The organism is Lysinibacillus sp. LK3 (genome assembly GCF_001043675.1).
Taxonomy (GTDB): Bacteria; Bacillota; Bacilli; order Bacillales_A; family Planococcaceae; genus Lysinibacillus; species Lysinibacillus capsici.
Map to the genome: position 1 here is coordinate 288,358 of NZ_LDUJ01000001.1, position 57,671 is coordinate 346,028.

Annotated in this window: 54 protein-coding genes, 1 pseudogene and 1 riboswitch (2 of these 56 only partly in view); of the genes and pseudogenes, 37 read left to right on the forward strand and 18 right to left on the reverse strand. The window is 39.0% G+C overall.

The features are described from left to right. On the forward strand, positions 1-1,212 hold the 3' portion of the coding sequence (locus tag VK91_RS01340; RefSeq protein WP_048390044.1) for a D-serine ammonia-lyase. The gene continues 117 nt to the left of window position 1, outside the view; 1,212 of the gene's 1,329 nt are visible here — the last part of the coding sequence; its start codon lies beyond the left edge, outside the window; its stop codon occupies positions 1,210-1,212. 326 nt (positions 1,213-1,538) lie between these two features. Here VK91_RS01340 and VK91_RS01345 read toward each other — a convergent pair whose 3' ends face one another. Then, on the reverse strand, positions 1,539-2,708 hold the full coding sequence (locus tag VK91_RS01345) for an alanine--glyoxylate aminotransferase family protein (protein ID WP_053075666.1): 1,170 nt from the start codon (positions 2,706-2,708) through the stop codon (positions 1,539-1,541). 141 nt (positions 2,709-2,849) lie between these two features. Between VK91_RS01345 and VK91_RS01350 the strand changes: the two genes are divergently transcribed. Further along, positions 2,850-3,899 (forward strand): DUF1835 domain-containing protein, encoded by a 1,050-nt coding sequence (locus tag VK91_RS01350; protein ID WP_048390048.1) that lies wholly within the window; start codon positions 2,850-2,852, stop codon positions 3,897-3,899. A 28-nt stretch (positions 3,900-3,927) separates the two neighbouring features. Here the strand turns inward: VK91_RS01350 and VK91_RS01355 are convergent, their stop codons facing one another. After that, positions 3,928-4,425, reverse strand: a complete 498-nt coding sequence (locus VK91_RS01355; protein WP_004269361.1) for a hypothetical protein — start codon at positions 4,423-4,425, stop codon at positions 3,928-3,930. A gap of 350 nt (positions 4,426-4,775) precedes the next feature. Next, complete coding sequence (locus VK91_RS01360; RefSeq protein ID WP_016992492.1) at positions 4,776-5,402, reverse strand: nitroreductase family protein; 627 nt, start codon at positions 5,400-5,402, stop codon at positions 4,776-4,778. Between the two features lie 194 nt (positions 5,403-5,596). Here VK91_RS01360 and VK91_RS01365 point away from each other — a divergent pair, with 194 nt between their 5' ends. Further along, on the forward strand, positions 5,597-7,627 hold the full coding sequence (locus VK91_RS01365; protein WP_048390050.1) for a methyl-accepting chemotaxis protein: 2,031 nt from the start codon (positions 5,597-5,599) through the stop codon (positions 7,625-7,627). 36 nt (positions 7,628-7,663) lie between these two features. On the opposite strand, the gene VK91_RS01370 is transcribed toward VK91_RS01365, so the two are convergent. After that, the gene (locus tag VK91_RS01370; RefSeq protein ID WP_048390052.1) at positions 7,664-8,896 is read right to left on the reverse strand and encodes a ferric reductase-like transmembrane domain-containing protein; all 1,233 of its coding nucleotides are present in this window, start codon (positions 8,894-8,896) and stop codon (positions 7,664-7,666) included. A gap of 156 nt (positions 8,897-9,052) precedes the next feature. Here VK91_RS01370 and VK91_RS01375 point away from each other — a divergent pair, with 156 nt between their 5' ends. Further along, positions 9,053-9,541 carry a metal-dependent hydrolase gene (locus VK91_RS01375; protein WP_048390054.1) on the forward strand — a complete coding sequence of 163 codons (489 nt, stop codon included), beginning with the start codon at positions 9,053-9,055 and terminating at the stop codon, positions 9,539-9,541. A gap of 41 nt (positions 9,542-9,582) precedes the next feature. Here the strand turns inward: VK91_RS01375 and VK91_RS01380 are convergent, their stop codons facing one another. Then, the gene (locus tag VK91_RS01380) at positions 9,583-10,404 is read right to left on the reverse strand and encodes a squalene/phytoene synthase family protein (RefSeq protein WP_082148098.1); all 822 of its coding nucleotides are present in this window, start codon (positions 10,402-10,404) and stop codon (positions 9,583-9,585) included. Between the two features lie 214 nt (positions 10,405-10,618). Between VK91_RS01380 and VK91_RS01385 the strand changes: the two genes are divergently transcribed. The 5 genes from VK91_RS01385 to VK91_RS01400 all read left to right on the forward strand — a co-directional run bounded on the left by VK91_RS01385 (position 10,619) and on the right by VK91_RS01400 (position 13,709). Next, on the forward strand, positions 10,619-11,353 hold the full coding sequence (locus tag VK91_RS01385) for an SDR family NAD(P)-dependent oxidoreductase (protein ID WP_004269367.1): 735 nt from the start codon (positions 10,619-10,621) through the stop codon (positions 11,351-11,353). 636 nt (positions 11,354-11,989) lie between these two features. Next, positions 11,990-12,826, forward strand: a complete 837-nt coding sequence (gene coaW / locus VK91_RS01390) for a type II pantothenate kinase (RefSeq protein ID WP_036076313.1) — start codon at positions 11,990-11,992, stop codon at positions 12,824-12,826. Positions 12,827-12,953: 127 nt separating this feature from the next. Next, entirely contained in the window at positions 12,954-13,178 is a 225-nt protein-coding gene (locus tag VK91_RS01395) for a hypothetical protein (protein ID WP_004269369.1), read from the forward strand. Between the two features lie 14 nt (positions 13,179-13,192). After that, positions 13,193-13,324, forward strand: a complete 132-nt coding sequence (locus VK91_RS23150; RefSeq protein WP_004269370.1) for a hypothetical protein — start codon at positions 13,193-13,195, stop codon at positions 13,322-13,324. 55 nt (positions 13,325-13,379) lie between these two features. Beyond that, complete coding sequence (locus VK91_RS01400) at positions 13,380-13,709, forward strand: DUF3889 domain-containing protein (protein WP_048390060.1); 330 nt, start codon at positions 13,380-13,382, stop codon at positions 13,707-13,709. A gap of 35 nt (positions 13,710-13,744) precedes the next feature. Here VK91_RS01400 and VK91_RS01405 read toward each other — a convergent pair whose 3' ends face one another. Then, positions 13,745-14,299 carry a DJ-1/PfpI family protein gene (locus VK91_RS01405; RefSeq protein ID WP_048390062.1) on the reverse strand — a complete coding sequence of 185 codons (555 nt, stop codon included), beginning with the start codon at positions 14,297-14,299 and terminating at the stop codon, positions 13,745-13,747. A 167-nt stretch (positions 14,300-14,466) separates the two neighbouring features. Here VK91_RS01405 and VK91_RS01410 point away from each other — a divergent pair, with 167 nt between their 5' ends. The 5 genes and pseudogenes from VK91_RS01410 (at position 14,467) to VK91_RS01430 (ending at position 20,048) form a co-directional block, all read left to right on the forward strand. Next, positions 14,467-14,865, forward strand: a complete 399-nt coding sequence (locus VK91_RS01410) for a MarR family winged helix-turn-helix transcriptional regulator (RefSeq protein WP_048390064.1) — start codon at positions 14,467-14,469, stop codon at positions 14,863-14,865. Between the two features lie 5 nt (positions 14,866-14,870). Beyond that, the gene (locus VK91_RS01415; protein WP_369700586.1) at positions 14,871-16,061 is read left to right on the forward strand and encodes an MFS transporter; all 1,191 of its coding nucleotides are present in this window, start codon (positions 14,871-14,873) and stop codon (positions 16,059-16,061) included. A 495-nt stretch (positions 16,062-16,556) separates the two neighbouring features. Continuing rightward, positions 16,557-16,977: pseudogene (locus VK91_RS01420) on the forward strand (NUDIX hydrolase N-terminal domain-containing protein); the annotation flags it as partial. A 337-nt stretch (positions 16,978-17,314) separates the two neighbouring features. Further along, on the forward strand, positions 17,315-18,010 hold the full coding sequence (locus tag VK91_RS01425) for a response regulator transcription factor (protein WP_048390068.1): 696 nt from the start codon (positions 17,315-17,317) through the stop codon (positions 18,008-18,010). Beyond that, complete coding sequence (locus tag VK91_RS01430) at positions 17,988-20,048, forward strand: HAMP domain-containing sensor histidine kinase (RefSeq protein WP_048390070.1); 2,061 nt, start codon at positions 17,988-17,990, stop codon at positions 20,046-20,048. The genes VK91_RS01425 and VK91_RS01430 overlap by 23 nt, the downstream gene beginning before the upstream one ends. A 95-nt stretch (positions 20,049-20,143) precedes the next feature. Here the strand turns inward: VK91_RS01430 and VK91_RS01435 are convergent, their stop codons facing one another. The 4 genes from VK91_RS01435 to VK91_RS01450 all read right to left on the reverse strand — a co-directional run bounded on the left by VK91_RS01435 (position 20,144) and on the right by VK91_RS01450 (position 23,048). Continuing rightward, complete coding sequence (locus tag VK91_RS01435) at positions 20,144-20,890, reverse strand: amino acid ABC transporter ATP-binding protein (protein ID WP_048390072.1); 747 nt, start codon at positions 20,888-20,890, stop codon at positions 20,144-20,146. A gap of 11 nt (positions 20,891-20,901) precedes the next feature. Further along, positions 20,902-21,558, reverse strand: a complete 657-nt coding sequence (locus tag VK91_RS01440; protein ID WP_004269380.1) for an amino acid ABC transporter permease — start codon at positions 21,556-21,558, stop codon at positions 20,902-20,904. Between the two features lie 67 nt (positions 21,559-21,625). Further along, a complete protein-coding gene (locus tag VK91_RS01445; RefSeq protein ID WP_048390074.1) occupies positions 21,626-22,423 on the reverse strand; it encodes an amino acid ABC transporter substrate-binding protein in 798 nt (265 codons plus the stop codon). A gap of 232 nt (positions 22,424-22,655) precedes the next feature. Further along, positions 22,656-23,048: a ribonuclease HI family protein gene (locus tag VK91_RS01450; RefSeq protein ID WP_048390076.1), complete on the reverse strand. Its 393-nt coding sequence runs from the start codon at positions 23,046-23,048 to the stop codon at positions 22,656-22,658. A 187-nt stretch (positions 23,049-23,235) separates the two neighbouring features. Here VK91_RS01450 and VK91_RS01455 point away from each other — a divergent pair, with 187 nt between their 5' ends. Further along, positions 23,236-23,427: a zinc-finger domain-containing protein gene (locus VK91_RS01455; protein ID WP_048390078.1), complete on the forward strand. Its 192-nt coding sequence runs from the start codon at positions 23,236-23,238 to the stop codon at positions 23,425-23,427. Positions 23,428-23,492: 65 nt separating this feature from the next. Here VK91_RS01455 and VK91_RS01460 read toward each other — a convergent pair whose 3' ends face one another. Together VK91_RS01460 and pepF are read right to left on the reverse strand one after the other, a co-directional pair. Further along, positions 23,493-24,476 (reverse strand): SEC-C domain-containing protein, encoded by a 984-nt coding sequence (locus VK91_RS01460; protein ID WP_004269384.1) that lies wholly within the window; start codon positions 24,474-24,476, stop codon positions 23,493-23,495. A 227-nt stretch (positions 24,477-24,703) separates the two neighbouring features. Further along, a complete protein-coding gene (gene pepF, locus VK91_RS01465; protein WP_048390080.1) occupies positions 24,704-26,518 on the reverse strand; it encodes an oligoendopeptidase F in 1,815 nt (604 codons plus the stop codon). Positions 26,519-26,735: 217 nt separating this feature from the next. Between pepF and VK91_RS01470 the strand changes: the two genes are divergently transcribed. Both VK91_RS01470 and VK91_RS01475 read left to right on the forward strand, forming a co-directional pair. Next, entirely contained in the window at positions 26,736-27,176 is a 441-nt protein-coding gene (locus VK91_RS01470) for a Dps family protein (RefSeq protein ID WP_048390082.1), read from the forward strand. A 190-nt stretch (positions 27,177-27,366) separates the two neighbouring features. Continuing rightward, complete coding sequence (locus VK91_RS01475) at positions 27,367-27,804, forward strand: general stress protein (RefSeq protein ID WP_048390084.1); 438 nt, start codon at positions 27,367-27,369, stop codon at positions 27,802-27,804. A gap of 115 nt (positions 27,805-27,919) precedes the next feature. Here VK91_RS01475 and VK91_RS01480 read toward each other — a convergent pair whose 3' ends face one another. After that, on the reverse strand, positions 27,920-28,276 hold the full coding sequence (locus tag VK91_RS01480) for a hypothetical protein (RefSeq protein ID WP_048390086.1): 357 nt from the start codon (positions 28,274-28,276) through the stop codon (positions 27,920-27,922). Positions 28,277-28,412: 136 nt separating this feature from the next. Then, positions 28,413-29,312, reverse strand: a complete 900-nt coding sequence (locus tag VK91_RS01485) for a DMT family transporter (protein WP_004269389.1) — start codon at positions 29,310-29,312, stop codon at positions 28,413-28,415. Between the two features lie 133 nt (positions 29,313-29,445). On the opposite strand from VK91_RS01485, the gene VK91_RS01490 reads away from it, so the two are divergent. The 5 genes from VK91_RS01490 to VK91_RS01510 all read left to right on the forward strand — a co-directional run bounded on the left by VK91_RS01490 (position 29,446) and on the right by VK91_RS01510 (position 33,348). Then, a complete protein-coding gene (locus VK91_RS01490; protein WP_048390089.1) occupies positions 29,446-30,327 on the forward strand; it encodes a LysR family transcriptional regulator in 882 nt (293 codons plus the stop codon). 71 nt (positions 30,328-30,398) lie between these two features. Further along, positions 30,399-31,073, forward strand: a complete 675-nt coding sequence (locus tag VK91_RS01495) for a phosphopantothenoylcysteine decarboxylase (protein WP_048390090.1) — start codon at positions 30,399-30,401, stop codon at positions 31,071-31,073. A gap of 102 nt (positions 31,074-31,175) precedes the next feature. After that, positions 31,176-31,778 carry a TetR/AcrR family transcriptional regulator gene (locus VK91_RS01500; RefSeq protein WP_048390093.1) on the forward strand — a complete coding sequence of 201 codons (603 nt, stop codon included), beginning with the start codon at positions 31,176-31,178 and terminating at the stop codon, positions 31,776-31,778. After that, the gene (locus VK91_RS01505) at positions 31,762-32,856 is read left to right on the forward strand and encodes a DUF418 domain-containing protein (protein ID WP_048390095.1); all 1,095 of its coding nucleotides are present in this window, start codon (positions 31,762-31,764) and stop codon (positions 32,854-32,856) included. The genes VK91_RS01500 and VK91_RS01505 overlap by 17 nt, the downstream gene beginning before the upstream one ends. Positions 32,857-33,026: 170 nt before the next feature. Beyond that, positions 33,027-33,122: riboswitch (SAM riboswitch) on the forward strand. A 70-nt stretch (positions 33,123-33,192) separates the two neighbouring features. Further along, on the forward strand, positions 33,193-33,348 hold the full coding sequence (locus VK91_RS01510) for a YezD family protein (RefSeq protein WP_004269393.1): 156 nt from the start codon (positions 33,193-33,195) through the stop codon (positions 33,346-33,348). Positions 33,349-33,438: 90 nt separating this feature from the next. On the opposite strand, the gene VK91_RS01515 is transcribed toward VK91_RS01510, so the two are convergent. Further along, positions 33,439-33,924 (reverse strand): flavin reductase family protein, encoded by a 486-nt coding sequence (locus VK91_RS01515; protein WP_048390098.1) that lies wholly within the window; start codon positions 33,922-33,924, stop codon positions 33,439-33,441. Between the two features lie 149 nt (positions 33,925-34,073). Here VK91_RS01515 and VK91_RS01520 point away from each other — a divergent pair, with 149 nt between their 5' ends. Continuing rightward, entirely contained in the window at positions 34,074-34,859 is a 786-nt protein-coding gene (locus tag VK91_RS01520) for a VOC family protein (RefSeq protein WP_048390099.1), read from the forward strand. A gap of 372 nt (positions 34,860-35,231) precedes the next feature. On the opposite strand, the gene VK91_RS01525 is transcribed toward VK91_RS01520, so the two are convergent. Together VK91_RS01525 and VK91_RS01530 are read right to left on the reverse strand one after the other, a co-directional pair. Beyond that, positions 35,232-35,510 carry an amphi-Trp domain-containing protein gene (locus tag VK91_RS01525; RefSeq protein ID WP_048390101.1) on the reverse strand — a complete coding sequence of 93 codons (279 nt, stop codon included), beginning with the start codon at positions 35,508-35,510 and terminating at the stop codon, positions 35,232-35,234. A gap of 145 nt (positions 35,511-35,655) precedes the next feature. Continuing rightward, positions 35,656-35,856 carry a cold-shock protein gene (locus tag VK91_RS01530; protein ID WP_004269397.1) on the reverse strand — a complete coding sequence of 67 codons (201 nt, stop codon included), beginning with the start codon at positions 35,854-35,856 and terminating at the stop codon, positions 35,656-35,658. Positions 35,857-36,069: 213 nt separating this feature from the next. Between VK91_RS01530 and VK91_RS01535 the strand changes: the two genes are divergently transcribed. From VK91_RS01535 to VK91_RS01565, 7 genes are all read left to right on the forward strand, one after another. Beyond that, complete coding sequence (locus VK91_RS01535; RefSeq protein ID WP_048390103.1) at positions 36,070-37,749, forward strand: formate--tetrahydrofolate ligase; 1,680 nt, start codon at positions 36,070-36,072, stop codon at positions 37,747-37,749. A gap of 450 nt (positions 37,750-38,199) precedes the next feature. After that, positions 38,200-40,236, forward strand: a complete 2,037-nt coding sequence (locus VK91_RS01540) for a hydantoinase/oxoprolinase family protein (RefSeq protein ID WP_048390105.1) — start codon at positions 38,200-38,202, stop codon at positions 40,234-40,236. A gap of 3 nt (positions 40,237-40,239) precedes the next feature. After that, positions 40,240-41,919 (forward strand): hydantoinase B/oxoprolinase family protein, encoded by a 1,680-nt coding sequence (locus VK91_RS01545; protein ID WP_048390107.1) that lies wholly within the window; start codon positions 40,240-40,242, stop codon positions 41,917-41,919. Between the two features lie 12 nt (positions 41,920-41,931). Further along, a complete protein-coding gene (locus VK91_RS01550; RefSeq protein WP_048390109.1) occupies positions 41,932-42,684 on the forward strand; it encodes an IclR family transcriptional regulator in 753 nt (250 codons plus the stop codon). A 22-nt stretch (positions 42,685-42,706) separates the two neighbouring features. Continuing rightward, a complete protein-coding gene (locus VK91_RS01555) occupies positions 42,707-44,281 on the forward strand; it encodes an OPT/YSL family transporter (RefSeq protein ID WP_048390111.1) in 1,575 nt (524 codons plus the stop codon). 16 nt (positions 44,282-44,297) lie between these two features. After that, entirely contained in the window at positions 44,298-45,341 is a 1,044-nt protein-coding gene (locus tag VK91_RS01560) for a DUF917 family protein (protein WP_048390113.1), read from the forward strand. A 703-nt stretch (positions 45,342-46,044) separates the two neighbouring features. After that, positions 46,045-46,659 (forward strand): HD domain-containing protein, encoded by a 615-nt coding sequence (locus tag VK91_RS01565; RefSeq protein ID WP_048390115.1) that lies wholly within the window; start codon positions 46,045-46,047, stop codon positions 46,657-46,659. Positions 46,660-46,850: 191 nt separating this feature from the next. Here VK91_RS01565 and VK91_RS01570 read toward each other — a convergent pair whose 3' ends face one another. Further along, positions 46,851-48,113: a pyridoxal-dependent decarboxylase gene (locus VK91_RS01570; protein ID WP_231595543.1), complete on the reverse strand. Its 1,263-nt coding sequence runs from the start codon at positions 48,111-48,113 to the stop codon at positions 46,851-46,853. Between the two features lie 244 nt (positions 48,114-48,357). Between VK91_RS01570 and VK91_RS01575 the strand changes: the two genes are divergently transcribed. The 7 genes from VK91_RS01575 to VK91_RS01605 all read left to right on the forward strand — a co-directional run. Further along, the gene (locus VK91_RS01575) at positions 48,358-49,821 is read left to right on the forward strand and encodes a PLP-dependent aminotransferase family protein (protein ID WP_048390117.1); all 1,464 of its coding nucleotides are present in this window, start codon (positions 48,358-48,360) and stop codon (positions 49,819-49,821) included. Between the two features lie 124 nt (positions 49,822-49,945). Continuing rightward, a complete protein-coding gene (locus VK91_RS01580) occupies positions 49,946-51,832 on the forward strand; it encodes an ABC-F family ATP-binding cassette domain-containing protein (RefSeq protein WP_009374238.1) in 1,887 nt (628 codons plus the stop codon). Between the two features lie 12 nt (positions 51,833-51,844). After that, positions 51,845-52,972 carry a conserved virulence factor C family protein gene (locus VK91_RS01585; protein ID WP_048390119.1) on the forward strand — a complete coding sequence of 376 codons (1,128 nt, stop codon included), beginning with the start codon at positions 51,845-51,847 and terminating at the stop codon, positions 52,970-52,972. 460 nt (positions 52,973-53,432) lie between these two features. Next, the gene (locus VK91_RS01590) at positions 53,433-54,665 is read left to right on the forward strand and encodes a M20 family metallopeptidase (RefSeq protein ID WP_048390120.1); all 1,233 of its coding nucleotides are present in this window, start codon (positions 53,433-53,435) and stop codon (positions 54,663-54,665) included. Further along, positions 54,662-55,750, forward strand: coding sequence for a tartrate dehydrogenase (locus VK91_RS01595; RefSeq protein WP_004229600.1), 1,089 nt, complete (start codon positions 54,662-54,664; stop codon positions 55,748-55,750). The genes VK91_RS01590 and VK91_RS01595 overlap by 4 nt, the downstream gene beginning before the upstream one ends. 1 nt (position 55,751) lies before the next feature. Further along, positions 55,752-56,498 (forward strand): SDR family NAD(P)-dependent oxidoreductase, encoded by a 747-nt coding sequence (locus VK91_RS01600; RefSeq protein ID WP_048390123.1) that lies wholly within the window; start codon positions 55,752-55,754, stop codon positions 56,496-56,498. A gap of 10 nt (positions 56,499-56,508) precedes the next feature. After that, positions 56,509-57,671, forward strand: the 5' portion of a protein-coding gene (locus tag VK91_RS01605) for an aldehyde dehydrogenase family protein (RefSeq protein WP_048390125.1). Its footprint extends 292 nt past the window's final position; 1,163 of the gene's 1,455 nt are visible here — the first part of the coding sequence; it begins with the start codon at positions 56,509-56,511; its stop codon lies beyond the right edge, outside the window.

Sequence of the window (57,671 nt, forward strand, 5' to 3'; positions counted from 1 at the left end):
CTCTTTACTATGGCTGAAGTGGATGATGCGGAAGCAACATTACAACGTTTTTCTTCTTATTTAAAAGTAGCATTTCCAGAGCTTCTAGAAAGTGATGGTTTGATTGAATCAACGATCAAGGAAATTCCTGCAATGAAAAGTGCTATTGAACAAGCATATGGTGTGGCGATTCCCGGCCAATTGCTTTTAAAATGTGATCATGCATTACCGATCTCTGGCTCGATCAAAGCACGTGGAGGAATTTATGAGGTATTAAAACATGCAGAAAGGCTAGCTTTGGCAAGTGGAAGACTTAAAGAAGTGGATGATTATGCAATTTTAGCAACAGAAGAATTTCAGTCGTTCTTCCAACAATATACGATTGCAGTAGGCTCTACGGGGAATTTAGGATTAAGTATCGGCATTATGGGCAAGAAGCTCGGCTTTAATGTCGTTGTACATATGTCGAGTGATGCCAAGGAGTGGAAAAAAGCCTTACTGCGTGAAAAGGGTGCGACAGTGATTGAATATGAAGCTGATTACAGTGTAGCTGTTGAGCAGGGGCGACAGGAAGCTGAGCAAGATCCAAAATGTCATTTTATTGATGATGAAAATTCTAAGGATTTATTTGCTGGCTATGCCGTAGCTGCCAAGCGTTTAAAGGAACAGCTAGAAAGGACGAATATTTCAGTGGATGAAGCACATCCATTGTTCGTCTATTTACCATGTGGCGTAGGTGGAGGACCCGGTGGTGTTGCCTATGGATTAAAAGAAATTTATGGTGAGCATGTGCATATTTTCTTTGCAGAACCTGTCACTTCGCCTTGTATGACGATCGGGCTGATGACAGGCTTACATGACGCAATTAGTGTAGAAGATATTGGCCTTGACAATCGAACAGAAGCGGATGGGTTAGCTGTTGGTCGTGCCTCCAAATTTGTAGGAAAAGTGATGGAGACGTATATAAGTGGTTGCTATACTGTATCAGATGAAGAGCTGTTTACATCTCTGGGATTAGCGATGGAAAGTGAAGGTTTATTTTTAGAGCCATCTGCACACGCAGGAATGTATGGAGCCATTCGTTTATTACAACAAGGTCAATCCTATCTAGAAAAGAACGCGTTAGTAAACCATCTACCACAAGCCACACATCTTGTATGGGCAACTGGCGGTAGTATGGTCCCACCTACGATGCGAGCTGCTTATTTAGCAAAGGCCAAGGAATTTAATTAAAGACGATGTGAAGCTATGTTTGGATGGAAGCTCGACCTCTACTAGTGATATCCCGCTCGAGCATGCAGCAAAGCATTCGAATAGTGAGATGACCCGCTCCAATAGGAGTCCAAAGCGCTCGCAAAATGTGTGGACCTGCTCAAGCAGGAGTCTCAAGCGCTCACAATATGTATGGACCCGCTCAAACAAGTGACTAAAGCGCTCAAAAAGTGAAGCAACCCGCTTAGATTAGCGTCCACAAACGTGCAACGCAATTTCAAGTTTAGTTGAAACAAAATCAAATTAAAAAACAGGTGGAGTCATTTTTCTCCACCTGTTTTTGCTGTTTAACGTTGTAGTGCTTTACGTTGTGCGGCTAAGTATACTTCTTGTGCGGCAAGGACGCCTGCTCCTGGTTCGAAATCATAGGAGAAGTCTTGTAGGGCAGCCTCGAGTAGGGAAACGGCTTGTAAAATGTCACTTGGGAAACAATAGCCCATATGGCCGAATCTAAAAATTTTACCCTGTAGATGACCTAGACCGCCTGCGAAATCTAAATGATAGTGTTGCTTAAGGTGCGTCAAAAATTCACCAAGATCAATTCCTTGAGGTGTTTTAATTGCTGTAATAGTTGGAGAAGCGTATTGATCTTCAGTTAATAGCTCCATGTGTAATGCTTTCATTGCATTTCGCACCATGTTTTTCATGAGGTCATGGCGGGCAACTGTTTGCGTAAAGCCACCTTCCTGTTCGATTAACTTACACACCTCATGCAGTCCATAAATCAGTGTGATAGCAGGGGTATTAGGAGTCATGCCCTTTTCCGCCCAGCTACGATAGCTTTGAAGATTTAAGTAATAAGCAGGTGTTTGATTTTCTTCAATGACTTCCCAAGCTCTTTCGCTTACGCTGACAAGAGAGAGTCCAGGTGGGAGCATCATGGCTTTTTGAGAGCCTGTCACCAGAATATCAATGCCCCAAGCATCCATTTCAGCAGGAGCGCCACCAATACAGCTTACACCATCAACGATAACGAGGGCATCTGTTTCTTCACGGATCACCTGGGCTAGTTCAGCAACAGGGTTTAAAATACCTGTGGATGTTTCATTGTACGTCACAAAAACGGCTTTAATAGTTTGTAATGGCTGTAAAAATGCTCGAAGCTCTTCGGCTGTACAAGCTTGTCCCCATTCTTTTTCGAGCTTATGTACATGGAAGCCATATTGCTCACAGATTGAAACAAAATAGTCGCCAAAAGCTCCAACTGTGATGACGACAACCTCTTCACCAGCAGATACAGTATTAACAGCTGCAGCCTCAAGCGCGGCTGTCCCACCCGAAGGTAAAAGTAAGATGTCCTGTGTCGTACCGAAAACAGGCTTTACTAATTCAATTGTTTCTCGGTATAATTCTACAAATTCCTGACTACGATGACTAAAAATATCCCGATTCATCGCAAGCTGTACCTTTTTTGGAATCGGTGTTGGCCCCGGATGTCTTAAAATATTTTCATACATATTCATTTATCCCCTTTGCTAGAAATTCAAAATTTTCTAACTATAATAATAGCATATTTATGGTGCTAGCTAACTACTTTTTTGAAAAATGATGGAAGAGATTGTCATTGTGGTACAATTTTTAAAAAGGAGGCAGTGCGAATGGAAACATCCATGCATTATCCATTTATCTATTTCTTCTACGACACAAACCAGGTGCTAGTATATAGAATTCAAGCGTTAGAGTATATCACAATAGCAGAGGTGATGAGGGAGGGGGAATGGCAGGGGTATGAGCTTGAGCCATCTGAATCTTTTACAGCATTTCATCATGAACAAAGCACACCTCAGCAGGGATGGTCTTTCTTTATGGGGCAGGAAGAGCTCTATCAGTTGGTAGAAATTATTAATGATTATATTCAACAGGTCATAACTACTACTTCAGCACAGATGGTACATATTGTTTGCTCGGAATCTGCAGCAGGCTCCTTACGAGCGACACTTGCTCCACCGAAATATGTGATCGGGTTTCCAGAGGATTTGTCGATTGGACCATTGTGGAAACTCGATGAAAAAAGAGGACAGGCATTCCGTGATGAGTGGCTAAGAGAAAATATTAATGATGGAATGGATGATTTTGTAAATCGAAATAAATTAATGAACACAATCAGAGAGATACAGGATATTCCAAGCAACCTGCAGATTTACATTTGGTGTGGGTACAATGCAGAAGAACAGTGTGGTATTAGATTTCTACTCTATTTATTACGTGATAAAACCAATGAAGTTGTTCTTATCAACACAGGTGAACAGCGGGCTATCAACCACCAATGGAACATGGAAATGTATGATATAAAGCGAATGTCCGCAAAGGAGCGTCTAATTTTTCAGCAACAGTGGGAAAGTTTAGCACAGACAAAGGATGTTTGTCGACTATGGCTACATCGACAAATTCAAGCAGTACAAGAGAATTATTATGATAATTTGATTATGTCAACGATTGAACAACTTCATAAGGAGCAAGGGGGTACTGATTTTATACAAACAGGTGAATTCATCTCAGAGCTATTAACAAGAATGGATGCCCCCCCAAATATCTTCTTTTTAGAATATAGAATTCGCTATTTAGTATATAGCGGGGTTTTTGAATTAAAGGGAATTCCTAAATCCATGCACCATTACTCTGTGAAATTACGTAAAAAACCTCTTTAGCCTAAGGGCATAAAGAGGTTTTAAACAATTAAGCAACGAAAGGTCTGTTCATACGCATTAAGCCGTAGATGGCAAAGAACAATCCACCTGTTATTACCATTAAAATTGTGTATAATACTGCCTTACCTGTTTCGCCACACCAGCGGTAGAATAGGCGATACGTGAAATACAGTGTAAAGCCTGCCGCTCCTAAAGAAGCCAGAATACCGATAAATGGAATAAACGAAACAATGATCAAGCCTGCATAAATAAGGGTATTTTTTAAAGCTGTTGCACGTATTGTTTCTCGAGTATCCCCACCAGCTGTCAGCAGGAAGAGACTATATACATTAATAATGGGAATCCAAGCAATATAGGCTACATCTCCAAAACCATTTGTTTTAGATGTCATAAAATAAATAAGTGCACTAATAATGTAGGCAATTAAACCAATAGCAAGAGCGGCTAGTATAAAGATAAAAAATAAACCACCCATGGCTGCATCTAAATCTGAGTAATAATAAGAATCATTATAGTCATAATTCATCAGAAAAACCTCCCTTCATATGAAAATACCTCCTAATCATAACAATCCTCAAGTGTTTAAGCTACAACAATTTAGATGTAATATTTAGTAGAAATCGCACAAATGTACTAGAATGAAGTTGATTATTTAAGACTTTAATGATGATTTTTTGAGTGCCTTGTGATAAAAATGCAAAAAATATCCTTGGGAACATTATTATGCTAGTTTTTGAGAATCATTTTCCGTTTTATTAATTTCAAAAATTACGTACAAAAACATTACTATCCTATGATGGTAGATGCACAAGAAATGCCACAAAAAATAAAAATAGCCATCTTAACTACATTGTAAGATGACTATTTTCACGTGTATTAAATGAATTTGGCGATGTGCTCAAGTTCAATGCGGGAAGAATTGTAAGCAGGTGCGGCTGCCTTACCAATTGCAATTAAAATAACTGGGACGATATGGTCAGCTAATTCAAAGCGTTGAGCAAAGGCTTCTTTATTAAATCCACCCATTGGCACTGTATCATAGCCCATGTCTTTAGCTAGTAGCATAATCTGCATGGAAATTAGACCAGCATCAAATGTAACGATATTTTTTAACACTTCTTGGGGAAGTTGAGAATATAGATTGATTGAGTTGTTAATCATTAAATCTTTTGTTGCCTCATTGATATAGCCAAGATCGAAGTTCTTTGTATAGACAGCCTCGGCATTTTCGTACATCTTTGTATCACCTAAAACGGCAATAATTGCTGAGGAAGTTTCTACTTGTTCTTGGTTATTGGCAATAGCACGTAGCTCTTTTTTGACCGCTTCATCCTGAATTACTAAAAAGCGCCAAGGCTGTAGGTTACTAGACGATGGAGCAGACGTTGCTTCTACAAGTAATTCTTCTAATTGTTGCTGCGGGATTTTAAAGTTTTCATCGTATTTACGAACGGATTTACGCTCGTGCATAACTTTAGTTAAAGAACTTTTTGTCACTGTCATTATTTTGTCTCCTTCATGGTATGATGCGTTTTTTACTATACGATAAATGAATTCATTTTCCAAGTAAATTGCTCGAATTAAAGAGTCTTGAATCTAGGATTTAAAAGTTACAAAAAAAACATATTTTTGTAGGTATAATCCATTTATACTAGAGATGGAATAGAGCAATAATAATAGATATGGAGTGAAGGTGAATGAAAAAGCTATTAGGAAATTTAAATATTATGGCAAAAATCGCAATGCTTATTCCTGTCATCACTGTTTTTTTAGGTGGTATGACCTTCCTTAACTATTTGAACGTATCCAATGAACTTGAAAGCTCTATTGAAAATGAAATGTCTATACTAGCGGATGATGTTGCAGGTTCCGTTGAGAGCAAATTGCATGCACACATTCAGCTCATAAATAGTGCAAAGACAACAATAGAATCGGCTGACAGTATGATGGCCAGAGAGCAATTTATTCGCTACGTACAGCAGCTATTGCCTTTCAATAAGGAAACGTATGGTATGGGATTATGGCTAGAGGAGAATGTGGCAAAAGGGGAAATTTTCGGGCCTTATGCCTATAAGGAAGAAGAAAAAATTGTCTCTACGGATGCTTATGAAGATCCTGCCTATCATTTTCACGAGCAAGAATGGTATCGCAATAGTATCCAATCGAATAAGGTAGTTCATACTGCACCTTATTTTGATGAAGCTCTTGGGGAAATGTTTATCTCATTTGGTACACAAATTGTCAAAGATTCTAAGCCCATTGGCGTTATTACAGGGGATTATGTATTAGATTCAATTCAATCCATTGTTTCTGACGTGAAAATTCGAGAGAGTGGTTATGCATTTTTAATTGATGATAGTGGCAAAATTTTAACGCACCCTGATGTAAATAAAGTGAATAAAGAAACGATCCAGCAGTTGTTGAACATGCCTGTGGAGCAGATTTCTGAGCAAAAAAAGTTAATACATACAAGCAGTCAGGGTAGTGATTTTACCTTACAATTTATGCAAATACAAGATATGCCGTGGAAGTTAGTTTTACTGGTTCCGACAACTGAGCTTTACGGCGAAATACAGGCAATGCTTCAACAGCAAATCGTGATCAGTGTCGTTCTAATTTTACTTATCGCAATTAGTATTTATTTCCTTGCTCGTTATATCCGTGGGGAAGTGAAAACAATGAATACTCATTTAGGCTATCTTGCTACGGGTGATTTAACGCAACAAATGGCCGTTCATACGAAGGACGAATTTGGTGAAATGGCGCAGTATTATAATGACTCTGTGGAAGCATTAGGTTCGATGATGCAGCGCATTGTAGCTGAAACCGTGACAGTTGCTTCTACTGCAGAGGAATTAACGGCAAGTGTGCAAGAGGTCAATAAAACTGTCACAGAAGTTGCGATTTCTATGCAAGAGGTGGCAGAAAATACAAGTTCACAACAACAGGTGAGTGGGGAGTTAGAGGGTGTAACAACACAACTAGGTGGGGATATGAAGACTGCCATGGACGATTTACATGAAGCTGTCCAACAATCACAAAAAACCTCTGAACTCGCTACTGGCGGATCACAAAAAATACATGGTTTCGTGAATGATATTGTCCACCTACATGCACAGGTTGACAGTAGTGCCAATCTGGTGAATGGCTTGAAGGAGCATTCGATTCAAATAGAGCAGATGAGTCAGCTCATTTCGGCTATTACCGACCAAACTAATTTACTATCACTTAATGCTGCCATTGAGGCAGCACGAGCAGGGGAAGCAGGGAAAGGCTTTGCCGTTGTTGCAGGAGAGGTTAAAGCACTGGCTGAACAAACTAGCCGTGCTTCGTTAGATATTGCAAAGGTTGTGCAGACGATTCAAGAACAAATGAATGACGCAGTAGAGATGATGGAGCAAAGTCGAAAAATAGCTCATCGAGGCATTGGCTCTGTTCAACAAGCAGGCATGACCTTCGATACAATTGCCAGTGCAACTGAAGGTCTCCAAAACACCATGCAAAAGACAAGCAAAACGACATCTGATGCTTTTGAAAAGTTGCAGGCAGTAACCGAAAAAGTACAGGCAATTAGCAAACAGGCACTTGCAACAAATGATCATACATTAAATGTATCGGCCATCACGGAAGAGCAGGCATCGACAATGAATGAGATGTCTGTAGCCTCTGAGCAGTTAGCACAACTTGCTCAAAATCTGCAAGAAGAAGCAACTAAATTCACGATTTAGTGCTAAGGTGTACATCTAGATTAGGTGTACACCTTTTTAAGATCTAAATGAAAAAGCTTCCCATTGTATATTTTTCTTAGGTGCAGCCGATTTGAAATGCTTGATCATTTTTTCTGGTCCACATATATAAATACTAGTTTGTGGAGAAAAGGATAACTCATCAACAGAGAGTCTATTGCGCTGTGTTGTATCAATAAATGTGACAGTAAAATGGTCATTTGCTTGTGCATAATCCTCTAAAAAATCTTTGTAGATGACATTGTCTTGCCCGTGAAAAGAATAATATAAGTCAATTTTTTTATCAGGCTGTGTGTGTAAATAGGCAAGAAATGGGGTGATGCCCATACCACCTGCAATCCATAGCTGCTGTGCATTCCCGTTGCCGAAGTCAAAATGACCATAGGGGCCATCTACAGCAACCTCTGTATGAACCTGAATAAGGTTGTAGACCTGTTTGGTATAATCTCCAATAGCTTTTATTGTAAGATTGATTTGTTGTCCACACCCTCCAGAAATAGAGAAGGGATGTGGTGCTTTTTCGATACCCTCTTGAAAGACTTTCAGAAAGAGAAATTGTCCTGGTCGATAATCCAGCTGTTTTGTAAGCTTCAACTTAATTTCCAATATCTCAGGAGTCAGCCTTTGAATGGATGAAATCTGACCTTTATAGGGAAAGAACATATCCTGATACATTGTCAGCATATAAAGGGCTGACATAAATCCAATCGTAGTTGTTAATGCTGTAAAAATTCCTAAAGCTGAGGGCTGTAATAAATCATAGTGGCTAGAAAAATAAGCATGATAAATACCCAATGTATAGGGCACAAGTAATAAGCGATGAAGCCAGCGCCAATGCTCGTACTTCAGGAATTTTGCAATAAAGGCAAGAATGATTAGGAAGATAAAGCCGTATTGAGCAAGCTCGCCAAGATCTTTTGCGAATTCGTTGAGTGGTGTTTGTTGTGTTAGCTCTTCATCAGGAATCATTTTTTGTAATTGCCCGTGAATAAGAATCAATACAAGTGAAAGGATTGCTAGTAATTTATGATAAAAATAGACATGCTCAAGACCACTAAACCATCGCTCTAACATTTTTATTCGTGTAGCTAATAAGAATACAAGAAATAAACAAGTTATGGCTAAGCCACCAATGACATGACTAAGTGTGTTCAACGGATGAATCGGTGCCATCGGTTTGCTAAAATACCAAAGCAAAGCACTACCACACAAAATGATGAAAATAAAAAGTATTCCTTTATAGGCTCTCATATTTAACCTCCATCACTATGTTTATCCATAATTTAACTAGCTATACAATCAGAGTGGAAAAAGTTTCGAGCGTACGTTCGGAATGTATGTTCCCTTTTGTGTCGAATTATGTTACATTAAGAAGGAAAAATAAGAGAAAAGGAGTGGAAGTAATTTATGCAAGGGAATACCCATATCGTTGGGGGCATTACAGCAAGTCTTGCCTTTGCACAGTTTTCAAATGATAACCCACTTGTCTTAGTTGGTGCGGGGGTTATTGGTGCATTACTTCCAGATATTTGTCATAGAGGTAGTAAAATAGGTCGAACATTTCCCCTCATCGCGAAGCTAGTGACTACAGTATTTGGACATCGTTCCTTTACACATAGTTTGTTGTTTTTAATAAGCATGATGGTTTTATTACATATGTTAATTCCCTATCGAGCGATATCTATTGGAGTAATTATCGGGATGGCTAGTCATATCATACTTGATATGTGTACAAAAAAAGGGGTTAAACTATTTTTCCCTGCGACTGTCTCCATTCGTTTTCCACTTACAACGAAAACTGGTAGCAAGGTAGAAGGTATCGTACTGATGTTGTTATCGATGCTATCCATCTATTTCAGCTATGAATTAATTGTAAGATTTATTGATGCGATATAAATAAGAAAAGCCCCAGTAATCGTTTACTGGGGCTTTTCATGTTAGTCTGCCTGTACCTCTTCAACAGTTTGCTCTACCTCAGCACGAGTCATTTTTTCTCGTCCTTCTTGCATTGCCTTTAGTGTTTTGTGCGCTAAGGCAAGTGGTAGGCGACAGAATAGCAGAATAGTACGTTTATTGATATCCTTCATATATAAATCTGCTTTGGCTAAATTTTCTTCTGCATACGCAAATAAATCCTCGCGTGTCCATCCCTCTGGTACGAAACTTACACCACGTTCATCTAAATCCTCATGCTGATTACGTAAGATGTTGACAGCCTGCAATCCACGGCCATAGCCTATTGCTAGCTCGCGATCCGTTTGAACGCCTGCACCCCATGCCCAAAGCTCAGACAGCATCGTCCCTACAAGCCCAGCCACGTAGTATGTATAATCGTCTAAATCCTCACGTGTGCGGACCTGCCAATTTGCCTTTGCCCATTTTGCCATCCCAAAAGCCATTTCACTTGTGGAAGCCTGTACAATTTTTCTGGATTCCTCAGGGCAAAATGTCAGCCAATCTGCTAAACGAAGGGATACTTCAGGTAATAGCTCTGCATAAGGTGCAAGTAATGACTGATAGGCTTCGTTATTGAAATTGTCCTTTAGTAATTCACTCGTAGCTGACAGTAAATCAAATTTTACATCATTAGAAAGTTCTTCATGGTCTTCAATTTCATCAATAGCACGCATTGCTAAATAGGCTGCAGCCACTGATATCTTTAAATCATTTTTTAAAAATGTAATAGGTATATAAAACGTGCGGCTTGTATCTTTCAAAACCTGCATCGCTTCTTTGTAAAGTCTTTTTTGCTCGTTCACTTGTATTCCTCCGTTCAAATGGTTCCACATCTATAGTATATCGTATCGTAAAAATAGGGAAAGATAAAACAGATTGTTCATATTTAGAGAGATATTCTTTGAAAACGTTTCCTAAAAGTGATATAGTTTAATAGTAAACTATTTAAGCTTATACTTTCTTTGTGGACGAAAGTATAAGTTAAACCACATTACAGAAGAGAGGAAGTTTAGAAAAATGGGACGTTTAGATAACAAAATTGCGATGATTACTGGTGGCGCATCTGGTATGGGTGCAGCAATGGCGAAATTGTTTGCCCAAGAGGGTGCTACGGTAATTGCAGCTGATATTAATGAAGATAACCTAGCAAAAATTTCTGAGCTTGACCATGTAGAGGGGATGAAATTAGATGTTTCCTCTGACGAAAACTGGGCAGAAGTGACGAAAGCCATTGTGGAGAAATATGGTCGCATTGATATTTTAATTAACAATGCTGGTATTTCATCCGAAAAAGGGCCAGATCAAATTACACAAGCGGATTGGTCAATCATGCATAATATCAATGCCTTTGGACCTTTCCTGGGCATTAAACATGCCTCTAACTATATGAAAGAAGCTGGGAAAGGCTCTATCGTTAATACATCCTCTTACACTGCAATTATTGGCGCTGGCTTTAATGCCTATACAGCCTCTAAAGGATCTTTACGTGCGATTGCTCGTGCAGCGGCATCAGAGCTTGGTGCTTTCAATGTTCGTGTCAATACAGTATTCCCTGGTGTCATTGAAACACCAATGACTGCTAAATTATCAGAAGCAAAAGAAGCAATGGATATGTTAGTAAGAGCAACACCAATGGGTCGCCTTGGTCAACCAGAAGAAGTAGCGAATGCTATTTTATTTTTAGCATCTGATGAAGCTTCTTACATTACAGGTGCCGAGCTTGTCATTGATGGTGGCTATTCAGCACGCTAATTAATCGTTTTAGGAAAGTGAAAGTGCCTGTTCAAGCAGTGCATTTTCACTTTTTTTTACATTTCAAGATTTAAATAGTGGAACGTCCGATTTGGACTCTCCCATCACTATTTCATGAACCACCCAAAGCGCCTTAATATGATAGGCATCGTGCATAGCTAATCTCTTCATTTCAAGCACTAATGAGTGCTCTCCTGGAATCTGTTTATATAAATCTTCATATTCCGCTTTAGAATATTCGTTAAATTTCAAAAACAGCATTATGCTTTAACAAAGCTTTATTTTTTTAGTAGAATGATAATAAAGCTTTAGAAATGCATTAAAATTCAGCTATCATATAGAAAAAATTTGATATTTTCCATGATTTTTTCATGAAAGTTTACGAAGTTATTGCACAATCATTTCAACAGCGTTAAAGTTTAGAAAGGGCGAAAATGTCATTACACAATTTGGGGGATTGTACTGAGCGTTTAGCTTTTGTACGAACAAATTAATTGGTCAGGATTTTGGCACACAAAACTCCTTGCAAAATCCTTCGTACCAAAGAGGGCATGTACTTTAATAGTTGCCTTAATCTTCGCGTAAACTGCAATCATTATATGACAAAGTTGCGTAATAAAAACAAAGGAGAATTGTATGCCAAAGGCTATAGGTATTGATGCAGGCGGCACATTGACAAAGGTTGCTTATTTAGATCAACACAATGAACTTGTTTTAACAACCTTTCCGTCTAATGATCTGCAATCTGTAAAAAAATGGATTATCGATCATCCAGATATTGAGGATATTGGTGTTACGGGGGGACGTACAGAGCAATTACTTGATGTCATTAAAACAATGAAATCGATTCATTATATAGTGGAATTTGAAGCAACATTAAAGGGTGTCCGATTTTTACTAAATAAAGAAGGCTACTTTTTTGAGCGTAGCATGATTACCAATATCGGGACAGGCACTTCCATTCATTACATGGAGGGCAATACCCATATTCGCGTTGGCGGGACAGGTGTTGGTGGTGGGACGTTAATTGGATTGTCAGCGCTTACAACAGGGATTACAGATTACAATGAAATACGAGAAATGGCTGACAAGGGCCATCGTGAGAGCATTGATTTATTAGTTAAGGACATTTATCAGGGCATGGATACACCTATTGATGGTCATTTAACTGCAAGTAATTTTGGAAAAGTAGGCATTACCCAGTCCATGAAACATCCTGCAGAGGATATTATAGCGACGGTTCAGGGTCTAGTAGGTGAAGTTATTACCACGCTTAGCATTCAATATGCGGAAGAAAAAAAGGCTCAGCATATTGTCTATATTGGATCAACTCTCAGTAATAATGCTCATCTTGCCCGTGTGATTGCAAATTATACACGTACGAAAAAGCATACACCTGTCTTTATTAACGATCATGGTTTTTCAGGCGCTGTCGGAGCATTGCTCAACATTACAGAATATACAATTGTCTAGGGGACGAAATAAGAATGAACATGACTAATACATATTAGTCATGTTCATTTTTTTACAATTAGCGAAGAAACTGACCTACATAGTAACGCCTCGATTTGAACAAATTATGTGCAGGAGGTGATGTTACGTGGGGAAACGTAATAATCGAAATAACAGTAAAACCATGAATATGCGAACGCATAATCCTTTTGGTACTTACAAAAGTAAGGATCTTGATCGAAGTAATAGCAATAACAACAATCCGAATGACAACTTAAACGAAGAATTCGCAGCAGAATTTGATGCAAAAGCTAAAAATAAAAACAATAAAACGAATCATGATAAAAACCAGCAGTCCAATAAAACGAAATAACGGAGGTGCAAATCATGGCAAAGAAGAGAAAAACAAGCTTTAAAAAGAAAAAGAAGGAAGATACACATAAAAAGAATGATCGTGAAGAGTACTCAGCAGAGTTTAACCAGGTCATTCATAATAACCCTCAACAGCCAAAGCAATAAAGACAAGCTGCTCCAAAGCTTTTGGAGCGCTTATTTTTTTAAAGGAGTGATTCAAGTGCGGAAGTTATATTTACTTGGGGTTGTGCTTGTTTGTCTTACTGTGTTCATACAAACAGCAATGGTCGCAAATGCACAACAAGAAACACCACCAGCCTATGCCAAATGGGGACAAATGGCCATCAAAGAGGTAAAGGCAAAATATCCTTCAGCCAAAATTATCGATTATTTGCATGAGGGTAAAGAAGTACATGGGGAGTCAACAATCGAAAAGTTTAAGCTCTGGCTCAAGCAACCCGATAAGGAATTTGGTGTCTATGTAAGAATTAGTTATCAAAGTGCAACACAAAAGGTAGAAAAAATTGAATTACAAGAAAGTACGTCATGAAAAAAAGGATGCCCAGAAAAGGCATCCTCATTCATTTAACTTTCAAGCTTTTGAATAAACGCACGCATCAAGCCTGGTAAATCAGGCCATGCATGTCCACTTACTAAATTGCCATCTGTATGAAGATTGGCATCAATATAAGTAGCGCCAGCCACTTGCACCTCTGGCTTGCAAGCAATATAGGCTGTCAGTTCACGTCCTTTTAGCACTTCAGGAATCGTTGCGAAAATTTGTGCTGCATGACAAACGGCTGCAATCGGTTTATTCGTTTCAAAAAAGTGGGATACGAGTGGTGGCACATGCTCATTTAAACGAATGTATTCTGGCGCACGACCACCAGGAATAATCAATCCATCAAAATGGGTTGGATCAACATCAGCAAAAGAAGCATGTGCCTCTAAACCATAGGCAGGTCGCTCGATGTATGTATCGACGCCATCTACAAAATCGTGTAGTACAGTTTGTAATTTCTTAGCTGATGGTGCTGCAATTGTGACATCATATCCTGCCTCAAGACAACGATAATAAGGATAAAAAATCTCTAAAGCCTCTACGGCATCTCCTGCAAGAATTAAAACTTTTTTCCCCATGATTCCATCTCCTTTACATTGAAAGTTTATTAACTTTTATTCGACACATGCAAAAAATTTCCTGCTACTGGTCAAGCCATCTTGGCAAATTACTTCCTTTACAAAGAAAAAAATGAAGCGTATAGTATTTATTTAGCTAGGTAAATAATTTTAGGAGGTAGATAGTGATGAATCCAATTTTCCATGCTTTATTCCAAAAAAATCGCTATTTAACTAATTGCTTAAATGAAGTGCTGAAGCAGCATCATTTATATAGTTCTCAGTGGACCATTTTATATTGCTTACATAAAAATGGACCGATGACATTGACGCAAATTTGGAAATATTTAAATGTGGAAGCGCCAAGTATCACCAGAGCGATTACAAGACTTGAGGCATTGGGCTGGGTACAACGATTAGATGGTGAGGATAAACGAGAAAAGATAGTGACTTTATCCACACAAGCAGAGGAGCGCCTACCAGCCATTACAGTGACTATTCGAGCGTTTGAGGAGGAAATGGTAGGTTCTTTAACTGCTGAAGAACAAGAGCAATTTCTGAAGCTATTGGAAAAAATGAAAGGTTGATGGACATGCAGCAAGAAGAGAATACACAAATATGGACGAAGCGTTTCATTAGTCTATTTTTAACGAATATCTCAGTTTTTTTTGTATTTTATGGACTTGTAACGACTTTGCCGCTTTATGCAATAGGGGAGCTACATCAGACAGATAAGGAGGCAGGGCTTCTATTGTCTGGCTTTTTATTGTCAGCTATCATTGTACGCCCGTTTTCAGGAAAACTGTTGGATGTATTTGGTAAGAAAAAACTGTTAGTCCTCTCAATCGGGGGCTATTTTATATGTACCGTCTTATATTTATTTATTCATCCATTCGGCCTTTTACTTGGTCTACGTTTTATACAAGGGATTTTCTTTAGTATTATTACAACAGCTGCAGGATCTTTAGCGGCTGATATCGTTCCAGCTAAACGAAAAGGAGCAGGCCTTGGCTATTTCACGATGTCTACAAATCTAGCTGTCGTTATTGGTCCATTTATCGGACTATTATTAATACAATATAGTACCTTTAACGTATTGTTCATCGTTATGAGTATCTGTATTCTAGCAGGAGGAATTCTAGCGTTTACGGTCAATACTGATGATTTACCGAAACCTGCACATGAAGGAAAACTAACCTTTAAATTTGATGATCTGTTTGAGCGAAAAGCGTTACCTGTTGCTGCGATTGCTAGTTTAGTAGCCTTTTCGTATGCCAGTGTTTTATCCTTTTTATCGGTCTATGCACAGCAAAAGGATTTAATGGCTGTGGCCAGTCTTTTTTATGCGGTGTTTGCTGCATCCATGTTAATTACGCGTCCGTACACAGGTAAACTTTATGATACGAAGGGACCACAATTTGTTATTATTCCCGGCATTATCTCCTTCGCCATCGGGCTCGTTATGCTCGCTTTTGTAGAGGGGCCCGTATTATTTTTGAGTGCTGCTATTTTTGTAGGTTTCGGCTATGGTGCTGTGACGACAAGCTTGCAAGCATTAGCCGTTCAATCCACAGCCATCCAGCGAAGTGGCTATGCTACAGCAACCTATTTTACGATGTTTGACCTTGGAATCGCACTAGGTTCTTATATTTTAGGAATGGTAGCCGTGCAGGCAGGCTATGCTTCAGTTTACTTGTCAGGTGCAGGCTTACTAGGGGTTGTCTTTATTATTTATCTATTACGACTTGCAAAGATGAAACCGAAAAAAATAGTGAATATATAGTAAAACAGTTGGGCCTGTCCCAACTGTTTTTATGATTATAGGCAATCATGTAGCGTGGCCGTTTTAGACCAAAATATGGTATAATAAGAGAGTAACTAGATAGAGGTTTCATGGGCGGTTGGCACAATATTAACCTATCTCATTCAACTTATGGAAGAGAAAGGAGTTGATGCCTTTGACTATTTTTGAAGCAATAATGGTTGCGATAAGTCTTTCAACACTTATTGTTTCTGTACTTGCATTGTCATTTACTTTTACACAAAAAAAGTAAACCGCCCCTGCCTCGCCAGCATGTGAGATGGTTTACTTTCATCACTTTGCAAATCGCCTTTGAAGCGATTCATCTTGTTACTAGGACCATTGGTGTTCCAGCACCAATGGTCTTATTTACTTATATACATCTTCACTAAGAATTATAACATGGATAAACGGTTTTTTTCAAATAATGTAAATTTAATTGTCATTGACTACAATGATTTTTGGGAAACAAAATATATGGAACCTAAATGGCTTGAGTGGGCAAAACAGCCACAATCAATTGCACAGGCAGGACTAACTTATTCGAAGGATATTTATGACTTGGAAAGGATTTGAATCATTAAGAGAAATAAGCGTTGACATTATAGCACACCATACAGAGATCGATAAGACAGTTATACGTGATTTATTTGCTAATGAGACGGGTTATGCGACCCCAAAAATAGATATTCGGGCGTTGGTTTTTAGGGACAATAAAATATTAATGGTTAAAGAAAAAATGGATGGTGATTGGTCATTACCAGGTGGCTGGGGCGACATCGGCTTTACACCTAGTGAAGTAGCAATCAAAGAAACGAAAGAAGAATCGGGATTTGATGTAAAAGCAATCAAACTCATAAGTGTATTTGATAAGAAGTGCTACCCTCAGCCACCATCTCAATGGCTAGAAATACCGAATCACAAGTAAAATTAGCTTTTGGTCATTTAAATAATCTACATTTACCTACCTATTTTGATTGAAATCTCAGGCTGAATAATATGAAATGTATATTTGACGATTAAAGGAGAGCCGCTCAAACCAGCTCTCCATTTTTTATTGTATTCCTCAATTTTTCCGAATTTGTATTTGACATGAAGTGTGCATAAAGGAAAACACTAAGAAAATCTTAAGAATTGATGTCTGAGTTTGTTAAGATTTAATTAGTATTATATCCTTATACGAATCCTATAGGGGTGATTGACATGAACCTAAAGCGGTGGAGGAGTGAATGTAGTTGAACATTTTGATTTGTGATGATGATAAAGAAATTGTTAGGGCGATTAGCATTTATTTAGAAAATGAGGGCTATCAAGTATTCAAAGCTTACAATGGGATAGAGGCAATCGATCTTATTCGAGATCACATTATTCATCTTATTATTATGGATATTATGATGCCCAAAATGGATGGGATTACGGCGACGATGAAGATTCGGCAAGATAATATGATTCCGTTAATTATGCTTTCTGCTAAATCAGAGGATTATGATAAAATACTGGGATTAAATATCGGAGCAGATGATTATATGGCCAAGCCGTTTAATCCATTAGAACTTGTGGCTAGAGTGAAATCGCAGCTCAGAAGGTATACGACCTTTGGAAGTCTTGAGAGGAGTAGTGCTGTATTTCAAACGGGTGGTCTTGTGATTGATGATGAACAGAAAATCATTACTGTTGATAAACAAGAGGTTCATTTGACACCAGTGCAATATAAAATCTTAAAGCTTCTCACAGCCAATGCTGGAAGAGTATTCACGATTGAAGAAATTTATGAAAAGGTATGGAATGTCAGGGCTATTAATCCTGAAAATACGGTTTCGGTTCATATTCGAAAGATTCGAGAAAAAATTGAAATTAATCCAAAAGAGCCGAAGTATTTAAAAGTTGTATGGGGAGTTGGGTATAAGGTTGAGAAAGTTGAGAAATATTAGTCATGCACTTATTACGAAAGTAGTTGTGTTTCTAATTGCTGTCGCTTGTTTAACTGGTATAGCGAGAGTAATGATTAACATGGAATTTAATGAGATTCATCTTAGTAGTATAAATCAAGATAACTATTTTGAAAGTCGAGCATTCGCAGATGAAAGTTACAGCATTATTGCTCCTTTAGCGCAATTAATCGGAAAATACAAAAGTGAAGAATATATTTTAAGTGGGAAAACACTGACAGAAGAGGATAATAGAAGAATCGAAGAGGAATTATATTATGATTTTCGCAATTCTTACAGATATAATCCTAATTTGAGTGAAGAGGAAAATAAGCACATCTATCAGGAAAAATATGCAAAAGACATTGCTAGAACAAAAGAAGAAAGTATGAAAGAACAGGTAAGAAATTTTTATCAATTACGTAGTACGCTTGAAGCCTATGAAGGAATTGTGTTTTATGCGAGTGACGGTGAACATAAGTTCTCCAATAGTGATCTCACAAAGAAAGAGCAATTTGAATCCTTTGATGCCTATATGTTATTTGAAGATTATCAACAAAAGCTTTACCCAAATGAAGTGAAAGAAAGTCAATACTTGGATTACTTTACACACGAAGTTAACATGTTGAACCCACAAACAGATGTTATTTATGTGGGGTTTAAAAATTCTTACCTACAGCAAAAAATATCGGAATGGGAAAAAGATAAAGCGGCTGCCCAAGGTTTTCTAAATGAATGGATGGTACTTCTAGCAGGGTTTATTTTATGTTTTGTGTATTTAATCATAGTTATTGGAAGAACGCCATTTGATAAAGAAGAAATTCATTTCCATGTCATAGATAAACTTTATAATGATCTTAATATTGTGCTTATCGGTTGCTTAACAGCGATGTGGATCGCCATGATTGTTGAGGTCTTCACTGATATGTACATGTTCTTCACCGTGCCTATTTTTATCATTGGCTTACTATTGATTTTATCACTCGTAAAGCATATTAAAAATAGAACGTTATTTCAGCATACACTCCTCTATCAACTTTTCAAAAAGCTATTTATTATGGTGAAACATGTTTTTGACAGTGGCAGTACAGGCGTCAAAATTGTGCTGCTAATTATTGGCTATCCATTAGTAGTGGCGGCTACGTTTTTCATGTTTCCTATTACGATGGGGGTTGCTGCCTGGTTGGCAATGAGAAAGGTGAAGTCGTTTAACCGCATTAAAGAGGGCGTAGAGCAAATTAAAAATGGAGATCTTCATCATCGAATTGAAGTTGACGGAAAAGGGGAGTTTAATCAACTTGCAGAAAATATTAACCGTATTACAGATGGGTTAAAAAAGGCAGTGGATAGTGAAATCAAGAGTGAGCGTTTAAAAACAGAACTTATTACGAATGTTTCGCATGATATTAGAACGCCTTTAACGTCAATTATTACGTATGTTGATTTATTAAAATTAGAAAACGATCCTAAAATGATTGAAGAATATGTAGATGTGTTAGATCAAAAATCGAAAAGACTCAAGCTTTTAACGGATGATTTATTTGAAGCGGCTAAAGCATCTAGTGGTAGTATACCTGTTCAGTTAGAACGGATTGATATCGTCTCATTACTAACGCAAGGAATTGGAGAAATGGATGAAAAAATTGAAGCCTCGTCATTAGATTTTAAGTTAGCCCATCCAACAGAAAAAGTGTATGTGAAGGCTGATGGTAAACTCCTATGGCGTTCCATCGAAAACTTATTCTCGAATATTTTTAAATACGCACTGCCTACATCAAGGGTATATATTGGTGTTGAAGACGTAGGGAATGAAATACTTGTGACATTTAAAAATATTTCAGCATATGAATTAAATATTTCAGTTGATGAGTTAATGGAACGCTTTAAACGAGGTGACGAATCAAGATCAAGTCAAGGTAGCGGATTAGGGTTGTCGATTGCTGAAAGCCTTATTCACATCCAGAATGGCAAATTCTTAGTTCAAGTAGATGGTGATTTATTTAAGGTCATGATTTATCTACCGATATTTCCAAATGAATAATGTAATAAAGGAATAGGATACATGCGAGTCCTATTCCTTTTGTGTACGTAAAGAAGATAAAAAAAGAGAGCGGCATAAGCCAACTCTCCCTTAACTTAGTTAAAATTCTTTTGTAAAAATGCCTTTGTACGGTCGTTTTGAGGGTTTGTAAAGAAGTTGTCTGGATGATCGGATTCGATAATTTGACCACCATCCATAAAGACGACCTTATTTGCTACCTCTCGTGCAAAGCCCATTTCGTGTGTTACCACAATCATCGTCATCTGATCCTCTGCTAGGCTTTTCATAACCTTTAATACTTCGCCTGTCAGCTCAGGATCTAAGGCAGAGGTAGGCTCATCAAATAATAAAATTTGAGGATTCATCATAAGGGCACGTGCAATTGCTACCCGCTGTTTTTGGCCGCCAGAAAGATTAGCTGGATAAGCCTTGGCCTTGTCGGCAAGACCAATTTTTTGTAGTAAATCTTGACAGCGTTTTGTAATGGCTTCTGTCGATTCTGTTTTTAATAAGCTCGGTGCCATTTCAAGGTTTTGCTGAACGGTTAAATGGGGGAACAGGTTAAAGTGTTGAAAGACCATCCCCATTTTAGCTGTGATTGCTTTGATGTCTTGTGGCTTTGTATATCGACCATCTTGCACTAAATAATCGCCATCTACTACAATACTGCCACCATCGATTTCTTCTAAATGTATTAAGCTTCGAAGCATTGTACTTTTCCCAGATCCAGAGGGACCGATAACTGCAATGACATCATTCTTCTCTACTGAAAATGTAATTTGTTTCAGAACCTCCACCTGATCGAAAGATTTCTTCAAATTTGTTACTTCCATTAATGCCATATGTGTCACCTCTATTCGAATTTAAAGCGTTTTTCTAGCCATTTAAAGAACACCGTCAAGACAAGGGTCATGACTAAGTAAATTGCACCAGCAATAAAGAACGGTGTAATTGTGAAGTCACGATTGACAGCTGTTTGCGCAAAATGTAGTAATTCTGGAACAGCAACTGCATAGAGCAGGGCTGTATCCTTAATTAGTGTAACGGATTCATTTGATAAAGCGGGTAAGGCGACACGAAACATTTGTGGCAAAATAACACGTGTCGTCGTTTGCCATTTGGATAAGCCGAGTACCTGGGCTGCCTCATATTGTCCTTTATCGATGGCAAGAAGACCACCACGGAATATTTCTGCAAAGTAGGCAGCATAATTTAAAATAAAGCCAAGACAAGCGGCCACAAAACGATCGAGTACTAAATATTCACCGATTACTGGCAGCATAGGTAAACCAAAGCAAATTAATAATAATTGTAGTAATAGTGGTGTACCACGCATGATATAAATATACGTATGTGCAAGCCAAGCGAGTGGTTTTATCCGACTTTTTACGGCGAGTGTTAGTAAAAAGCCAAATGGAATCGATACCAGAATGGCAATGAAGAACAGTAAAACTGTCATTTTTGCCCCTTCTAGCATCGGTAATATCATAGTTTGCCAGTAATCCGCCATAACGATGTCCCTCCAAAAAGAGTAAGAGTTCCGCTAAGGAAACTCTTACAGTTGATGTATCCTGTCATTATTTTAATACTTTATCTTCACCGAACCATTTTGTTGAAATGTCAGCCGCAGTACCGTCTTCATTCATTTTGTCTAACGCGGCTTGTAGTTTTTCTAATAAGGCTTCATTTCCTGGTTTCACACCAATACCGTATTGCTCAGGTGCGAGTGATTCCTCTAATAATTTGAATGTGTCAGGCTCTTGTGTCATGTAATATTCTGCAACTACAGCATCAATTACCACAGCATCAACACGGCCTGTTTTTAAGTCTGATAATGCTAAAACATTATCCGCAAATTCTGTAATTTTTTTCACTTCTTTGTGAATTGGATTACCGTTTAATGCATCGGCTGCAGAAGAAAGGGATTGAATACCTACTTCTTGTCCAGCTAAATCACTTAGCTTCGTAATCTTTGAATCTGCCTTTGTTATTACAACTTGAGAGTTTTCAAGATAAGGCTTTGTAAATAAAACTTTTTCCTTACGTTCATCTGTAATGGTATAACCGTTCCATATTAAATCAATACGTCCACTTAATAATTCAGCCTCTTTTGTTTTCCAATCGATTGGCTGGAATTCTGCTTCAACGCCCATATGCTCTGCTGCAGCGCGAGCTAAATCAATATCGAATCCAACGATGTCATTTTTATCATCGCGGAAGCCCATTGGTGCAAATTTATCGTCAATTCCAATAATAATTTTTTCTTGATCTGCTGCTGTTTCGTCTTTTTCTTCTGTCTTTTCTTTTGAAGTACCGCATGCTGCTAAAACGATGACAGCTGTCAGCATCATAAATAAAGTCAATACACGTTTCATTTTAGTTTCCCCCTATAATCTAACGCTTTCGTTTGCTAAACTACTAATGTGTTAAAGGATAACATCGTACTCTAACAATGTCAATATCGTTTTCGATTAATCAGAAAATGAGCAGCGTTATCTAGCATTTTTTTGAATATCATAAAATTATGAAATTTGGGGAAAGTAAGTAACTGAAGAATAGGGAAAAGAAAAAGGGACTGCTCCAATAGAACAGTCCTGTGAAATGAGGCTAGCCATTTTTGCTTTGGATTGCTTTTCGTGCCAAGGCATCAGCCGCTTTGTTTTGTGAGTCGGGCACCCATTTGATAAAGAATAAATCAAAGCTAGTGGCAAGCGCTAAAGCTTTTTCTAAATAAGGTTTAAATTCCTCATTTTTCACATATTCTTTTTCCATAGAAGCAACAACGATTTTGGAATCTGAACGCACCGAGACAAGAGGGGAGCCTAGCTTTTGTGCTTCTTCAAGACCACGAACCAATGCTGAAAACTCAGCAATATGGTTGTTTGTTTCCCCAATATACTCGCTGATTTGGATATGGTGACCTTCACCTTTAATAAATATTCCTATACCACTTGGCCCGGGATTTCCTGCACTGGCAGCATCTATATAAACCTCTAACATATCATCCCTACTTTGCGTTTTGACTTCTCTATAATTGTACAACAAGGCTATGGGCAAAGCATCCTTGTGGGGCAATTCGTGTTTGAAAAAAATACGTTGGAAGTAAACAAAATAGTTGCTTGTTGAAATTGAACGCTTCATAATAGTAGGAAGTGAATTTTGGACGTGAAAGGAGCGAGAGTTCAACATGGATAAAGTGACGGTTATGAAGGATATTGATGAACTGCATGATACGTTTTGTTCGGATTGCTTAGTGATTAAGCAATTACGTAAAGAACGTGGTAAACCAGGGGCTCATCGTTTCTGCATTGAAGCCTGTTCAGTTGGAGAAAAGCTACAGTTCCTAGGGGAAGAACTTTTAAAAGTTTATAGCAAATAAACACATGAGAAAAGCTACATGTATTAGCAAAACGCTAGTACATGTAGCTTCTTTAATTGTCAAGATTATTTCGTTTCAGCATAGCTGCTTAGATCTTGGTAATACTTTGTAAGAGAGGAAGCCGAAATATCGAATGTCGCAGCGATTTCTTTTACCGTCATAGAAAGGGACTCAAACAGCTCCTTTTCCTGACCATAACGAATCGCACCAGCTGCAATGGCCGCTTCTTTACGCGCAGTCGGTTGACCTTCAATTAAATAGTCTTCTAAAAGCTCAAGCATCGGTGCTGTTTCACGCTCATTTTGCTCTAGGAAATCTTTTACTTGTGTCAGGACATTGCTCTCAAAGTTTGAGAATTCCTCACCCTTATAGCCATTTGATACTAATAACTCCCAAAATGCTAGGTGCTCTTCTTTTAAGAAGGAGCCAACCTTCTTCTCTGAAGCCTCAAAGCGCTTCTTAAATTCTTCAAAGACCTTCGCATGATCCTCTGGGAAGAAAATCAGTGTAGACACAGCTAAATAATGAGCCGATTTCTTCGTGCCATCTGGTAAAATGAAGGCAAATACATGCATACCTTCAGGAATCGGTTTGTTATTTTCACGTCGAATATAAAGCTCATCATTTGTAAGTATATGATTAGCCTTGAAATATTTTTCCTCAACAACAGACACCGTACCAATAAATAAAGTAGGCTGAGACCAATCTTCAAGTACTTTGACTGTAGAAGGTCTTACCGCTTTTTTCTTCGTTTTCTTCAAATAATTTTTCCAAATAGATGGCTCTTGATGGAAGAAAAAGTCGTCTAAAGCGATGGCTTCAATAAGCTCTCGCTGTAAAACGCTCTCTAATTTAGGCTGCCATGTGCCCACATGCTCAATATAGGCACGAACATCTTTACGTTCTGGATATTCTAAGTAAAATGTTTGTAGCACACGCTCTAATTCTTCGATTTGTACTGCTTCCACTGTTACTTGTTGTTTGCCTTCACAACATTTTTTATATTTTTTGCCGCTACCGCATGGGCATGGATCATTACGTTTTACCATAATTAGAACACTTCCTTTAATCATTGTTAATCGTATATTGCTAAATAATTTGCGTACTCTTAATAATAACGGTACTTTTGTATGAAGAAAAATGATTGTCTATTTTGAAATATCTAAAAAATATAGAGGGACGCCCTGATTCTAGTATATGTACGTATTTTTCTACTTAGAACTAAAAAAAGAAAACGATCTATACCTTGAATAGGCAGGACCGTTTTCTAGTTAAATTATTGCTGAACCGCTTCGATTTCCACTGTTAGACGTTCAAGCTCATCAATTAAATGGCCAATGTAGGCAATTGTATCACGAAGTGGTTGGTCAGTCGTAATATCAACACCAGCCATTTGCGCTAACTCCACTGGTGATTTTGTACCGCCAGCCCGAAGAACTGCTAGCCAATCTTCAACAGCTGGAGTGCCCTCTTTTAAAATACGTTGAGACACTTGTGTGGAGATGGTTAACCCTGCACTATATGTGTATGGATAAAGGCCCATATAATAGTGCGGCTGACGCATCCATGTGAGTTCAGCACCTTCAGAAATAGCGACTGTATCACCCCAGAAATCTTCCAACACGGAACGTTTTAATTGATTGAGGATGGTTGCATTAACTGCTTCTCCAGCATCAATTAATTCATATACTTTGCGTTGATAGGCAGCTTCTAGTAAATGTGTAACAAAGTTATGATAATATGTTTTCGCTACAATATTGGAAATTACCCAACGTTTAAAGCGTAGATCTTCATTATGTGTTAGTAAATAATTTGCTAACAGCATTTCATTCATTGTCGATGGCGCTTCAATAAAGTATAGAGATGGACGACTATTAAGATAAGATTGATGTTCATACGTATTTGCAAAATGCCCAGCATGACCAAGCTCATGAATAAGTGTAAAGACTTCATTCATTTGTTCATTCCATGACATTAAAATATAAGGATGGCTACCATACGGACTTGAACAAAATGCCCCTGTAGATTTTCCTTTGTTTGGCGCATAGTCAATCCAGCGTTCATTAAAAGCTCTCTCCATTAATTGATTATAGTCTTCACCCATAACGGCTAATGCCTTTTCAACATATTCTTTTGCCTCAGCCATTGATAATCTTGGATCATACTCAGGATCCAGCGCAATTTTTAAATCTGCAAATGTCATTTGGTCGATTCCGTTGGCTTTTTGAATTAACGTTGCATAGCGACGCATATGCGGGGCAAGCTCTTTTGTAATTAAATCAATTTGACGATTATAGAGCGAACGATCGACATCTTGATCAAATAATAAATAATCAATGACAGAATTAAAGCCTCTTAGGTCAGCCATTGTTTTTTCTTGTTGAATATGTGTGTTATATACTTGTGCCGTTGTATGCTGGTAATCGCGTAGCTTGCTTGAAAAAGCTTGAAAGGCAGCACGGCGTACATCTGTATTTGCTTCAAACTCCCAGTCATTTTCGTACAGCACAAAGCTAAGAGGATGCTTTTCGCCATTGGCTTCAAATTCGCCAAAATCCATGTCCACTAATTTTGTCGTATTGTACGTTTTATATGGCGCGTCAAATGTGGCACTGAAGGCTGCCAGCGCTTTTTCCACTTCAGGATGGAGCTGGTGTGGTTTTCGTTTTAATAATTCCTCTAGATATCGTTTGTAAAGTGGGCTTAATGTCGCTGCTTCTTGTAAAACAGCTTCATCCAATGCCAGTAACTCGCTGCGCACGAAGGATAGTGCACTGCTGACTTTTCCGATAGCTGTACCAAACTTTGCCGCACGCATTTGTGCTACATCATTTGTGCGATCTGTCTCAAGATTTAAGCTTGCATATGTGCCAATCGGAACAAACTTTTTTTGTAGCTCTTCAAAGGCTGTTAACACGTCGATTACTTTTTGTGCATTTGTAATCGTACCTTTGTATTGTTGCTCGAAGCTAAGTGCATCTTCCACTAATTGTGCTAAGGTAGGTTCAAAATCAGCCTCATTGCTCAATAAATCTGTTAAATCCCAAGTTTCCTCTACTGCAACATCTTTTCGTAATGGTAAAACTTTCATTTATGGACACCCCTTTACATATAAGTGATTTCATTATAACGAAACTATTTCGGAAAGTGAAATAATTTCGTAGAATAGTTGAAATATTCTTACTCTAAATCGTTTCTCATGAAGGATGTTTGAAATATTGTCGGTCGGGAACAATGAGTGTATAGCCAACATCTTTTATTACTCATACTAATGGCTAGAACAAGACATATTGGAGGAGAAATTGATTATGACACAAAACTTAAACAAACAATTAAATAAGCTAGTGGCGACATGGTCTGTGTTTTATACAAAGCTACACAATTATCATTGGTATGTCACAGGTCCAGCCTTCTTTACACTGCATGCAAAATTTGAAGAGCTATATAATGAAACAACATTGAATTTAGATGAAATAGCAGAGCGTATTTTATCAAAGGATGGCAAGCCAGTGGCAACATTAAAAGAGCATCTAGAGCTATCCTATGTAGATGAAGCAACAGGTGAAGAAACGACAGAGGACATGGTTGCAACGACAATCTCAGATTTCCAAAAGCTGATGAAAGCTTTAAATTCTACAATGGAGCTAGCCGCAGAAGAAGGAGACGACCGTACAGAGGATTTACTCAATGCCATGTATCAGTCTCTTGAAAAGCATACATGGATGTTAAAGGCCTTTCTTGACAAGTAAAAATTGACAATTTGCATGCTGCAGAAGAAATTCTCTCCAGCATGCTTTTTTTCTGCCCTGAACTTATTATGTCAAATCAGCAACGTAGTTTAAGGCAATTTAACAATTATTACAGTTTAGTAAATTGGGTTTGTTTGTGTGTAGTGCGGGTAATTACCTAGTAAGCCATACAACATAGGAGGAATTGAACATGATGAATGAACAAAATCCAAAAATTGAGGTGGCCCATACAAGGGATGAAATGCTTCACATTTTAGAGAATATGCGAATGGAAGGTTATCACCAAGACGATATTCATATTATTGCGAGAGATCCCCAACAGTTTGAGGATGTAAAATGGGATGCCGATGTGCAAACGCATGAGGCTGGAAATTGGGTAGATCAATTTAAATCTTGGTTTACAGGCGACTCAGCCGTTACAGAGGGTTTAAAACGATTTAATCTGTCAGAGGGACAAATCGCTTACTATGCGCATCTTGTAGAACAAGGAAGTATTGTCTTATATGCAGAACATGAGGATGATGTCGATACACTCCAAACATATCCAGAGACTGCTGAAGAGCAAGAGGAGCGTTTAAGAAATCAACAGCGTATGGCAGAGGCAGAGCAATATAGAAGATTTTTATAATGAATCAAACTAACGAGATATGACTATTTCTCGCTAGTTTGAATATAGACAAAGTCGATTGTTTCGACTTTGTCTATTATTTTATCTAGCATGTCTTGAAAAGAAGGGCTATTTTTTAAATGCCATCTTTATATTTAGAAATGTTATTTTTCGCATTTAGTATTGAAAGAATAGGATCACTTGTTTTCTTTTTAAAAGGTTGCGAAAGCAGGTCTTGTAAATTAGTAGATTCTCTAATATCAAGGCTTTGTTTGGTTTCCATGAGGAGAACCCTTTGTCCTGTTGGTTTGACAAGGTATTGACGTACATAGCCATTTTCGTATCTGACCTCAATTTTCGATTTGTTCTTTTTTTCGTCTTCCTCTTCACGGCCACCGACATGTCTCATTAAATCCAGTAGGTTTTGTGTATGAATTGGTTGATTATCCTTGGTTGGTAAATAATATGACGTATGTAAGGTTTGAATTTGCATGTATGAATCTCCTTTATTTTCGTCCCTGTAAAAATTATACTATTTTACATGTAATCGTGCTATAAATTCAATACATAGTAGAAAAGGAAGCTTGAGAAATAACTCTCAGCTTCCTTTTTTATTCATATGCACTATATTATTGTATGACTTTTTCCTGTGCATCCTTTTTCATAAAACGTAATACATGGAAATGCTCTAATTGTGCTACTAAATTCCCTATAAGAATGAAGCTGCCACCAATCATTAATTTCATTGTTATGCCTTCTCCGATAAACATCATGGCAAACATAGCGGCAAAAATTGGTTCTAAGGAGAATATAAGACCTGTATGTGTAGCAGAAGTATACTGTTGTGCAACAGTTTGACCCACAAAGCAAAACGCACTACAGATGATGCCAAGCCCTAAAATAGCAATCCAGGATATTGCTGAATTTGGCATTGTTGGTGTTTCGAATAGAAAGGTTAACACAAGTGCATAAATTCCAGCAAAGCCAAGCTGATAAATTCCGTATGAAATGGACTCTACATTTCGGGTGAATGAGCTATTTAAAAGTAAATAAATTGAATAACATAACGCAGCAATTGCTACTAATAAATCACCTTTATGGAATGTGAATGAGCCGTGTGCTGTTAAGACGGTAATACCAATCATGGTACAAATGATCGCAAAGCTAACTGCTCGAGAAGGTAATTTTTTTTCAATAAAGCTGCTGAAAATCGGCACTAACACGACTGTTAGGCTCAAGATGAAGCCAGCATTTGAAACAGAAGTAGATTGTAAACCAAATAAACTTAACGCGAACACAATGAATAATAAAAATCCTTGAATAGCCGCATATTTTAATGTTTTACCATTTACTTTGATCATCCGTTTGTAAAAAATAAGTCCTGCTACAAAAAATGCGATGATACAACGTAATGCCACCACATTATAAACTGCCAACGTTTCTAGCCCCATGACCATAAAGGTATAAGAGAGCCCCCAAAACATTGTGACAATAACCATCAATACATTTGCTTTTCCTTGGATACTCATTATGTTCACCTACCATCTGTGTACTAAAACAGTTTTATACTAAAAATTACTATATATCTTGTGTTGTGATTAGTAAAACGAATGTTTATAATGAATAGGATTAAAAAAATTCATGTATATAGAGGGATTGCGGATGAGCTTAGTGAAATATGAGATTTTAACAAAGGTGGCAGAGGTGGCAAGCTTTACAAAAGCAGCTGATGCGCTAGGGTTAACACAATCTGCTGTGAGTCATGCCGTGTCGAGTTTAGAAAAAGAGTTTGGCTTTGCGCTCATTCATCGAAGTCGTGTGGGTGTGACATTAACGAGTGAGGGACAAACAATGCTAAGGGCAATGCGTCAGGTTTTGGATGCTCAGGAATTATTGCAACAGGAAGCAGCTCACATTCATGGCGTGACACGAGGTAAGGTTCGAATTGGTGTGATATCGAGTATTTCTTCCAATTGGATGCCAGAAATTGTTCGAATTATGGATAATCAATTTCCAGGGATACAGGTGGAGTTACGAGAGGGAGATTACTATGAAATTGAACAATGGCTTTTAAGTGGTGAAGTAGAAGCAGGATTTTTGAATGGTCAAAAGTCAGAGCAATATCAGTTCACTGAGCTCCAACAAGACCCATTATTATGTATTGTTTCGGATAAAAGTCCATTGTTTGATAAGACAGAAATTGATATCGTAGATTTAGAGGATATGCCATTTATTATGACTTCCTATAAAGGGACAAATGATGTCAAGGTGCTATTAGAGCAATATCATGTTAAGCCGAATATCCGCTTTGAGCTTTCCGAGGAGGTAGGAATTCTTTCCATGATTTCTCATCATTTAGGGATCAGTATTTTACCTCAGTTGGTTATTCAAAATTTACCGCCAACATTGAGAGCGATTCCGTTAAAGCAAGGTGGCTACCGAACGATTGGTATTGCCATGAAACACCATGCTTCGCCCGTCACAAAGAAATTTGCAGAGATATTAAGTGCTTGGCTAAAAGAACAAAACAGCTCCCTAAAATAGTGGCTATTGAAGCCTATCCTTACATTACGTTAAAATAGTATTTGTATATATTTCAGAAAATAGGTGAGTGTATGGGGACATTACAGGGCAAAACCGTACTCATTACAAGTGGGGGAACACTTGAAAAATGGGATCGTGTACGAGGTCATACGAATTTATCAAAAGGCACAATGGGGTGTTATTTAGCAGAGGCGGCGCTGGCTGCTGGCGCTAACGTAGTATACATGCATGGTTACTTTGCACAGCTCCCAGAAAACCAAAATGATATGACATTGATACAATTTGAAGGCATAGAGGATTTAGGACAAAAGGTGCGTCATGCAGTTCAACAACAACATGTCGATATCGTCATTATGGCGGCTGCGGGCTCTGATTGGGTCATTGACAAAGTATATGATCAATCAGGTAATTTAATGGAGGAAACGGGGAAAATGCCTTCTGACGAACCACCTATTATTCATTTTAAAAAAGCACCAAAAGTATTAGGTCAAATTAAGGGATGGCAACCGAATGTAACGTTAGTAGGCTTTAAGCTCGAAGCAACGAATGATGAGGAATTCTTGTTAGCTCGTGCCAGACTGCGTATGGAAACAGCCAATGCACAATTTATGGTAGCAAATAGCTCTCAGTCTTTATATGGGGGGGATGAACCTCATTGGATTGTACCTGCTGATGGACAGCCTCTTAAAGTAATGGGCAAGCAAAAAACAGCAGAAGCTTTAATGATGTATTTACAAAATCAATAAATGTGAACTGTGTAGAGAAATATTTCTACGCAGTTTTTTCTTGTCTAAAAGGTTAGCATCCTATAATATTTACTTAACGGTCGGTAAAAAAGGAGGGCAATAATGGGAAATAAAGAACAAACTTTTCACAAAATTATAGAAATTGCTTATGGGATGTTTGCGGAAAATGGATTTGAAAAAACAAGCTTAGCAATGATTGCTACAGAGGTCGGTATTTCAAAACCAGCCATTTACTATTATTTTCAATCAAAGGATCAATTAATCGCTTTCATATTTGATGAATTGTATAAAGAAATTCAACATGATGTTGCTGTGGATTATAAAGAGCTTTCTTCTGCTAATTTTAAGGAGGAATTACTTAAGCTAGGCTATAAATCTATTGAGGCACAGGACAAGGACCCTTATTTTAATAAAATATTTAATCAATATGTACTATTAGCGGCCCGCGATGAAAACTATAAAAGACAATTAGTAGAGCTAGAAACCAGCTTTTTAACGAGCTTTGTTGCTATCCTACGATATGGCGTACAGCTAGGCGTGCTAGAGGATACTCCCCATATAGAAGCGAAGGCACAAATGCTAGCCCTCGTCTATGATAATATCGGTAATTTCATGTTAACAGGCAACCAATTGAACTATAGGGCTATTTGGAAGGAGGCAGTGAATAGCGTTATCCAAGGGGGCAAAGATGACAAAAAGAAATGATGATCGGCGCATTGAAGGTCTTGATTTTGCAAGAGCTCTCGCCATGCTTGGCATGTTCATTGTCAATTTTGGCGTCATAACAGGTTCTACAACGAATGGTTCAACATGGTTAATTGCCTTCCAACATCTTTTCGAGGGACGTGCTTCGGCCGTATTTGTCATGCTAGCAGGGATAGGGACAGCCTTAATGACTCGTCAGGCTAGAGAGAGTAAGGACTCAATCCTTCTTCGTCAAAATCGACTTACTTTGTGGAAGAGGGCGCTTTTGTTATTTACGATAGGGATAATATTATATGCAATCGGCTGGACAGGAGATATCTTACATTATTATGGCGTGTATATGTTTGTTGCTGCTTGGTTGATTGCCCAATCCAAGAAAATGATGATCTTCATAATCGGTGCCATCCTTATCCTTTCACAATGGCTTCAAATTCAATTTAGTTACCTTGCTGGTTGGCATCCAACATATGTACTACTAGAGTATCTTGATTTTTGGACACCAGCAGGATTTATAAGAAATTTGATGTTTAATGGCTATCATCCACTATTCCCCTGGATTTGCTTCTTTCTGATAGGTATGGTAATGGGCACATTAGATTTAACAAATCATACATTAAGAAAAAACTTACTGGTGATAGGTTTATTGTTAGTCATCATGACTGAGACTTGTTCAACGTTATTCATTAAGATGACAACCATTCATTTATTAGATGTAGAGAGTGCATTGTATTTATTTGATACAGGACCGATTCCACCGAATATGATGTATGTCCTATCTAATTCGGCTTCGGCTATTGTCATCATTGTTGGCTCCATCTATCTTGTAGAGACATGTAAAAATAAAGTTATTCAATCTTTCATATTAACAGGACAAATGTCTTTAACGCATTATGTTGGCCATGTTGTTATAGGCATTGGAATACTAATTATTTGCCAAAAGCTGGAGAACCAAACACTTGCTTTTTCCATGCTGTATGCCTGCTGTTATTTTTTAGGATGTGTCGTTGTTTCTGTATGGTGGAGGACTAAACATCATCGAGGCCCACTTGAATTCATGATGAGGAAATGGAGCTTGTAATAAATTAATGGATTGCCATCTATTTCTCACTGACTAGGCATAAAATACTTTAGGTATAGGGAGTCTTTTAATCTAAACGACATATTGCATAGTATTCAACTAGGTTTTCTAATATTTTGTATTGACATTCCTATAGCAGAATTATAGAATTATTTTCAAGAAACGCAGTACTCTTATCAAGAGAGGTGGAGGGACTTGGCCCAATGAAGCCTCGGCAACCGAACAACAGGTGCCAAATCCAACAGATGGTGTCTGAGAGATAGGAGGGGCTATCAATCAGTTTGATGCGTTGGCCTCTTTATGAACAATAAGGATAAAAAAGAAGGGGTGTATCGTATGGCTCAGTCAGTAAAAGTAGATGATAAGAAACTAGAGGCAATTGCGAAGGCGATTCAAAATCTTGAATTTGGTGAAGTGCATATTACGATTCAAGATGGTGTGATTGTGCAAATTAATAGGCTTGAAAAGCAGAGATTTCCGCAGAAAAAATAACAATGTTTTCAGTAGAACTTATGTCAAACGGCCACCTATAAGCATGAAGGATTTCCTGTGCTTACAAGTGGCTCTTTTTTTGTGTAAAGGCTAGCTATAAAAGCTTTTTGGTATGGGACCGATATGACGGCGATGATAAAGCAAAGGCTCTTTTTGAGCATTTGTAATGTCTACGACCTGCCCAATAAAAATGGTATGGTCGCCAGCATCGATTTGCTGAAATGTTTTACATTGTAAATTAGCTGCTGTATCATGTAAAATCGGTAGTCCTAAAGAGGAAGTTGACCATTTTGCTTGTGCAAAGCGATCAGGGATTTTACTGGCAAATAGTGTACATAAATGCTCTTGATCACTCGCTAAAATATTGACCGCAAAATTTGGCGCAGTCGTGAAATAAGGATGGAGCTGAGATTTTTTATCGAGTGACCATAAAATAAGGAGCGGGTCGATTGAAACAGATGCAAAGGAATTGACGGTTAAGCCAATCGGTTTTGTGTCATGACATGTCGTGACAACTGTTACACCTGTAGGATAATTACCTAATGCCAATTTAAAAGCAGCTACTAAATCTGTCATTCAAATCACCTCTTTATGAAATTAGTGAACGGAGTTTGTAGGTAAACGAAACTTTTTTTCATATCCTACTAGTAACTCCTTTTCTTGAGTAAATTTTAAACTAATCAAACATACAGGTAAAGGTAATGGGGAAAGAAAGGGGAATGGCCATGACTTTATATTTTGATCATTTGGTTCATCAAGTGGAATCACCAGAAAATATAAAGGTTTTCTTCAATAAACGAAATGTCCATACAGTGAATGGTGGGCAGCACACGATGTGGGGGACTTATAATACGTTAAGCTACTTTGGCTTAAGCTATATTGAACAAATTGCTATCTATGATCGTGATTTATTTGAGCAAGCGGCACAATACCCATATTCCCTACATTATACGTTTAAACGTGATCAAGAGCGCCAGGGATTTTCTCGAATTGCTCTGCGCACAAAAAATATTGAGGAAGAGGGTCGACGCTTGCGAGCATTGGGCTATGAAGTATATGGACCAGATGCATGTAGCAGAACAAGACCAGATGGCACTGTGGTAGAATGGAAGCTACTGCATTTTGGTAAGCCAGATCTGCCAATTGATTTTCCATTTTTGATTGAATGGGCGGAGGAAGATGAAGAACGTTTGGTTCAATTAAAGGCAAGTGGTGCCATTGATGTCAAACAGGCTATAACGATGGAATCCGTCCAATTCTACGTCAAGGACATGCAGGCAACAGTTAAGCTGTGGCAAGAGGTGTTACAGCTACCAGTGCCTACGCAATATGAGCAGTATTTGTCACTACAGCTACCGAATATGCGCTTAGATTTCTATGAGGAAGAGAGCGCGATGACAATGACACTTGGTCATGTCAAAGAGGGACCATTTGGTGTTACATTAAAGGATCCTAAACGAACAAAGGAAACTTTAGTTTGCCCTGGTGCTTTTTATTGGATAAATCGATAAGGAGAAAAGGCTGGGCCATAACTAACTGGGACCTTCATTAAGCCGAATAATCTTTAAATTAACAAACATGATAACTAGAAAAACCGAACTATTCCGAAACACTTCGTAAGCGTTTTAGTGGATAGCTCGGTATTTTTATGGGCTGAAACACTTTTGCTTCCGCCTTTTTACATAAGTATTGAAAAACAAAACCATCAATAGAATTTCTGGTGCTGGCTACTTGCTTTCCTGTGGATTTAGCGTTACAGAGGAGACCCTGGAGCGAAATCACCTCCTCACCTTGCTAGAAAGTTTTAGCTAGTGACATGATCTTTAATTCAACAATATGGAAAAATCCACTTCATCAGAGAAGTGGATTTTCGTTGCCAATTATTATTCAATTGTCATTTTTTTCGGTGTTTCTGTACCTGTATACCAATCAAATTCAATTTCAAATGAATGCTTGTCGCCCTTTTTTGTATAGGAGTATTCGATTTTGAGCTGTTCACTTGGGCTGACAACTGTTGGCTCTGTGTCTTGAACAAAAGTGAATTCACCATTTTCTTTAAGCTTTTTTGCAATCGTTTCCAGTGTTGCTGCAAATTCTGCTACACTTTGTCGTTCTTTATGCTTCAAAATAACTTCAGTCATGGGTTTATTTTGTTTTTGCATCGAAATCCCTCCTTACGTATTGTTACTTCTATTATAACATGGAGGGGGCATTCAGCTTATAAAACAATACAAAAAGCGGATGAAGGAAACGATGCATTTCCTAATCCGCTGCTAATCTGGAACTACACGGATAGTCCCATTACGCTTATAGTTTTACAACATTTGATGCTTGGGGTCCACGATTGCCTTCCACAACATCAAATGAAACCTTTTGACCTTCTTCAAGTGTACGGAAGCCTTCCTCCTGGATGCCCGTAAAATGAACAAATACATCTTCGCCATCATCACATTCAATAAAGCCATAACCTTTTTCATTATTGAACCACTTTACGATCCCCTGTTGCATAAGCATTCGCCTCCAATGCGCTTGAATGTAAAATAAAGTTAAATAAATGGTGCACTCATTGAGAAAATGTGAAAAAATTGCATTTTCTCTTAGAACATACAGGAATTGAACAAATAAGTCAATTGATTGACGAAATGCTTGCATATCTGGCTTTCTTTTTTTTCACAATTAAGACTATAATGGAAATGAACAACATAGAAAGTAGGATGCCAAATGACAACGAAAAATCAACCATTATCAGATTTAGAAATCGCTAGTCAAGCAGTGATCAAACCTATTACGGAAATTGCCAATGCTGCGGGTATTCCAGAGGATGCTCTTGAGCAGTATGGACGCTACAAAGCAAAGATCGACCCATTAAAAATTACTGCTCAGGGCGAGGATGCAAAGGTAGTATTAGTATCAGCTATAAGTCCAACCCCAGCTGGTGAAGGAAAGTCGACTGTGACTGTTGGACTAGCAGATGCCCTTCATCAATTAGATAAGAAGGTGATGGTCGCATTACGTGAACCATCATTAGGTCCAGTCATGGGCGTAAAAGGTGGCGCAACTGGCGGAGGTTACGCACAAGTTATACCAATGGAGGATATTAATTTACATTTTACTGGCGACCTTCATGCGATTACAACAGCTAACAATGCTTTATCCGCATTTATTGATAATCATATCCACCAAGGAAATACACTTAACATTGATCCACGACGCATTATTTGGAAGCGTGTCATGGACTTAAATGATCGTGCCCTTCGTAAGGTAGTGGTGGGATTAGGTGGTCCTGTTCAAGGCATGCCGCGTGAGGATGGCTTTGATATTACGGTTGCCTCTGAAATTATGGCGGTATTCTGTTTAGCAACAAGCATTGAGGATTTACGTGAGCGAATCGCTAGTATCGTGATTGGCTATACTTTCGAGCGTGAGCCTGTCTTTGTGCGTGATTTACAGGTAGAGGGTGCCTTAACACTATTATTAAAAGATGCCTTCAAGCCAAACCTAGTTCAAACATTAGAGGGAACACCTGCTATTATCCATGGTGGTCCATTTGCGAATATTGCCCACGGCTGTAATTCTATTATGGCGACACAAACCGCTCGTAAGCTAGCTGATATTGTGGTGACAGAAGCGGGCTTCGGCTCTGATTTAGGTGCTGAAAAATTCATGAACATTAAAGCTCGTAAGGGAGGCTTTAAACCAAGCGCAGTTGTCATTGTAGCGACAATTCGTGCATTAAAAATGCATGGTGGTGTACCGAAAACAGCGCTTGTAGGTGAAAATGTGGAAGCACTCCTACAAGGAATTGAAAACTTAGCTAAACATGTAGATACAGTTCGTACATTTGGCGTTGAACCAATTATTGCCTTAAATCGTTTTATCACGGACACAGAGGCTGAACTAGAAGCCGTTCTGAACTGGTGTCAAGAAAATCATGTTCGCATTGCCCGTACGAATGTCTGGGAAGAGGGCGGTAAAGGTGGTCTAGCCTTAGCTGAGCAAGTACTAGCTGTGCTAGAGGAAGAAAACAACTTCTCTCCTTTATATGATGTAACAGAGTCAATTGAAGAAAAGGTACGTACGATTGTGCAAAAGGTATATGGCGGGAAAGATGTACAATTTACAGACCAAGCCAAAAAACAAATTGCCCAAATCGAAAAATTTGGTTGGGACTCCCTTCCAATTTGTATGGCGAAAACCCAGTATTCTTTATCAGACCAACCAAGTTTACTTGGTCGTCCAGAAGGCTTTACCATCACAATTCGCGAAGTTATTCCAAAGCTTGGTGCAGGCTTCTTAGTTTGTCTAACTGGCGATATTATGACAATGCCAGGACTTCCAAAAGCACCAGCTGCGCTACGCATGAATGTCGATAACGAAGGACATGCGGTAGGATTGTTTTAACAGAATATTAAAAGCTGCCTACTTAAATGGGCAGCTTTTTTATTGATAATGGGTAAACATGGTTTGTAGGAGGTGACCCAATTCATCGTCTATCTACAATGCAAATATGGTATAAAAGTAAAATTTCGGATGATTCCTTCATCCACCTCTTGAGTAAAAATTCATAAAAATTAATTTTTTTAAAACGATTTTAAGATTCTAGTGAAAACTAGGATCTTTTTTATGTTGCACAAAAATCACGAGAACCTTCCTTATATAAATGTGTTTGGTATTTTTTATCAATAGTTCTCTGATATTGGAAAGATAGAGCGGGTTTTTACAACGAAGGACAATTGTCAAATGAATTTTTATTTAAAAAATACATTGAATTTTCTTTTTCTTTTAAATATAATTTATTTAATTCTAATTCGGAACACTGTACCGATAATAGGAACACGGAGGGATGAAGTCTTGAAAATCGCAACAGATATTGGCGGTACTTTTACTGACCTAGTTTTCACAGATGAAAAAGGAAATCTTCATTTTGATAAGGGACATACGACACCTGGTCACTTTGAGGATGGCATATTAAATGTATTAGGACGACATGTAACGGAAGATTCTTTCATTGAATCATTTATTCATGGATCGACGGTTATCATCAATACATTAACGGAAAGAAAAGGGGGCGTAGTTGGGTTAATTACAACAAAGGGTTTCCGTGATGTTATAGAAATTGCTCGTGGAAATCGACCAGACTTATATAACTTTAAATATAAAAAGCCAGAACCATTTGTAGAGCGTTATTTACGTCAAGAAATTGATGAGCGAATTGATTTTAAAGGAAATATTATGAAAGCGCTTAATACCGAGGAATTTGACGAGATCGTTTATAAATTTAAGGAATTAGGTGTTGAGGCGATTGCCATTTCCTTAATACACGGCTATAAAAATCCAATTCATGAACAACAGTTAAAAGAAGCCATTTTAAAAATTTGGCCGGAAGTATATATCACACTTTCAAGTGAAACGATTAAAGAATACCGTGAGTATGAAAGAACAAACACAACAGTCCTTAATTCTTATGTAAAGCCAATTGCACATGCCTACTTAAAAAGCCTAAAAGAGAAATTAAGCACAATTGGCATTACAGACCATTTAAAAATTATGCAATCGAATGGCGGAACTACAAGCTTTGATAAAGCAATGGAGCTACCAATCAACCTCGTTGAATCTGGACCTGTAGCAGGGATGTTTGGGGCAGCTAAATTAGGCCAACTTTTAAATGAATCGAATATCATAGCTTTTGATGTTGGTGGGACGACAGCAAAATGTTCGCTTATTACAGATGGCAAAGTCAATGTCACAACAGATTACTATATTGAAAGAAATGAAAAATTTGCGGGCTATCCAATTAAAACACCTGTAGTGGATATTGTGGAAATCGGAAATGGTGGTGGCTCTATCGCACGTGTAGATCAGTTTGGCTCATTAAAGGTTGGACCAGATTCTGCTGGGGCAAAGCCAGGGCCTGTAGCATATGGCTTAGGGAATACACAGCCAACAATTACAGATGCCAATGTTTATTTAGGAAGATTATCCTTAGCAAACTTTGATAACCCAGTATCCATTGACAAAGTGGAGGAGGCTCTTGTTGAAGCAATTGCGAAACCATTTAATGTGTCAGCAGAAGAAGCAGCACAGGGTATTTTAGATATTGCAAACTCCAATATGTTAAATGCACTGAAGCTGATCTCTATTCGTAAAGGCTATGATCCTGAAGACTTTACAATGGTGGCATTTGGTGGTGGTGGTCCACTACATGCGATTAATTTAGCAGAAGAGCTTGGTATGAAAAAAGTCATTATTCCTTATGGCTCATCCGTCTTCTCAGCATTAGGAATGATGATGACCGAATATCGACAAGATTACATTCAAACAAGTTTAATGAACTTTGACAAAGACCATCTTGCGGCTATTCAAGAAAATATTGATCAAGTCATTGCTAATGCCTATGCAGATGCACCATTATCAAAGGATCATTATTATTTTGAAATTAATTATGATTTACGCTACAAAGGTCAAGAGCATGCCGTTAAATTAAATGCATCAGCTATTACGCTTGATGAAGAGGGGCTACTTGCATTAGCAGAAGCCTTCCATATCAAACATAAACAAGAGTTTTCTTTTGATTTACCAGCTACACCAATTGAGTTAGTCAACTTACATCTTACAATCTACGGGAAAGATGAGGCGGTTCAATTTAAAGAGCTAGACTTCTCTCATATCGACAATTCCACATGTATCAAGGCACAACGCAATTTATATGTGAAGGGAACAGGTTGGGTAGAGGTCAATGTCTATGACCAACAAAAATTAGTACCTGGCTATGTCATTACAGGTCCTGCAATTGTGGAAAATCCAACATCTACGGTCGTAATCAATAATAATCAATCAATTGAAATTGATAAATACGGCAATTTGATAGTAGAGATGGAGGGGAAATAAAACATGAAAAAAGATGTTTTTGCAGTAGAAATTATTCAAGATTCATTGCTAGCTATAGGCGATGAGATGTTTATAGCTTTAGCACGCTCTTCTATGAGTCCAGTAATCTATGAAGTATTAGACTATGCTTGTGGTTTAACAGATGCCAAGGGTAATTTAATTAGTCAAGGAAACGGTGTAACGAGCTTTATTGGGATGTTAAGTCCAATGGTACAGCGTGTAATAGAGAAGTTTGATAATGGGAAAAAACTACATGAAGGTGATGTCATTATTATCAATGACCCTTATGTTGGAGGTGGCTCGCATTTATCGGATGTGGGCTTAGTTCTCCCAATTTTCTACAACGGTGAAATTATTGCGTACTCTGCCAATAAAGCACACTGGACAGAGGTAGGGGGCATGGACCCTGGTTCGTTTACAAGTAATTCTAATGAAATCTATCAGGAAGGTTTACAGCTACCAGGTGTCAAACTTTATCATCAAGGTGAGTTGAACGATGCAGTCTATGAAATCATTTCTACGAATGTTCGTTTACCAGAGCTTTCAATCGGTGATATGTTTGCACAAGTAGCCGCCTTAAAAACAGGTGAAAAACGAATCGCAGAGCTTTGTCAGAAGTTTGGTGCGGAATCGGTGAAATTGTCCATTCAAAAATTATTGGACAAGGGTGAGAAAATTGTAGAGTATGAGCTTCAACACCTACCTAAAGGTGAATTTTATGCGGAGGACTTTATTGAAGGGGACCCATTAAAGGGTGGACCTTATCCAATAAAAGTGAAAGTCACAATTAGTGATGAGGCGTTTATTTGTGACTTCAGAGGCTCACATCCTGCAGTCAATGTGCCAATGAACTGTTCTCAGTTTGGTTTAATGGCAAGTGTGCGCGTTATGTTCCTAGCATTACTTGGCGATATTGACGTAATTAACGAAGGTGTCTTTAAACGCTTAACGATTATCACAGATGACAATTCGATTGTTTCAGCTAAACGCCCACATCCTGTGTCTATGAATTTTGAGGCACGTATTGGGGCAGCTGATCTAATTTGGAAAGCTCTTGCGCCGCATTTACCAGAACGCTTATCGGCGGGGCATTTACAATCTGTTTGTACGTTTATTCTCACTGGGAAAAATCCTGAAAATGATGAGTCATTCCTAATTGTTGAGCCATCTGTTGGTGGCTGGGGAGCGGCGAATGATGAGGATGGGCAAAGCGGGCAATACTGTATGGGAGATGGTGAAACATATAATCTTCCCGTTGAAATTGCAGAAACAAAATACGGTATTCAAATTGATGAATATAGCTTGAATTGTGACGGTGCTGGTGCTGGTCAATTTAGAGGTGGCTTAGGTGTTCGTCGCGTTTATACAGTCAATCATGATGGTCAAAGGGTTTCTGTGAACTTAGGTAGACATCAATTCGCGCCATTCGGCTTAAATGGTGGTGGAGAAGGCTCTCACAACTATTTAATCATTCATAAAAAGGATGGAACCAAAATTGGACCAGTGGGCGTACTTGCCAATTATGAATTGCAAAAAGGCGACCGTATTGAGCTTGTGACTGCTACTGGCGGTGGTTATGGTTCTCCACACGAACGAAGCTCAGAGGCCATTGAACGTGATCTATTAAATGAATATATTTCTGTAGATGTAGCGAAAGAGCGATACGGTTATCAAAACGCTTAAAGGGAGAAATAGATGACTGTCAAGACATTAAAAAACTCATTGGATATACTAGAATGCTTTGCAACGACAGAAAATGCATTAGGTGTTCGTGAAATTTCACGCATGATGAAACTGCCGACAAGTGTCGTGCAAAGAACCATTAATACATTTACAGAAGCGGGTTATTTAATACAGGATGAACACACGAAAAAATATAAATTAGGTTATAAAATGTACCTTTTTTATGATGTGTTATCGAATTCAAAAGACCCTCACTCGACCATTTATGAATTGATGCAAAATCTTGCCAGTGAAATCAATGAATCAGTATTTCTTACTTATATGGACAATGAATACGGTGTCACAACGAAAATAGCCGAAAGCAATAAAAATGTAAAGTATGCGGTGTCTTTAGGAACAAAGACACCCCTTTACATCGGTGCTTCCTGTAAGGTCATGTTTGCTTATTTAGACCCAGGACGGCAACTGGAATTAATGGCCTTCTTTCATGAGGAACAATCGAAGGAAGAGCAGGTTTCTTTCCTAGCGTCATTAAAGGAAGAGCTGCAACAAATTCGCCAAAACAACTGGTGTGTTACCATCGGGGAGTATAATGAACATGCATTTGGCATTAGTGTACCGTTATTTAACTATAAAAAGGAAATCACTGCATCTCTTACAATTTCTGGGTTAGTATATGATTTAGATGATCAAAGGGAGAAAAATATGCTTGAACAGTTAGTGAAAGTAGCTCAGCAAATACAATCACACATTTCAAAATTATAACAACAATAGGGGAGCTGACACTATGAATAATAAAGTATTACATCCAAGGGCTTTAGAGCCTGTAACTCTACTAATGATCGTCTTAACATCTGTTGTGGGGGCAATTATTGGGATACAGCTAATTACGACTTTAGGGATTTCTGCCAATACATCAATCGTTGGGGCAATATTTGCGATGATTCTTGGAAGAATACCGATTGGCAAGCTAATTGCCTTTAAATCTGTACACAGACAAAATATTATTCAAACTGCCATTTCGGCAGCAACGTTCAGTGCAGCAAGTAGTTTAATGTTGCCAATTGGTATTCCATATGTATTAGGCTATGAAAATTTAGTATTACCATTGTTTATCGGTGTTATTTTAGCGATGTTTGTTGATGCTTTATTATTATATAAATTTTTCGATACAAAGATTTTCCCAGCAGCAGGTACTTGGCCACCAGGGATTGCAACAGCTGAAGCCATTAAGGCGGGCGATAAAGGCGGTAAGAATGCAAAGGTATTAATTGGTGGCGTGTTAATTGGTATCGTGGGATCTGTTTTGAAAATTCCAATGTCAGCTTTTGGGGTAGCGTTCATCGGTAATATTTGGGCACTGACGATGTTTGGGATTGGGCTTTTATTAAGAGGCTATTCTGTTCAATTATTTAATGTTGACTTAAATGCTTACTATATTCCACATGGCGTTATGATTGGTGCTGGGATTGTAGCACTTTTCCAAGTAGCTTTTGCCTTATTGAATAAAAAGTCGGCTAAAAAGTCAGAAGAGTTAAGCTATTCAAAAGATGCAAAAGAAATTCGACAAGCATTTGGTGTTGGGTTTATAGCATATTTAGCCATTGCTCTATTAATCGCTATTTTAGGCGGTATTATTTCACACATGTCTTTCGGTATGTTAATAGGATTCATCATCTTTGCAACGATTGCTGCATTTGTCCATGAGCTAATTGTAGGTATCGCAGCGATGCATGCGGGTTGGTTCCCTGCATTTGCAGTGGCATTTATTACACTGATTGTTGGTATTTTAATTGGTTTCCCAGCTCCAGCACTTGCATTACTAGCAGGGTATAGTGCTGCTACAGGGGTAGCATTTGCGGATATGGGCTATGACTTAAAAACTGGTTTCATTTTACGTGGTAATGGTAGTGATGTTGCATTAGAAAAAGAAGGTCGCAAGCAACAATTGATTGCTGGTATGCTAGCTTTTGCAATTTCCGCAGTTGTAGTATTGCTATCCTATAAATCTTATTTTGCACAGGATTTAGTAGCACCTGTTAACCATGTGTATGCAGCAACAATTCAATCAGGCGTTACAGGCGATGTAGCGAAACAATTAATGATTTGGGCGATTCCAGGTGCATTAATTCAGCTAATTGGTGGTTCAAAACGTCAAATGGGTATCTTATTCGCAACAGGTTTATTACTTGTCAATCCAATTGCTGGCTGGGCTGTATTAGTGGGTATCATACTTCGTGTTATTTTCACATATGTGACGAAAGGTAAGAGAGAATCTGAAATGACGGTCTTTGCAGCAGGTGTCATCGCTGGAGATGCGCTATATAGCTTCTTCTCTTCCATTCTAAAAATAGGGAAATAGAAAGGAGTCATGCTGAATGGCGAAAGGATTATCGTATGAGGATGGGATTGCTGCCGTTTACGGAGGAGCAATCCTTGGCGGAGGCGGCGGTGGTCTCCTAGAGGAAGGACTCAAGCTAGTGGAGGAAATCTTTGCAGTAGGCGAACCTCAAATGGTTGATATTACCGAATTAGACCAAGAAGATTTAGTTGCCTGTGTGGCAATGGTAGGTGCGCCATCAGCGGCCGATCAATATATTTCAAATGAACAGCTTTGTTGGAGCTATCGTAGTATGAACAACTATATCAATCAACGTCTAAAGGGCATCATTACAAATGAAAATGGTGCCATCACGACGATCAATGGCTGGTTGCAGTCAGTCTTATTAAATGTACCTGTTGTGGATGCTCCCTGTAATGGACGAGCACATCCAACGGGAATCATGGGTTCTTTAAATCTCCATGAACAACAAGAATATCAATCCGTACAATTTTATGCAGGAGGAAAAGGTGACTTCGCCGTCCAAGGCTTTGTGGAAGGGAATTTACACAGCACCGCAAAGACAGCACGCCAAGCTTCTATTTTAGCAGGCGGGCTAGTCGGGGTCACTCGAAATCCTGTGACGATTGACTATTTACAAAAACATGGCGCACCAAATGCGATTACCATGGCTATAGAGCTTGGCTATTGCTTCTTAAATGGGCAAACCTTTGAAGAAAAGCTAGCCCATGTGTTGCAGTATTTGAATGGCGTGCACATTGTATCAGGCGCTGTCACAAATTATTCGTTAACAAAGGAAAATGGCTTCGATGTAGGGGAATTATCAGTGGGTGATTACCATCTGACGTTCTGGAATGAATATATGACATTATCGAAAGAAGGGCAGGTACAATCCAAATTCCCAGACCTCATTATGACGTTCGATACAGAGAAAATGATGCCAGTTCCAAGTGCAAGTATTGAAGAAGGAATGCATGTTGCAGTGATTCATGTAGACCAATCTAACTTAAAATTAAGTACAACCATGCAAAACGAAGCACTATTGCGGGAAATTGATGAAGTGATCAAAGGCGTTCTATAAAGTAAGAAAATAAAACAGTAAAAGCTGCCATCATCTACTTGAATGTAAGATGGGCAGCTTTTATTTGTCCTTCAGCGGGATGGTAATACATTTTATCACAATCGTTCCTACTTCCTTTTTCACTTCATACATTGATGGCTTAAATGAATTTCTTACTGATTTGCACAACTCATCGAACGTGGTATTCACAAGCTGTAAGCAATTATCGTGTACGATTTTCATTAAAGGGAGGAGCTACGTTCATACATAATCAAGGTATTGACTAGAAGAAGGTAACAACCAGTAATGAAAAAACAATGCACTTCTGCTACAACTGGCGAAATCCTTTTGGTCATGCAACAAACTAACTTGTTGTTCACATTTTCGGCATGTACATTTGGCTATGCGGGTTAAACAAAGAATTTCTAAGGGAAAGTGTTCACTTTTATTTGTTTAGATGATAGGTTTTCAATACGCACGTCATCTTTTAAACAGGTTATTCAATTGTAAGCCCGCTGAAGTTAATGTTAAATCTGTTAAACACACAGCTGTTGTACATTGCTGAAAAATATGAGGTACAGAACAAATAGCTGTTCTGTACGTTTATCATACAATATTCTGAAAAATTAGTCAATTGAAATGGATTTGATTTTTAATTTTTCTAGATTACCTCTTATGTAATAAAATACAGTATAATTTTGTAGGAAAGGAATGAGTGAAGACTATGAATCATTTAATGAATAAAGTACGTGAAATATATGATCAATTTGATGCTAGTCATGATTTTCAACATATTGAACGTGTCTATCAAAATGCATTAGCTATCCTACATAGCGAGCCAACAGCAGATGAAGAAGTTGTGAAAATAGCGGTACTTTTACATGATGTCAGTGACAAAAAGTATACCGATAGCAAGGAAAAGGAAGAACAGCTTATTGCGGAATTACCTGTTAGTGAAGGTAAAAAGCGGCATATTCGAGATTGCATTGCTCAAGTGTCATTTAATGGTGGGAATGAGCTAGAAGCAACATCATTGGAAGCAAAAATCGTCCGAGATGCAGATCGTTTAGATGCAATTGGTGCTATTGGCATTGCCAGAACATTTGCTTATGGTGGCGCAAAAGGTCGCAAGCTTTATGATAAGGAAGAAGAAGCACGCACAAATATGTCAGAGTCAGAATATCGTCAAAACAATACCGCGTCTGTTACTCATTTTTATGAGAAATTATTACTGCTAAAAGATTTAATGGTGACGGAAAAGGGCAAGCAAATGGCACTTGAACGTCATCAATTTATGGAAAGTTTTTTAAAGCAACTCCAGCACGAAATCGGTCAATAGCACATAGCACAAAAACCGCCTTTTCAATTTGAAGGGCGGTTTTTGTGCTTCATTCGGCTATGGTCTTCGTAGTACAAAAATAATGAAGCGTGCATTTCCTATGGCAAGTAGTTTTAGTTTTGTAGTGAATTATTGGAGACGCACAAATGAGGAATCCTTCATCATGTGTTACTCCATTACCTTTTAATAGCTTAGATAGATTCATTAAAATAGGAGGATATCGCTGTTGTTAATGCTTCCCAAATGATTGCCAGGTCTGCTTGGGAAGTACGCCAATTACTGAAAGCCGCGCGAATAGCTGGCGTACCTTTGTAGACAGTTGGCGTCATGTATACTTGGCCTTGTTGATTTAAAGTTGTTAAAAATTGTTGGTTCATTTCAGCTGTCAGTGCCTCATGATTGACGGCGAAGCACACGATATTCAGTCGAACAGGTGCTAGCAATGTAAAGTAGGGACTGTCATCTATTTTTTGACCAAGCTGTTGTGCGAGTAATACATTTTCTTCTATTAATTGTTGGTAGCCCAATTTACCATAGGCCTGTAAAGAAAACCAAGCAGGTAGCGCACGAAAACGACGTGAATTTTCTGGTGTAAGATCACAGAAATCTGGATTTTCAAGGGAACTACCAAGATAGGCAGCATTATTTTGAAAAACGGTTGCTTGCAACGATTGATGACGGGTAAATTGCATAGCGGCATCATAAGGGACGTTCAGCCATTTATGTGCGTCAATTGTAATAGAATCTGCATAATTCATGCCCTCAACAAAGTGACGATACTTTGGTGAACAGGCTGCAAAGCCACCAAAGGCCGCATCGATATGAAGCCAGAAAGGGTATCGCTTTTTTAGCTCGCCAATTGCTTGTAAATCATCAAAGTCAACCGTATTGACAGTTCCCGCATTTGCTACAACTATACAAGGTTCATGTAGGTTTTCTTCAAGAAACTGCTGTAATTTTGTGATGTCAATGGCTTCTCGCTGTTCTAGGCATAGCATAGTGTGAATGGAATTTCTTCCCATGCCAAGCATAGAGGTTGCTTTGATTATACTTGAGTGGGGCGTTCCGCTAACAATCTTTATTGGAGGGATACCATATAGACCATCCAGAGCAGTGTTTTTTCCATAGTATTGTGCAATCCATTCCCTTGCTTGAGCAAGTCCTACAAAATTAGCCATCGTAGCCCCACTGACAAATGTTCCTCGATAATCATCGCTTAATAGCAATAACTCCTTTAGCATGTCAATTGTCGCAAGCTCCATTGAACCTGCAATAGAGCCCTTAGAATGGGATAAATTTTGATCGTAAACACTTACTAACCAATCTCCGACAATCGAAGCAGGGGTAGATCCACCTGTGACAAAACCCAAGTATCTTGAGCCTACACTACTATTTAAGCCTTCAGCAAATTGCTTTGTAAAATATTGAAGTGTTGCCTGAGCACCCTCACCCACTTCTGGAAGTGTCGGAGTAGGAAGGCTAGAGGAATGGTTCGTTACAGCTCTATGCTCCAGATTAGTAAAAAATTGGCTGCATGGTCAACTACATCCATTAAAAGCGTTTTTATTTTTTCCTGATCTTGCTTCATGTTCATCATGTATCATCATTTCCCTTCATTTTAACTTAGCTATTTCTGCCTCTACACTATATAGTGATATATATAACAGTCAAATGAAGACTATAACAGTTGGAGGTCCAATGGAAATAAAGCTGAATCGTCAGTCCGATCAATCTTTAATTGATCAAATTTCAACTATCCTTGCAGAAAAAATAAGGTCAGAATTTTTACAGGAAGGGAGCCAATTACCTTCTATTCGGAGCTTTTCAAAAGAAAATCAAGTGAGTCCTGTCACAGTCAGTAAGGCATATGCCTTATTAGAAAGAAATGGTTATATTGAAGTGATACATGGCAAGGGGGCGTTTGTTCGAAACAAAGAACAAAGAAGCTCAAATGAGAGCGGTAGTGATTATAATTGGCAACTAACCATTCCTGATTACATTCAACGTTCACAATCTATGTTAAATAAAAGAATGGAATATGCGATGAAATTCTCCAGTGCGACCATCCACCCTGGATTATTACCCTCTGTTTATTTGGTGAATGAAATTGTGGCGATATTACAGGCAGATCCTCAGATTGTGGCTCGTTATGGAACGGTACAGGGGGATGAAGATGCACGAAAGGCAATCCGAGACTATGTCAAAACATATAGTAATATTGCCACAACACCGCAGGAAATTATTGTGACAAACGGTGTACAACAAGGTATAGATTTAGTGGCTAAAACATTTATTGGACCTGGAGATATTGTCATTACCGAAGCCCCTACATATACAGCAGCAATCGATGTCTTTAGAAATCGTGGGGCCCACATTATTCCCATACCAGTAGACGAGGAAGGAATGCAGACAGCTCTTCTAGCGACACTCTGCCTAAGCAAACAGCCAAAGCTTATCTATACAAATCCTACCTTCCATAATCCTACAGGCACAGTTTTAAGTGAAGCAAGAAGGAGAGAATTACTGGATCTTGCCCAACAATATGGTTTTCTTATTGTAGAGGACGATTCATGGAATGAAATTTATTTTGACGATAACTCACCACCACCACCTCTGAAAGCTTTAGATACAAGTGGTCATGTTATTTATTTAAAAGGCTTTAGTAAGACGTTGGCCCCAAGCTGTAGAATCGGCGCTATCCTTTCAAAAGGTACCGTTCATCAACGACTTTTATCTGCCAAATCCAGTGCCGATTCGGGTAACCCCTTATTAACACAAAAGGCACTGATTCCATTTTTACGTTCAGACCGAATGCATGCCCATTTAGAAAAACTGCGCATTGCACTTGAGATAAGAAGGGATCAGACCATTGCATTGTTGAATAAGCATGCACCAAAGGGCGTTACGTGGATCGAGCCAAAAGGTGGACTTAATATTTGGGTGTCTTTACCTAGTAATGGCAATACGGATGAGCTGTTATGGAAGGCTCAACAAGACCAAATTACCTTTTTACCAAGCTCAGCTTGTTATCCAGGAGAGCCACAATATCACCATCTAAGAATTAGTTACTCTTATCCTGAACCCCACGACTTAACACAAGGAATCATCAAGCTTTGTCAGCTTATGGAATCCTATTTACAGGACATGCCACCAGTTCGTTGATAGTTTGTTGTTCTTTGTTTACCTGCGGTTTGATGTTATGATGAATAGTGGATATCAATAATCGTCTACATAAAAATCGTGTGGGCATGAACAATACCTAACATGAAAGAGATGGAATAGTGGAATGAGTCATTTAATTGTACAAAATTTAACCAAAACAGTGGGCGATAAAACGCTTTTTCAAAATATTGAATTTACCATTTATGAGGGAGAGCGGGCAGGCTTAATCGGTATAAATGGAACGGGAAAATCAACCCTGTTATCCATTTTAGCTGGGGACATGGAAGCGGATTCGATGACAGTAGATCGCCCGAATAAATACCGTGTCGCTTATTTACCACAGGAGCCTACTTTTAAGGCAGGCGAAACAGTTTTACAAGCTGTCTTTTCAGGCGATTCGCCCATTTTACAGCTGAATCGTCAATATGAGGAAACGGTTGCTGCTCTAGCAAGTAACCCAACATCCGAAAGTTTACAAAAGACGTTATTTAGTCTGCAACAGCGCATGGATGAAGAACAGGCATGGGATGTCAATGCCCTTGCAAAGACGGCCTTAACAAAGCTTGGGATTGAAACTTTTGAAAAAGAGGTACTAACGCTATCAGGCGGTCAGCAAAAACGTGTTGCATTAGCGAAGGTGTTAATTGAACCAGCGGATCTTTACTTATTGGATGAGCCCACCAACCATTTAGATGTACAATCTACAGAATGGCTTCAAGAGATGGTCTTACGATTAAAGGGTGCAGTGATTTTCATCACCCACGATCGTTATTTCTTAGATGAATTATCAACACATATTTACGAGTTAGCAAATCAAACCTTGTATCGTCATACAGGGAATTACGGTGATTATTTAGAGGCTCGAGCTATTCGTGAGGAGATGCAAGCTGCTTCTGCACAGAAGGATCGCAATCGTTATCGTTCAGAATTAAAATGGATACGTCGTGGTGCGAAGGCGCGTTCAACCAAGCAAAAGGCTCGTATTCAACGCTTTGAAAAGCTAGAAGAAAACCTAGAACGCAAAACAGAAGATGTTTCCTTGGATATGGGACTTGCGACAACACGTCTTGGACGTAAAGTGCTGGAGGCTGAGAAAATTTCGAAAGCCTTTGGCCAGCAAAAAATCCTTGAAAACTTCTCGTTTCTACTACAGCAAGGTGATCGAATTGGCATTATCGGCGCGAACGGTGTAGGAAAATCAACTTTGTTGAACATGCTAGCAGGAGAGCTGACACCCGATCAAGGTGAAATTCTTGTTGGGTCAACGGTCAAGCTGGCACATTTCAAGCAAACATTGCCGAAAATGAATGAAAATGAGCGCATGATTGAATATATACGTGAGGCTTCAAATGATATTACCGATGCAGAGGGTGTCCGTTACTCAGCTGCTCAAATGCTGGAGCGCTTTTTATTCCCGTTGCATGCTCATGGTACTCCAATTGGAAAATTATCGGGCGGTGAGCGCAAGCGTCTTCATTTATTACGTTTATTGATGGAGCAACCAAACGTCTTATTATTGGACGAGCCAACGAATGATTTAGATATTGAAACATTAGGTGTGCTAGAGGATTTCATCGAGCATTTCCCAGGCGTGGTTATCACGATTTCCCATGATCGCTTCTTCCTCGACCGTATTGCGAAAAAGCTATGGATACTAGATGGTCAGGGACAAGTAGAGGAAACACTGGATCTATACAGTGAGTATCTGGAGAAACGTGAGCAGACAGCTACTGTCAAAGTAGAAACGCCAAAAGTAGAAAAGGCCAAATCAGAAAAGCCAAAATCAGACAAAAAAAAGCTATCGTTTAAAGAGCAAAAAGAATGGGAAACGATTGCAGACGAGATAGAGAAAACAGAAACTGCTATTATGGAAACCGAAGAAGGAATCGCCAATGCAGGCTCAGATTTTACCAAGCTACAGGAATTAACAGCTAAGTTGGATGAGCTAAATGCACAGTATGAGCATCTAATTGAAAGATGGTCGTATTTAGATGAAATAGTTAACGGATAAGGAGCGATAGACATGAAGATTATTACCATTGAACCGACGCCAAGTCCCAATTCTATGAAGATTGTTGTTGATACAGAGCTACCATTCGGGAAGAGCTATAATTTTACAAAGGATAATAAAGACGAAGCAACAGGCGAAGCGGCTGCTATTTTAGCGATTGAGGGAGTAAAGGGCGTTTACCATGTAGCCGATTTCTTTGCTGTTGAGCGTAATGCTAAATATGCATGGGAAGGCATTCTAGCAAGTATTCGTCAAGTGTTAGGGGAAGATGTCCAAACACAAGAAGAAACGGTTGTGGCCAATGAATTTTATGGAGAGGTTTATGTCCATGTACAATTTTACAAGCAGGTGCCTTTACAAGTAAAAGTTTTTGATAACCAACGTGAATATCGTATTAGCTGCGGAGACCGTTTTGTCGATGCTTTTAATCAAATTATTGAGTCAGCAGTAGATGAAAACTATATTTTCCAACGTAAGTGGATTGATTATGGGGTTCGCTACGGTGAGCTGGAGGAAATTGCTGAAACAATCAAACAGGAGATTGATGTCACTTATTCTGCTGACCGTTTAGCAGAAATTGTCACAGCTATCAATAATGATGGTGAAAAAGCCGCTGTGAAAACGGACAAACTCAAAGTGACAGTAGAACAGTTCAAGCAACCTGAATGGGAGAAACGCTTCCAACTGCTTGATCAAATGGCTGATCCTGAGCTAGACGATCTACCGCTATTAGATTTAGCCTTACAGGATGAACAAATGTCTATCCGTCGACTAGCGACGGTGTACTTAGGCATGATTGAGGATGTGGCAGTTGTCCCTTATTTAGAAAGAGCCCTACAAGATAAAAGTGCAGCAGTACGTCGAACAGCAGGTGACTGCATGAGTGACCTGGGCTTTGTAGAATTTGAAGAAGCCATGCTGCAAGCCTTACAGGACAAAAACAAATTGGTTCGCTGGCGCGCAGCCATGTATTTATATGAGGTCGGCACAGAACAGTCCTTACCAGCATTGAAGGCTGCCGAAGATGACAAAGAATTCGAAGTGAAGCTACAAGTGAAAATGGCCATTGCCCGTATCGAACAAGGCGAGGAAGCAAAAGGCTCGGTTTGGAAGCAAATGACCGAATCCCGTCAACAATAATCAGGAAAAACCAGCAAATGCTGGTTTTTTCTATTTTGTAATGGTTGGCATTCGCCCTAATAAATGGGTAAGGTGCTTCTGAATGGTGATAGGTCCTCTCCAAGAGTGAGCGAACCACTCCAAAGAAGTGTGGACCCGCTCTTAAAAAGGGTGAACCGCTCCAAAGAACCAAAAACTTCTTTCTCCAAATTAAAGAAATCCCACTCAAAAAAGTGTTCCCTCTTCCAAACTATAATTATCTAACCACCTGAAAATCAAAAACAATACTCTCTTGCATTCGATGAATTGATCGAAAAACCGTATAAAACAGAAAAAAATGTTGTTTTCTAGTGATTCATTGCTAAACAAAAAGTTAAAGGCGTTCTTTGAATCATTAACATATTGTCTAGTTTCATAGAGAAAGGACAATGTTAAAATAACATAAATTCAGAATATTCTTTAAAAATAGGAGGTCCTTTGCATGACAGTAACTAGTTTAAAGACAACAAAATCGTATGTGCGAGATCGTGAGACGGTGATCGCCTTAACACAGAAGCTCGTGCGCATTGAAAGCGTTTACCGTGAGAACGATCCGAAGGGCAATGAGCAAGAGGTGGCGACTTTTGTAGCGGCGTATTTACGAGATATTGGCATCGAGACGCATATCGAGGAGGTTTTGCCAGGGCGACCAAATGTCATTGGTATTATTGATTCGGGCAAGCCTGGGAAAACATTACTTTTCGAAGGACATACGGATGTGGTGACAGAGGGCAATCGAGAGGCTTGGGCCTATGATCCATTTGGAGCAGAAATTGTAGATGGGCGTATGTATGGCAGGGGAACGAATGATACAAAAGGGAATCTTGCTTGTATGATTACAGCTTGTCAGTCATTGCTACTAGATCAAGAGGCGTTTACGGGCAAAATTATTTTATGTATTCCATGTGATGAAGAAGGGCTTATGCTAGGCATTAAGCATTTTATTAAAAATGGCTGGGCCGATGGTGTGGATGGTGCGATTATCTGTGAGCCACAGGAAAATAATGTGTGTATTGCACAACGCGGGGCTATTCGTTTACAGGTAGATATTTTCGGTAAAATGGCGCATGGTGCGATTTCGTGGAGTGGCATTAATCCTAACTGGCGTATGGCACGTTTCATCGTAGAGCTTGAAAAATTGGAAAAAGAGGAGCAAGCACGATTAGGGCGTGATCCAATGCTGAATTGGCCATCTATTACACCAACGATTTTACGAGCGCCTGTAAAGGGAGATGCACAAATCAATGTCATTCCCGATCACTGTATGACAACACTCGATATTCGCACGGTGCCTGCGCAGGACCATGATGAACTACTGGGCAAGATTGAAGCAATTATTAAACGATTACAAGCAGATGATCCTGATTTCAAAGTAGAACTGACGGTTCTTGATAACCGACCTGCAACAGCAACAGCGAAGGAAGACCCTGTTGTACAGGCAATATATGAGGCTGTGGCAGAGGTAACAGAGAAGGAACCAAAATATAATGGTGTTCCAGGCGCGACAGATGGGACGTTTCTTCATGTGCATGGTATTCCAATTGTAACGGTTGGAGCAGGAGATCGAGAAATTCCTCATCAAATCAATGAGTATGTGGACATTGAAGAATTGGCAGAAACAACGGCCATTTACCGTTTAGCAGCATTAAAATTTTTGGCGGGTGATGCACAATGACAGCTATCAAAATAGCAGTAATACCAGGAGATGGCATAGGAAAAGAGGTTATGCAGGAAGCGTTAAAAGTTTTAAATTGTTTGCAAGAACAACATAGCTCCTTACAAATTGAAACAACCATCTTTCCTTGGAGCTCCGATTACTACGTACAGCATGGCTGTATGATGCCTAATGATGCACTGGCAACACTTCAAACATATGATGCGATTTTATTTGGGGCTATTGGCGATGCTCGTGTGCCTGATGATGTTACCGTTTGGGAATTAATTATGCCCATTCGAAAGCATTTCCAGCAATATGTGAATTTCCGTCCTATTAAATCACTACCTGGGATAGCGTCGCCCTTGGCTAACGGCAAAGAAATTGATTTTGTGATCTTCCGTGAAAATGCAGAGGGTGAATATTCTGACAGTGGTGGTCGACTGTACCAACAGCAGCCGCAGGAAATGACGATTCAAAATACAATCATGACGCGCATTGGGATTGAAAAGATTGTCCATGCTGCCTGTGAATATGCGAAGCAACACGGTAAAACCAAAATAACAAGTGCGACAAAATCGAATGCCATTATTCATTCGATGAAATTCTGGGACGAGCATACAAGCAAAGCGGTGAAGCAAAGTTCACCAGCACTACAGCTCGAATCCATTTATATCGATGCACTCGTCGCCTATTTCGTAGAACGACCACAGAATTTTGAAGTGGTGGTAGCGTCCAATTTGTTTGGCGATATTTTATCCGATTTAGGCTCTGCTATTGTCGGAGGACTTGGTCTATCACCATCAGCCAACCTGAACCCCGAAAAGGATTTTCCATCGATGTTTGAGCCTGTTCATGGCTCAGCACCAGATATTGCAGGCAAGGGCATTGCCAATCCAATCGCTCAAATTTGGTCGCTTGCCTTACTGCTTGGCCATCAAGGCAGACCAGATTTAGAACAGCTCATTGTTAAAGCCATTACAGCTGTGCTGCAGGAAGGCGTTGTGAAAACAGCAGATATTGGTGGACAAGCGACAACAGCACAAATGGGCGATGCGATTTGTCAGGAAATTATTAATAGAACTTTAACAGCAGGAGGTGTTTAGCATGGCAGTTGAGCAACAGGTGATTGTGGTTACTGGTGCAGGAGGCGGTATGGGAAAGGCCATTATTCACGAGCAATTAAAGCTGGGCAATCGAGTTATTGGACTTGATCTATCCATAGATGCCTTATCAGATATTACACAGGATGCCCTTCAATGCTTTGAAGTCAATGTGTTACAGGAGGAACGTGTGCAAGACATCTGCCAGCAGGTTTTTGATAAGTATGGCAGAATAGATGGTCTTGTTAATGCACTGGGAATTGCCCAGTCAGCTACGCCGATTGAAGAGGTCACAATGGATGAATGGAATCGTTTAATGGATGTTAATGTGAAAAGTTTATTTATCACGACAAAGGCAGTTGTCCCTTTTATGAAAAAACAGCAAAGGGGTTCTATTATTACAATTGCCTCGATTTCAGCAGTGCGACCAAGACCGGGCTTACAGGCTTATATTGCATCGAAGGGTGCAGCAGAGAGCTTTACGAGAGGACTAGCAATTGAACTAGCATCTAGTCAAATTCGGGTTAATACGATTCATCCAGGACCAGCAGACACACAAATGCTTGGTCAATTTGCCGCACAGGGTGCAGACGTAGAGCAGACGAAGCAAAGTGTCTTTGTGCAATCTGTGCCATTAGGACGATTAGTGAAGCCAGCAGATATAGCAGGAGCTGTTAGTTATTTACTATCAGATGCAGCAAGTATGGTCACAGGAACGACATTACATGTAGATGGTGGCCGTGGATTATAGGAGGGGTACAATGAAAAAAATTCCTATGTTGATAGATGGTGAGTGGGTTCACGGTGATGCTCAGACATACCTCGATGTTAAGAATCCCTCAACGGGTGAAGTGATTGCACAAATTAGCAACGCGAGTAAAGAACATGTAGAAGAGGCAGTACGTGCAGCCCGTGTAGCCTTTGAACGTGAGGACTGGCGTCAATGGAAAGCCTATGAACGTGGGCAGTTATTGATCGAATTTGCACATTATATTCGTAAGCATGCAGAGGAATGGAGTTTGCTAGAATGTCGGGATGTAGGAAAGCCCTTATCACAGGCAAGAGCAGATATTGAAGCAGCGGCACGCTATTTTGAATTTTATGGTGGTGCAGCGGATAAGGTGATGGGAGATACAATTCCGATTGAGGATGGGCTTTTAAATGCAGTAGTGCTAGAGCCAGTGGGCATTACGGTACATATTGTGCCATGGAATTATCCGATTCAAATTACGGCAAGAAGTGTAGCAGCCGCTATAGCAACTGGTAATGCAGTCATTGTGAAAAGTGCGGAGGATACACCGCTAACAACACATGCCATTGCAGAATGGTTCGCCGATAAGTTGCCGAAAGGGATTTTCCAGCATATTACGGGCTTGGGACGAGAAGTTGGTCCTTATTTAACTTCACATCCCGATATTAATCATATTACGTTTACAGGTTCTGTTCCCACAGGAATTGCGGTGATGAAGGCGGCTGCTGAAAATGTTGTGCCTGTGACATTAGAGCTTGGTGGTAAATCTCCTAATATTGTTTTTGCGGATGCTAACATGGAGCAGGCATTAGAGGGAGTTGTACGTGCGATTATTCAAAATGCTGGTCAAACTTGTTCAGCAGGGGCACGTTTACTCATTGAGGAACGAATAAAAGAGTCCTTCATTTCCCGATTAGCCCAAAGGTTCCAAGTGATCCAAGTAGGACCAGGTGAAGCAGATATGGAGATGGGACCGTTACTGAATGAACAACAATATACAAAAATCACTGCATTATTACAGCAAGCAAAGGTAGATGGCTATGTTGTGACGGGTGGGGAACCATTGACATTGGCAGGCTATGAGAACGGCTTTTATGTTCAGCCAACTATACTTGATGGTGTTGATCCAAATGATCCATTAGCTCAGGAGGAAATTTTCGGTCCAGTGTTAAC

Bases quoted from the DNA above. Each gene is read 5' to 3' on its own strand.
- VK91_RS01345 (WP_053075666.1), bottom strand. From the start codon at position 2,708: ATGTATGAAAATATTTTAAGACATCCGGGGCCAACACCGATTCCAAAA.
- VK91_RS01350 (WP_048390048.1), top strand. From the start codon at position 2,850: ATGGAAACATCCATGCATTATCCATTTATCTATTTCTTCTACGACACA.
- VK91_RS01355 (WP_004269361.1), bottom strand. From the start codon at position 4,425: ATGAATTATGACTATAATGATTCTTATTATTACTCAGATTTAGATGCA.
- VK91_RS01360 (WP_016992492.1), bottom strand. From the start codon at position 5,402: ATGACAGTGACAAAAAGTTCTTTAACTAAAGTTATGCACGAGCGTAAA.
- VK91_RS01365 (WP_048390050.1), top strand. From the start codon at position 5,597: ATGAAAAAGCTATTAGGAAATTTAAATATTATGGCAAAAATCGCAATG.
- VK91_RS01370 (WP_048390052.1), bottom strand. From the start codon at position 8,896: ATGAGAGCCTATAAAGGAATACTTTTTATTTTCATCATTTTGTGTGGT.
- VK91_RS01375 (WP_048390054.1), top strand. From the start codon at position 9,053: ATGCAAGGGAATACCCATATCGTTGGGGGCATTACAGCAAGTCTTGCC.
- VK91_RS01385 (WP_004269367.1), top strand. From the start codon at position 10,619: ATGGGACGTTTAGATAACAAAATTGCGATGATTACTGGTGGCGCATCT.
- coaW (WP_036076313.1), top strand. From the start codon at position 11,990: ATGCCAAAGGCTATAGGTATTGATGCAGGCGGCACATTGACAAAGGTT.
- VK91_RS23150 (WP_004269370.1), top strand. From the start codon at position 13,193: ATGGCAAAGAAGAGAAAAACAAGCTTTAAAAAGAAAAAGAAGGAAGAT.
- VK91_RS01405 (WP_048390062.1), bottom strand. From the start codon at position 14,299: ATGGGGAAAAAAGTTTTAATTCTTGCAGGAGATGCCGTAGAGGCTTTA.
- VK91_RS01410 (WP_048390064.1), top strand. From the start codon at position 14,467: ATGAATCCAATTTTCCATGCTTTATTCCAAAAAAATCGCTATTTAACT.
- VK91_RS01415 (WP_369700586.1), top strand. From the start codon at position 14,871: ATGCAGCAAGAAGAGAATACACAAATATGGACGAAGCGTTTCATTAGT.
- VK91_RS01435 (WP_048390072.1), bottom strand. From the start codon at position 20,890: ATGGCATTAATGGAAGTAACAAATTTGAAGAAATCTTTCGATCAGGTG.
- VK91_RS01440 (WP_004269380.1), bottom strand. From the start codon at position 21,558: ATGGCGGATTACTGGCAAACTATGATATTACCGATGCTAGAAGGGGCA.
- VK91_RS01445 (WP_048390074.1), bottom strand. From the start codon at position 22,423: ATGAAACGTGTATTGACTTTATTTATGATGCTGACAGCTGTCATCGTT.
- VK91_RS01450 (WP_048390076.1), bottom strand. From the start codon at position 23,048: ATGTTAGAGGTTTATATAGATGCTGCCAGTGCAGGAAATCCCGGGCCA.
- VK91_RS01455 (WP_048390078.1), top strand. From the start codon at position 23,236: ATGGATAAAGTGACGGTTATGAAGGATATTGATGAACTGCATGATACG.
- VK91_RS01460 (WP_004269384.1), bottom strand. From the start codon at position 24,476: ATGGTAAAACGTAATGATCCATGCCCATGCGGTAGCGGCAAAAAATAT.
- pepF (WP_048390080.1), bottom strand. From the start codon at position 26,518: ATGAAAGTTTTACCATTACGAAAAGATGTTGCAGTAGAGGAAACTTGG.
- VK91_RS01470 (WP_048390082.1), top strand. From the start codon at position 26,736: ATGACACAAAACTTAAACAAACAATTAAATAAGCTAGTGGCGACATGG.
- VK91_RS01475 (WP_048390084.1), top strand. From the start codon at position 27,367: ATGATGAATGAACAAAATCCAAAAATTGAGGTGGCCCATACAAGGGAT.
- VK91_RS01480 (WP_048390086.1), bottom strand. From the start codon at position 28,276: ATGCAAATTCAAACCTTACATACGTCATATTATTTACCAACCAAGGAT.
- VK91_RS01485 (WP_004269389.1), bottom strand. From the start codon at position 29,312: ATGAGTATCCAAGGAAAAGCAAATGTATTGATGGTTATTGTCACAATG.
- VK91_RS01490 (WP_048390089.1), top strand. From the start codon at position 29,446: ATGAGCTTAGTGAAATATGAGATTTTAACAAAGGTGGCAGAGGTGGCA.
- VK91_RS01495 (WP_048390090.1), top strand. From the start codon at position 30,399: ATGGGGACATTACAGGGCAAAACCGTACTCATTACAAGTGGGGGAACA.
- VK91_RS01500 (WP_048390093.1), top strand. From the start codon at position 31,176: ATGGGAAATAAAGAACAAACTTTTCACAAAATTATAGAAATTGCTTAT.
- VK91_RS01505 (WP_048390095.1), top strand. From the start codon at position 31,762: ATGACAAAAAGAAATGATGATCGGCGCATTGAAGGTCTTGATTTTGCA.
- VK91_RS01510 (WP_004269393.1), top strand. From the start codon at position 33,193: ATGGCTCAGTCAGTAAAAGTAGATGATAAGAAACTAGAGGCAATTGCG.
- VK91_RS01515 (WP_048390098.1), bottom strand. From the start codon at position 33,924: ATGACAGATTTAGTAGCTGCTTTTAAATTGGCATTAGGTAATTATCCT.
- VK91_RS01520 (WP_048390099.1), top strand. From the start codon at position 34,074: ATGACTTTATATTTTGATCATTTGGTTCATCAAGTGGAATCACCAGAA.
- VK91_RS01525 (WP_048390101.1), bottom strand. From the start codon at position 35,510: ATGCAAAAACAAAATAAACCCATGACTGAAGTTATTTTGAAGCATAAA.
- VK91_RS01530 (WP_004269397.1), bottom strand. From the start codon at position 35,856: ATGCAACAGGGGATCGTAAAGTGGTTCAATAATGAAAAAGGTTATGGC.
- VK91_RS01535 (WP_048390103.1), top strand. From the start codon at position 36,070: ATGACAACGAAAAATCAACCATTATCAGATTTAGAAATCGCTAGTCAA.
- VK91_RS01545 (WP_048390107.1), top strand. From the start codon at position 40,240: ATGAAAAAAGATGTTTTTGCAGTAGAAATTATTCAAGATTCATTGCTA.
- VK91_RS01550 (WP_048390109.1), top strand. From the start codon at position 41,932: ATGACTGTCAAGACATTAAAAAACTCATTGGATATACTAGAATGCTTT.
- VK91_RS01555 (WP_048390111.1), top strand. From the start codon at position 42,707: ATGAATAATAAAGTATTACATCCAAGGGCTTTAGAGCCTGTAACTCTA.
- VK91_RS01560 (WP_048390113.1), top strand. From the start codon at position 44,298: ATGGCGAAAGGATTATCGTATGAGGATGGGATTGCTGCCGTTTACGGA.
- VK91_RS01565 (WP_048390115.1), top strand. From the start codon at position 46,045: ATGAATCATTTAATGAATAAAGTACGTGAAATATATGATCAATTTGAT.
- VK91_RS01575 (WP_048390117.1), top strand. From the start codon at position 48,358: ATGGAAATAAAGCTGAATCGTCAGTCCGATCAATCTTTAATTGATCAA.
- VK91_RS01580 (WP_009374238.1), top strand. From the start codon at position 49,946: ATGAGTCATTTAATTGTACAAAATTTAACCAAAACAGTGGGCGATAAA.
- VK91_RS01585 (WP_048390119.1), top strand. From the start codon at position 51,845: ATGAAGATTATTACCATTGAACCGACGCCAAGTCCCAATTCTATGAAG.
- VK91_RS01590 (WP_048390120.1), top strand. From the start codon at position 53,433: ATGACAGTAACTAGTTTAAAGACAACAAAATCGTATGTGCGAGATCGT.
- VK91_RS01595 (WP_004229600.1), top strand. From the start codon at position 54,662: ATGACAGCTATCAAAATAGCAGTAATACCAGGAGATGGCATAGGAAAA.
- VK91_RS01600 (WP_048390123.1), top strand. From the start codon at position 55,752: ATGGCAGTTGAGCAACAGGTGATTGTGGTTACTGGTGCAGGAGGCGGT.